We start from the raw sequence: 48,105 nt of genomic DNA on the forward strand, positions 1-48,105 counted from the left end.
GATGATTTTGAAGTAAAAAAAGGTCCAGTATTTGCCAATATTATTTTGGCTGATGAAGTAAACCGTGCGCCTGCAAAAGTGCAATCTGCTCTTTTGGAAGCAATGCAAGAAAAACAAGTAACCATTGGAGATTTTACTTATCCGCTCGATAAACCTTTTTTAGTATTAGCTACGCAAAACCCTGTAGAACAAGAAGGTACTTTCCCTTTGCCAGAAGCACAAGTAGATAGATTTATGCTAAAGGTTTTTGTGGATTATTTGAATAAAGAGCAAGAATTAGAAGTAATGAGGAAGATGTCGAACATGGATTTTAATTATCAGCCTCGGGCAATTCTTGATAAAGAAGATATTTTTAAAATCCGAAAAGAGATTAACGATATTACGATTTCTGAAACGCTTGAAAAATACATTATTGAACTGATTTTTGCTACTCGTAAACCAGGAGATTATGGACTCAGAGAAGAAGCTCGTTATGTACAATTTGGAGCATCGCCACGTGCAAGTATCAATTTGAATTTGGCGTCAAAAGTACTAGCATATTTAGATGGAAGAGATTATGTATTGCCAGAAGATATTAAAGAAATTGCTCCAGATGTATTGAACCATAGAATTATGCTGAATTATGAAGCAGAAGCTGATGGTATTACAACGATGCAAGTAATTGATACCATTCTGAGAAGAGTAGCTATCGGTAGATAAAAATAAGGGGAATGATTTCAAAGTCATTCCCCTTATTTTTTGCCAATTAAATATTCATCACTCAATGATTTATTCTACAAATTCCTTATTATGAATTTCGCTTTTGATAATGAATAATGGTCTGTTTTTAGACTGGAAAAATACCCGAAGGATATATTCACCAAGTACTCCTAATGCAAATAATTGTACGCCACTAAACAATATAATCATAAAAAGTAAAGCAGGAAAACCTTCAATTACTTCTTGAAAATAATACTTCTTAATCAATACGCTGATAAAGTAAATCAATGAAACGATAATTGAAAGTACTCCTAAGCGTGACACAAATTTGATAGGAAATTCACTAAAATTAAAAATGCCACTATAAGCTAAATTGAAAAGCTGTTTGAAAGAATATTTCGATTCACCTGAGTGACGTTCCTCTCTGGCATACTCAACACCAATTTGTTTGAAGCCAACCCAAGTACGCATTCCTCTTAAATAACGACTTTCTTCGGGCATTTTATTCATGATATTAACTACTCTGCGACTCATCAAAGCAAAATCGCCACTATCTAATGGAATATCCACATAAGAGATACTTTTCAGTAAACGGTAGAATAGATAATAAGCACTTCTTTTTACAAAATTTTCTTTTCGCTGTTTGCGTACTGCATATACCACATCGTAACCTTGTTTTAAATAAGGATAAAATTCGGTTAATAATTCTGGTGGGTCTTGTAAATCGCCATCAATCACCATGACGGCTTCGCTGCCTTTTGATACTGCCAAACCTGCAGTAAGGGCTAATTGATGTCCGTGATTTCTGGCTAAAAATAAGCAATGGTATCTTTCGTCGGTCAAAGCCAAAGCCTGCATTAGCTCTGCTGTATTATCACGACTTCCATCATCTATCAAAACAATTTCAATGCTTTCTTGAACCGAATCCATTAAGTTATTTAACCTTTCTACTAAAAATGGAAAGGTTTCACTTTCATTATAGAGTGGGGCGATAATTGAAATTTGAGGGGTTTTCAAGGAATTAAAATGTTTGCGGGTGAAAGCAAGTAAGAGTTACGAATTATGATTGATGAATTGTGAATTTTACCCAATAAGTCGTTTGTTTTACAAATGCTACTTGTCAATGTGAAATGGTTATTTGAAAAGTCCGTATTTGAGAATGCAGTAAATCGCTCTGAAACCATCTTTCCAGTTTATTTTTTTGCCTTCGGCATAAGTTCTTCCATAGTACGAAATCCCTACTTCATAAATACGAATATTCTTAATTCTAGCAATTTTAGCAGTTACTTCTGGTTCAAATCCAAAACGATTTTCTTCTAAATGAATCCCTTTGATAATATCGGCACGAAACAGTTTGTAGCAAGTTTCCATGTCGGTAAGGTTCAAATTATTAAGCATATTACTTAAAAAAGTAAGGAATTTATTTCCAATTGTATGCCAAAAGAATAGAATTCTGTGGGCACGTCCACTGGTAAATCTTGAGCCATAAACAACATCAGCATGGCCATTAATGATTGGCATCAGCATGATATTATACTCGTTAGGGTCATATTCTAAATCGGCATCTTGTATGATGATTAAATCGCCAGTTGCTCTTTGAATACCTGTTCTAATCGCTGCTCCTTTACCTTGATTGACAGCATGGCTGTGATAACTAATCGGGAAATTATGTTGATTGATATACTTTTCTATCTCAGTATTTGTATCATCTGTAGAACAGTCATTAACCACAATTACTTCTTTTTCGATGTCATTTACCAGTTGTAATACTCTGACTTTATCAAGAATTAAATGGATGGTTTTGGCTTCATTATAAGAAGGAATGACAATAGAAAGTTTCATTGAGTAAGAAAATTTAGGATTGGTTTATCGGTATAAACAAGTTAAGAATGTTTTGTTGAATAGATTCTGCTATAGAGAAATGAATCAAGTCGTTTTGTTCACGATAAACCTTAATTATAATTAGCCTCAAATATAGCGTAAAAAGTTTAGATTAAGCCTTTTGGTATTCCAAAACCTAATTTGAATCGTATTCAATTGTTAGAAAATTTACTCTTTTTAAGCAAGGGATATAGTAAAACGGAAGCCAAAATAATAAATGTTCCTGCATAAAAACCTGTTGTCATCTGTTCTTTTTCTCCGAAAATTAAATAGGCTAAAATGATACCGTAAACGGGTTCGAGGTTTAAAGTAAGATTGAACGTAAAGGCTGAAAATTTCCGAATCAATTCTACTCCTTCGGCAAAAGCATATACTGTGCAAACAAAAGCTAAAATCATTATCCAAAGCCAATCTAAACCTTGAGGTATGATTTTGAGATTGGCACTTCCTTCAAAAAATAAATACAGAACTGGTACAAAAGTAAAAATGGTAGCACCCATCATCTCATAAAAAGTAATGATTTGTGGACTATGTTTTGTCGCAAATCTGGAATTGATTACGGAGAAAAGGGCACTCAGAAAAGCAGAGAATATCCCGACGAATAAACCCATGATATGATTTACTTCAAACAAAAATATCAAGTATAATCCTACAATCACCATCAAGCCCAAACCAACTTCTATGATTCTGATTTTTCTTTTGTCCCAAATGGGTTCTAGTAAACTTGTCCACAATGAACCTGTTGAAAAACCTGCTAAACAAATGGCTACGGTCGATATTTTGGCAGCATAAAAAAATGTAAACCAATGCAAAGCGATAATTCCGCCTGTTGCCAATAATTGCCAAGTAGCTTTGGTAGAAACTTTGATGGAAACGTTTTTCAAATATAAATAAATAAACAAACCACCCGAAGCCAGCAGTGTTCTGAAAAAGACAACACTTAAAGAATGTGCAGAAATTAATGCTCCTAAAATAGCCGTAAATCCAGCGATGAGTACAACTAAATGGAGTTGGATGTAATCTTTTATATTGTTTGTTTTCATGAAATAAGTATTTGAAAGCATTTAGTCAAACCTATAAGGATTTATGTAATTATCTAATAATGAAAAAAAAGGATTTAACCTATAAAACGCCGAACTACCTCGGCACGGTATAATATAGAATAACACCAATACCTGTAAAAACTAAATTCGGTAACCACACGGCTAGGAGCGGAGGCATTCCGCCAGATTGTGCAATACCTTTACTCATCATAAAGAATAGAATATACAGAAAGGCTAACATAAAGCCTAAAGCAATTTGAAAACCTACACCGCCTCTTGATTTACGAGCAGAAACAATGACACCAATAACGCTCAGAATAATTACAGCAAATGGATTGGCAAAACGTAAGTATTTCTCAATCAGAAAAATCTCAATACCATCTGCACCACGACTTCTAATTTGATTAATCGTTGCTTCTAGTTCAGAATTGGTGAGCGTTTCGTGAATTTGATAAGTACTTTCAAAATCTTTGGGAAGTAAATTGAGTGTTGTATCAATTTTTGTTCCGTAGGTTAATTTTTGTTTGCCATTAGGTAAGAAAGTTCTCACTCGGTAATCAAAAATCGACCATTTTCTTCTGGTAGAATCCCAAGTGATATGGTCTGCAAGTAATTTGGTCTTTAATTCATGTCCTTCAATTTTATCTAAAGAAAATTTATAACCCGTTTGTGAACCTGTATCGTAGCTTTCCATATAGGCATAATCGTGCGGGCCAATTTTGATATGCACATCTCTACCACTATAATAATAAGAACCTACTACGTACTTTCTTTCAAAGGCAATTCGAGTTTTATTGGCATTAGGAATTACCCAACCAACCATAAAAAAAGTAAGTACTCCGATGATAGAAGAAGCAATAATATAAGGACGAATAAAACGAGTAAAGCTTACTCCAGTACTCAGAATCGCAATGATTTCGGTGCGTGCAGCTAAATTGGCGGTAAAGAAAACCGTAGCAATAAACACCATCAGCGGACTAATATAATTAGCCCAATAAGGAATAAAATTGAGGTAATAGTCAAAAAGAACAGCGTGAACAGAAGCTTTATTATCAATAAAATTGTCGATTTTTTCGGTATAATCAATCACCATAATGATAGAGACGATGATTAACACGGCGAAAAAATACGTTGTAAGAAATTTTTTAATGATGTATAAATCGAGAATTTTCATTTTTCTGTAAGTCACAATAGCGACAACCGCAGCTATTCAAATCATAATATTTTACAAAGCTACGAATAAAAAAAAACTCTCAGGTTTGAAGTATCCATTTGCAGGATTAAAAATTGTTAATAAGCACTCAATGAAGGAATCAAGGCAGAGTCAGGGAATAAGTAATTGCTTTTTTTAATTGTGCGGTATTCTTCGCTTTTATACGGGAAATTGCGTGAAAAAGATGGGCGAACCTATCTCCGAGATAGGATGCCCTATCTTTTTCACGCAAAAAACCGCAAAAAAGATAGGACAAGCTATGATTTAGATAGCTCCACCTATCTAAATCATAGCTTGTCCTATCAAAAAGACGCATTGACCTATCTAAAAGATAGCTTGACCAATCTTTAAGATAGGTTTTCCCGTCTTTTTGATAGGAAGAGGAGTAAATAAGATAATTGCCTCATCTTATAGCATTTACGAAAAAATTAACCGAATAATAAGTTTTTTGGAAGTAAATGGCTGATTGTCTTTAATGGTTTACGTCGTAGAGCATATATTTATACTATCAAACTTAAATATTTGTGAACTAGATGATTGATACAAATCAGGAAATAATTGATAAGAATATTCTTGAAATTGCTAAGGTAGCTTACAAGTTACCAGGAGTAGTTGTATTGCACGACCTACGTGATTGGTCAGTTGCTTGGATGTCGCCAAGAGGACTTGACGAGCTTGGTGTAACTTTAGAAGAAATTACCAGTTTACCTTCGGAAGAGTATTATTACCGTTATTTCAATCCAGAAGATGCTAAAGATTATGCTCCCAAAGTGTTGAGTTTGATGGAGCGAAATATTGCTGATGAAATTTGTACTTGTTTTCAGCAGGTGCGTTTTGGGATTAATGCTCCTTGGAAATGGCACATGGCAAGTACAATGGTTTTTGCCCGTGATGAACAAGGAAATCCGCTATTAGCTATTACAATAGCCTTTCCAATCGACACCATGCACCACATGACTTTTAAAGCAGAGCGATTGTTAGAAGAGAATAATTTTCTGCGAAACAACATTCAGCTATTTTCAAGCCTTAGTAAACGTGAATGCGAAATATTAAAATTACTGGCAATGGGTATGAGTTCTGTTGATACTGCTGAACAATTATTTATTTCGGTAGGAACGGTTGAAACACATCGGAAAAACATCAAGAAAAAACTCAATACTAATTCCTACTTTGAGCTTTGCCAGTTTGCAAGGGCATTTAACTTAATTTAAGTGACTTTTGATTTAAAAAAATACCCAGAAATGGGTATTGATTAGCCAAGCTGGCGTCTTTACTTTTGCATTTAAAGTTTGTAGAGAATAGAATATAGCCTCAATTAGCAGATACATTTTAAGCTATTTTTTGAATGATACTTTAATAGTTAACCGTATAATAAGTTTTTAAGTGCATAAGGCTGGTTGAGTGATACTCGCTTTTAATTTTTAAGTACTTTCGATAATCGGTTTCGGGATATAAGAAACCTTTAGGGTATACACATTCCGCCAAGTATACCCTTCAAATTTAACACATCATCAAAGAAGAATAATGTCGATTTTTTTCAGTAAAACATGCTAAAAGCATGAAGAATAGGTGTGTCTATACTTTTAGACGAAGCAAAAAGATTGCTTATAAAATAGAATCAAACATACAAACCTTTATAAATATCACAGCATGAAAAAACTGCTATTGCTTTTAATGACTATTTGTACAATTGGTGGGAGTGCCTTTTGTCAGGAAAAAGTTAAAATTAAAGCTCCCAATGATGGGAAATTTGCGATTGGTTTAGGCATAGGAACAACTCCGAGCTTGGATGTATCGTATCAATACAATAACCATTTGAGTGTTAAGTTGAAGTACAATTACTTCAAATACAACATGAATACACAATTGGATATTTCTGATGAGAAGGTTGAGCTAGATGGAAACTTTGACATGAGTGCAGTAGGCTTGTCGTTGGAATACTTCCCTTTTGCGAAGAGTAGCTTTAAACTAATTGGCGGAGTGAGTTATGTATTGAAAGGCGAACTAGGCGTATTAGCGACTCCAACAGAAAATTATACTTTTGGTGAGACAGTCTTTACGCCTGAAGAAGTTGGAACTTTCAGATTTGGACTAGACTATGGCAAAGGAATTGCACCATTTGTGGGCATTGGTTTTGGAAGAGCAGTACCTAAAAAACGAGTAGGCTTTGGTTTTGAATTAGGAACCTATTATTTGAAACAACCAGTAGTATCATTAACAGGCACAGAACGCCTAAGTAGTATGAATGAACAAGAAGCAAAAGTACAAGCTAACATGAACGATTGGCGTTATTGGCCAATGCTAAATCTTAGATTGGCAGTACGTGTAAACAAGTAAATAACTTTAATCCTAAAAGATAAGAAATCATGAAACTAAAATATCGTAATTATTTTCGCCCTGTATTATATACAATTTTTGGACTATTTGTCGTCTTTGCCTGTCAGAAAATCAACCCATTTGAAGACGTAGAATTAACCGTAAATACAGATATTTATAAAGCTCCGATATTGCTGAGATTTGTAGATGGCAATGCTGATGCAACAAAAGTGCCAGAAGGACTGACCGTGACAATTTCGGGTCCTGGCAAAGATTTAGTGCTAGATGATGCAGGAGGGAAAGATTATACTGTAATTGGCAATGTACTTCCTTTGGTATTAAATAAAAATGTTAAGCCATCCGAAGCAAATCCTATTGAGTTTACAGTTGTTGTTTCTGGAACAGGATATGTCTCAACGAGTAAAACGATTACTGTTGTTAGTGCAGATAGCACTTTAGCATTTGACGTTCCTCTAACAAGTGTCGCTAGCCCTCCTCATGGTACAGCAGCAGCGACAAGTGTATTGTCGTTGACAACTGGCTCAACAATTAATGTACCAGCTACTGCCGATAAAGCTGAGACGGCTCAGATTACGATAGCACCGGGAACACAAGTAAAAGATGTGGCAGGAAATGTTATTAACGCAACAACTGTAAAAACACAAGTTGTTCAATACGGCACTGAAACTCAGGAAGCATTGACTAGTTTTCCGGGAGGTTTTGCTGCAGAGAATGTTACTATGCAGAATGGAACTACCACTGAAGGTTCATTTATTACTGGTGGTTTTGTTGCGGTTGATATGGAAGCAGATGGTAAAAAGGTTACAAGCTTTTCAAAACCAATTGATGTAAAAGTAGGAGTTAGCACAGAACTTGAAAACCCAGAAACAGGTCAAAAAGTACATGAAGGAGATAAAATTCCTACATGGAGTTATGATAGTGAGACAGGAGAGTGGAAAGAAGAAGGGGAAGCAATTGTAACAAAAGGAGCTGATGGTAAATTGACAGCAACTTTTAAAGCAGCACACTTATCTTATTGGAATTTAGATTGGTATTATAGAGGATGTAGTAACAGGAGTACTACTCTGAAGTTTAGAGTAGCTTCTAATATCAATACTTATACAAATAGTTATGATTTTTATGCCTATTTATATTTAGTAGCTCCAAATGGTAGTCGCTCATTCTATACATCAATTTCAAATTTTGATGTTTTAAATGGTAATTTAAATAATGGTTTTATTAACGCTGGAAGAGCTCCAAATAATTTTAGAGTTCAGCTTGACATTTTTTCAAGAAACAGTGCTGCTCTAATTGGTCGTTCTGCGGCTTTTGACCCTTGCTCATCTACTCCAGTTAATGTAAATGTCTCAGTACCTAATATACCACCATATATTAATATAGATATAGATTTTACAGTAAAATGTAGTAATAAGAGCTTAAATATTAAACCATCAACTTGGGTTGATTTTTATGATCCTACTGATAGAAGATGGGCATATATCTATGCAAGAAGTGGTAAAGGAAGTATTACATTAAGAGAAGGAAGGGAATATATCTTTTATACCTATTATGATGGTAAAAGTTATTCTGGCAGAGTTACGTTTGGAAAGAATTCATCTACCATTGTTACTTCTGGAGGTATAGGTATATCAGGTACAACAAGGTATAATGCTTCAACTGGTAGAGTAAGTGTCTTGGCAAGTTATACTGCTAATGATTGTAAATAGTGGATTGTGGTTGATAAATACAGTGAAATGACAAATATGGCTGGGATTTCCTAGCCATGTTTTATTGGTTTTAGTATTCGTAAATGCCAAACAATAAAGGGAAGCCTTCAAACCTGAAAGCTTCCCTTGGTTTATATTATATTCGGGTTGGAAACCCGAATTACAGCACTGCTACTTTAACGGTTAAAGTCAATTCTTCAAACTCTACTTCCTGTCCGTCGGCTAATTCGCTAACTACTTCCAACGAAAGTGCTTGTACTTCTTGACTGATAAAGTCTTTGAAAGCTACAACGCCTGCGGTTACTTCTGGGTCTGAATCTAATAATTGAATGCTGATTTTATCCGTTACTTCAAAGCCTGAATCTTTACGTAAGTTCTGAATACGATTGACAAAATCACGAGCGATACCTTCTTGTTTCAACTCAGGAGTAATGTTGATGTCTAAAGCAACCGTAATACCTGCATCTGATGCCGTTAAGTAGCCCGGTAAATCTTCTGTTTGTATTTCAACGTCTTCTAAAGCAATCGTGAAATTCTCAAGAGCAATCGTTTTATTTTCTTCTAAAGCTTTTAAATCGTCGGCTGTCATGGCAGTAATTACTGCGGCAACGGCTTTCATTTCTTTTCCGAATTTTGGACCTAATGCCTTAAAGTTTGGTTTTACTTTTTTCGACAATACGCCCGAAGCATCGTTTAAGTATTCTACGGCTTTTATGTTTACTTCTGTCTTGATCAATTCGTCCACATGGCGAATTTGTTCACGAGTTTGTTCGCTCAAAATCGGAATCAAGATTTTCGATAATGGCTGACGTACTTTGATACGATTGGTTTTTCTCAATGAGTGAATCAAAGAACAAATTCTTTGTGCCAAATCCATTGAAGTTTCTAAATCTGTATTAATCCATGCTTCGTCTGCTTTAGGGAAGTTGGTTAAGTGAACAGACTGAACGCCTTCTGTACTTGTATCTGTTAGGTTTTTGTACAACCAATCGCCATAAAAAGGTGCAATTGGCGACATCAACTGAGCAATCGTTTTCAAACAGTAAGCCAAAGTTTCATAAGCCGATTGTTTGTCTGCCGTTACTTCGCCTTTCCAGAAACGTCTTCTGCCCAAACGCACATACCAGTTTGAAAGATGGTCGCCCACAAACTCTTGGATGGCACGTCCTGCTTTGGTTGGCTCATAAGTATTGTATGACTCGTCCACTTCTTTTATCAAAGTTTGTAGTTTTGATAAAATCCATTGATCTAATTCAGTCGCAATCGTTTTGTCAAGCTTTCCTGTTGGCGTGTAGCCATCTAAATTGGCATACAAAGCAAAGAAATTATACGTATTTGTAAGCGTTCCGAAGAATTTGTTACGTACTTCGGTAATGCCTGCTAAGTCAAATTTAAGGTTATCCCACGGCTGTGCATTGGTAATCATGTACCAGCGAGTTGGGTCTGCTCCGTACTTTTTCAAAGTTTCAAACGGGTCAACGGCATTGCCTAAGCGTTTAGACATTTTGTTGCCATTTTTGTCTAAAACCAAACCTGTTGAAACTACATTTTTGAAAGCAACCGAATCAGAAATCATTGACGAAATGGCGTGCAAAGTAAAGAACCAACCACGAGTTTGGTCAACACCTTCGGAAATAAAATCGGCTGGATAAGCTTTGTCGAAAATATCTTTGTTCTCGAAGGGATAATGCCATTGTGCATAAGGCATTGCTCCAGAATCAAACCAAACGTCAATTAAGTCGGTTTCACGAGTCATCACTTTGCCCGAAGCCGAAATTAAATATACTTCATCCACAAACGGACGGTGTAAATCTTCTTTTCCTTCTTTCAACAAAGCCAAGAATTTTTCGTTGGCTGCACGTTGCTCTGCTGATAAAACATCATCTTTCAAAGCGTGAGTAATGCCATTTTCTAATTCTTTCAAAGAACCAACGCATACTTCTTCGCTATCTTCCGAACGCCAGATTGGTAGCGGAGTTCCCCAATATCTTGAACGTGACAAGTTCCAGTCAACCAAGTTTTCCAACCAGTTACCAAAACGACCAGTACCTGTTGATTCAGGTTTCCAGTTGATGGTATTGTTCAAGGCAATCATTTTATCTTTTACTGCCGTAGTACGGATAAACCAAGAATCCAAAGGATAATACAAAACTGGTTTATCGGTTCTCCAACAGTGTGGATAAGGGTGATCAAATTTCTGAACATTGAAGGCTTTATTTTCAGTTTTTAATTGAATCGCAATGCGTTCGTCAACTGATAAATACTTGTCTCTTCCTTGTTTGATACGTTGTTCTTCTTTTTCAGCTTCTGATAAATATGCTTCTTTTACGGGTTCGTTGGCATAATCAGTAATTTCAGCCACGAAACGACCTTGGCGATTTACGATTGGTACATCTTTTCCGTTTTCGTCTTTGACAAAAATCGAAGGAATACCATTTTGCTGTGCTACTCTAAAGTCGTCCGCACCAAAAGTTGGTGAAGTATGAACTACACCAGTACCGTCTTCTGTCGTAACAAAATCACCGATAATCACACGGAACGCAGGGCTTTCTGGCTGAACGTAAGGCATTAATTGTTCGTACTCGATGCCTTCCAAGAAATTGCCTTTGAAACTGAAAATTTCTTTCCAAGGAATGATTTTATCTCCGTCGTTGTACTTCGAGAAGTCGCCATCTTTTCCTTTTTCGTTGAAATATTTTCCAACTAAATCTTTTGCCAAAACTACATTTACTGGTTCGTAAGTGTATGGATTGAGTGATTTAATCAAAGAGTATTCAATGTTTTTCCCAACTGTCAGAGCAGAGTTAGCTGGCAAAGTCCACGGAGTAGTCGTCCAAGCTAAAATATAAACATTACTACTTTCAGCAGCATCAAATAAAAATCCAGATTTGCCTGTGAGTTTTACTTTAAACTGAGCTGTCAGGGAAGTGTCTTTTACTTCACGATAACAACCTGGTTGGTTTAATTCGTGCGAAGAAAGACCAGTACCTGCCGCAGGCGAATAAGGTTGAATCGTGTAGCCTTTGTAAAGTAACCCTTTTTCGTAAAGAGTTTTCAACAAATGCCAAACCGATTCGATATAATCGTTTTCATAAGTAATGTATGGATTATCCAAATCTACCCAGTAACCCATTTTCTCGGTCAAGTCATTCCATTGGTCAGTGAATTTCATGACTGTTTCACGACACTTCTTGTTGTACTCTTCTACCGAAACATATTTTGGAGATTTCAGATTACCAATATCGTCTTTGGTAATGCCTAATTCTTTTTCTACTTGTAATTCTACGGGCAAGCCGTGAGTATCCCAACCGCCTTTGCGTTTTACTTGCTTGCCTTTTAAAGTTTGATAACGACAGAAAATATCCTTAATCGCACGAGCCATCACGTGGTGAATACCAGGAGTACCATTGGCAGAAGGCGGGCCTTCATAAAAAGTAAAAGTTGGATTGCCCTCACGGGTTTCGATAGATTTTTCAAAAATCTTTTCGTCTTGCCAAAATTTAAGGATTTCGTCTGCAACCTGACCGTAGTCGAGGTTTTTATATTCTTTAAAATTCATTATGGACTATAATTCGTTTATTTCCTTGTTAAAAATTATCTGTTGAGATGTTTTCTGAATAGGTGGCGAAAATTCTTGCAAAAGTACAATAAATGACTGGCTTTTGGAAGGATTAAGTAGGAAGAAAAGTATTTTCAGTATTCCAACGTTTTAGAGATGAATGGTGTCTTTACTGAGTTGGAGATTCTGAATAAAAAAGAATCATTTAAAACCAACCAATAAACCGATGAAAAAAACACTCTTATTGACGATATGCTGTTTTTTTAGTTTGATTGGCTGTAAATCAGAAGATGTTGGTCCTAAAACTTTGGTAGGAGAGTGGTCTCCAACATATAGGTATCAAAATAGGGGGAAAGATGGCACTTTAGGTGAATGGTATGATATGATTAATATTACAGCGATGCCGGGCTGTAAATTTACAAATGATAATCGTTTTTATTTGACGGGTTCAAGCTATCATAATGATTGTTGTATTAATGGTGTAAAATACAAAGCTACAAATGATAAGATTTCTTTTTTGAATGTAGCAAACGCTTGTAAATCGCCAACTTGTGTTCCTGAAGGGTACATTTTTGAAACAAATCGTAAAGACACTTTAGTATTAGAAGAAAATTCTTTGAGAAGGGAATTTTATAGAACTAAGTAAAAAATAATCTTAAACAACATGAAAAAGCATTTTCTAATAATCCCTTTTCTTTTTTTGATTTTACTTTCTTGTAAAACAAAAGAAGAAATTGCGCCTAATGGTCTGGTAGGAAAATGGGTAGCCACTGGCTTGACGCAATCTATGAACCAAGACAGTACTTGGAGTGCTTGGCGAGTTAATCCAACTTTAGCTAACGTAACACCTTCTATTTGGGAATTTACAAATGATAGAAAGTTTCTTAGAGATGGAAAACCCGCTGCTGAATGTTGCTTTGCGGGTAATAGGTATGCTCTTTTGGGTAATAAAATTACTTTTACAGAAATTGAAGGTGATTGTGCTAATTTTAGATGTATAACTTGTTATGATTGGGATTTTACCAAAGCAAGTGATGATACTTTAGTGCTGAGACAATGTAACACTAGAAATCAATTTGTTCGAGTAAAATAAAATTCAAACAATTCCAACCATCAAAATAATTTCTACGTCTTTATAAAAAACAATTTATTACAATTTAAACTTTGAAATAACATGAAATTATTAACATTATGTGCAGGACTACTTTTGATGGTTAGTGCCTGTCAGTCAGTAGATGAAGTAAATCCATCAAAAGAAAGTGGAGCAAAGGTTTCTGCGGATAAATTAGTTGGAAAGTGGAATCCTACTTATATTCAAAAAGGTAAATCGGTAGATGCTAAATGGGAAACTATCAATACTTTGGTTGCTTTGCCGACCATAGAATTTACGGCTGATGGTAAATTTCTAAGCGATGGTAAACCGGGTGCAGATTGTTGTGGTTGGGTTGGAAATAAATACACATTTAAAGACAGTAAAATTATTTTTTCTGATTTTAATCCATGTCCAGATGTAATGTGTATCGCTATTGCTTGCGATGGATGGACGGTTCAAAAAATAGAAAGTGATACTTTAGTCTTAGAAACTTGCTTTAATGTTAGCAAGTTCGTTAAAACTAAGTAAAAATGCTTTAGAGTCATTGTTTAACCTCATAATAAGTCTTAAAATTGTTTTGCCTCTGCAAGTAAAATCTTGCAGAGGTTTTTTGTGCTATTTTGTTGAATAAGATTATTAAAAGCTACATTTTTTGATGTTGGTAACTTCTTGAAGTTTTATCAAGGTTTAAATCATCTCCCAAAAGCATTCATAACACTAAGAGTTTTACTTCTTAACCACTGAAAAAATGCTTTAGGTTTTTTCCAATATTGGTAAGCAAGATTTTGATTAATACTTTTAACCAGTCATGAATTTACACTAAGTTTGTAACAATATGCAGGAAAGAAGGATTACAGATATATAAATCTATAATTCTATCGCAAGATGATAAGTGTTTATACTTGTTTTGCTTACCTTTGAGGGTGAAATTCTCCACATGACTGCTATTGTATTGTCAAATTTATAAAAATGAATGTTGTATTAAGGAATATAAGAGGTTTACTACTCCTTCAATTAGTTAGTTTTGTATTGCCTTTAGTTGTTATACCCTATGTTTTTAGGGCAATTGGTCCTATTTATACAGGTAAAGTAAACTTTTCTCAATCATACATCAATTATTTTTTGTTGCTCATCAATTACGGCTTTGATATCACGGGTACAAAGCGTATATCTGTTGTAAAGGACAATCCCAAAGAATTGGTTGAAACGTTTAATGAAATTATTTCAACCAAGATTTTTTTGTTCGTAATCAGTATTGTTGTATTCCTTGTTTGTACTTTATCTGTTCCAACGCTTCGTTCAGAGTTTGCACTACATTTTTATTCGTTTAGTTTTTGTTTAGGCTGGGTATTTTTCCCTACTTGGTTTTTTCATGGGATTCAAGAAATTCAAACAGCGGCCCTCATTGCTTTGTTTTTTAAGCTGATTTCCTCAATTGCTATTTTCTTCGTTGTGAATAGTGTTGAATCATTTTATTGGTTTAACATTCTTACAAGTTTAGGGCAAATTTTAGCTGGTTTATGGGCTTTTTATATTGCCATGAAACGCTACAATATCAATTTTTACTTCATTAAGCTTCAAAGAATTATTCAATTATTGATTGAAGAGCGTTTCTATTTTGTTTCTACAATAGTGGTTAATTTATATACAACAACTAATATTTTTTTGATTGGCTTTCTGTTAGATGATAGGAGTGTCGGTATTTATTCAGCTGCTGTTAGATTGATTACGATTGTTGTTACTGTTTGTATCAATCCGATTTCCCAGTCTATTTTCCCTGAGATTGCCAATAAAATGAATGTCAATCTACAAAAAGGCTTAGAACTCGTTCAGAATATTATTCCAGTGGTATTTTTTATAACGGTTTTAGGAACAGTTTTCCTTTATATGGTAGCGCCATTTATCGTGTCATTTATTTTTGGAGAAAAATTTGTGGACTCAATTGGTGTGTTTCAATACTTGTGTATCATTCCAATTTTATCAAGTTTGAGTTTATTTCAAGCACATACCATGCTGAGTTTGAAATTAGATAGGTACATTCTGAATATTACTTTGATTGCTGGTATTGTTAGTGTTGCTATCAATCTTATTTTTATCAATCTCTTTCAATATTACGCTTCAGTATTAGCTTATGTTTCTGTAGAAGCTTTTATCTTAATAGCAGGATATTTTGTATTGAAGCGTGAAGGTTTGACAGTGATTGTCTTTGAAAATTTCTCAGCAAAATCATTTCGTTATTTAATCAAGAATTTTAATCTTTTTGGAAATAAATCAGTAGAAAATTGATTGGTTGAGGTGAAGTAATATGATGAATATTCTAGTAATTTCAGTTTCCCCATTTCCTGTAAATCTACGTTCCTTTATTAATCTGTCTTGAAAAAGAGGTCTATTAATGCTCCTGTTGAAACATTAAAAATTCCTGCCACAACCATCACCTAGCCGAAAGTTTACGAACAAGTAAAATTAATGTAATTGTATTAATTGTTGAAGACATCGCCTACCCATTCTTTGCCAATGTAGCTTGAACTATCGAAAATATCGCTTATGATAATGGTTATAAATCATCTACAGGCTCACCCAAAATAACCCTGTAAAAGCAAAAAAATTAATCAATACTTTCAGAGAAAGAAAAGTATCTGGCTACATCATTGCATTTGGAAAATACTTGTGAAATGATATTAATCTGCTGATTAATAATGTTTTATAATGTTGGTAATGTCTAAAAAGCTGTACAACACTTGATTTCAAAAGAGTATAAAATATAGCTTTCATTACGCTTGATTCTTTGCAGAGAAACGTTTACTAGAAACGTTAGTGATTAGTCAATTTTCAATGTTATATTTAGCCTAGAAAAAGCCCTAAAATGTAATTGTTAATAAGCCTGAAAATAGAATTAATTATACAAACGATCAATTGAAAATTAAGCTAGAAAAATAAAACCAAAGCTATGAACATAGAGAAAATTAGAGAAATCTGTTTGTCTTTTCAACATACTTCTGAAGGCATAAAGTACGGAGACCAACTCTGTTTTATGGTCATGGGAAAAGTTTTTTGTTCATCTAATATCAAGAATTTAGACAAAGTGAATTTTAAAGTTTCAGATGAAATTTTTGACGAATTCTGTGACAGAGAAGGAGTTGTGCCAGCACCTTATGGCGGAGCAAAATTTAAGTGGGTTCAAATAACAAGCTTTGAAGTGCTGTCTGATAAAGAATGGTTCGATTACCTGAATAAAGCATACGGTTTGGTAAGAGCTAAATTGCCCAAGAAAGCTTTTTTGAACAAGGAAGATTAATTTTATTTATTATCAGGTTGAGATACTGCAAAATCAAGATGTTTTTTTCAAATTTGCTCATTAAAAAAATATTTAAACAATTTAACAAAATGAGAATCCTACGAAATACATTATTGGCGTTTTTACTCTTTTTAAACCTAATTTCTCGTGCGGCTGTTGTGGACACTGTGGTTACTTATAGTGCTGTCATGAAAAAAAATATCAAAGCAGCTGTTATTATTCCTGATAATTATAAAAGCCAAAAAGCTCTGCCAGTTGTCTATCTTTTGCATGGTTATAGTGATAATTATGCTGGTTGGTTAACCAAAGCAAAAGGCTTTGAAAAAGCTGCTGACCAATACAATATGATTATTGTTTGTCCTGATGGCGGTTTTTCAAGCTGGTATTGGGATAGCCCCATAGACCCAAATTATCAATACGAAACCTATGTGTCAACTGAATTGGTGAAATGGATAGATGATAACTATAAAACCATTAAAGACCGTAAAGCCAGAGGAATCACAGGTTTAAGTATGGGCGGGCATGGTGCTTTGTACCTTGCATTGAAACATCAAGATGTATTTGGAACTGCTGGAAGTATGAGCGGAGGCGTTGATATTCGTCCTTTTCCTAATAATTGGGACATGGTAAAACGTCTTGGAAAATATGCTGAACAACCTGAACGTTGGGAAAAGAACACTGTAATTAACTTACTTCATTTACTTACGCCCAATTCACTGGCTTTGATTATTGATTGTGGCACAGAAGATTTCTTCTATGAAGTAAATGAAAACCTCCATAAGCAGTTATTATACAGAAATATTCCTCATGATTATCTTACCAGACCGGGTGGTCATAATTGGCCATATTGGTACAATGCTGTTCAATATCAATTGTTATTCATGAACAATTACTTCACTAAAGCGAAATAATTCTAATATAAATATTTTAATATGAAACATCTGTTATCACTCAAAGTAAAAATAGCTTTAAGCTTAGTTCTTTTGAGTTTTTCAACACTTTGTATTGCACAAAAAAGCAGTATTCTTACTTTCAAAAATGAATTATCAAGAGAGAAAAAAGATGAATTGATTATCTTGAAAAGAGCTTTCTTAGAAAAAAAACTTGGTAAAATTCCAACATCAAAATATGTAGTTTTTACTTCAGAAACCAAGCAGCCGATTCTTGCTCAGTACGATGATATGAATGCTGATGGCAAATGGGATGAAATTGTATTATTACAATCTTTTTTACCGAAACAAACTAAAAGATTTAAGATTTCAATAGCTGATAGACCAGTGGCAATCAAGGCAGTTGTGAGGGCAAATGTACGTCATCGTAGAAAAAATGCTGATGATACTTTTGGCGATATTTTAGTGAAAGATGCTGTAAAAGGAACTCAACCAGCTACTGATTTTTCAAAACAACCTTTACCTCCATTTTTAACAGAAGGTCCCGCTTGGGAAAATGACAAAGTAGGTTTTAGAATTTACTTTGATACTCGCAATGCTAAGGATATTTGGGGTAAAACTACTACCCAGATGGTGTTGGATGAAGTAGGTGTAAATCCTGCCATCAATTATCATAATCAAGCTGATTGGGGAATGGATGTACTGAAAGTAGGAAAATCTTTGGGAGCTGGAGCCTTAGCTTTGACTTTCAAAAATGCTTCTGGAAAAGATACTTTGGTAAGATTAGGAGATAATAATTTCGAAGAAGTACAGTATGAAAAAATTGCAAATGGGCCAATAAGAGTAGTTTTTAAACTAAAATATAAAAACTGGAAGGTTGCCAAAAACTTAGCACCAGTACAAATTGAGGATGAAATAAGTATTTGGGGCGGACAATACTTTTATGAAAGTAAAGTGTCGTTGAAAAATGCACCCCAAGGCGCAATTTTGACGACTGGAATCGTGAATTTGCATAGCAAAAAATCTTATGAACTTGCTTCTAATAAAACGCTTGGGCTTTTTACGTATGACCAACAAAGTGAGAATCATGATAATTTAGGAATGGCAATTTTAGTCCCTAAAAGTAACTTAGTGTCTTTTGGACAAACACCCAATCAAGGAGCTGCTATTTTAAATACTTATATTGTAAATTTGAAATTAGTGAACGGAAAGGCTTCTTTTAGATTTTATGCAGGATGGGAAAAAAGTGAAGCTTTTTTCAAAACAAAAGACGGTTTTGAGACATTTTTAAAGCATGAAATGGAATAAGAAATAGCATTCAAAAAAAAGTAGCTTTAATGTCAATGGTATTAAAGCTACTTTTTTTAATAGGTGTACAAGCCAAGCTCAAATAAAAAATGATGGATGGCTAGTAAATATCTTGTTCCATAATAAAAAAATTATGTATGTCTTGAATATTTTATAGGGTGTAAAGGTCATTCAATTGTTTCAATGAAAGGTGTTGAGAATACTAAGATGTATGAGTAGAAACTAATCCTCAACAAATTTGTAAACAAATGAAATGTATTTCGTACTTAATCGACAAACCATATTTATTTTTCGACGAAATAGTTTTAGAATTCTACATTAATCCCAACCTTAAAATAATAACATAAGTATCCTTTTTATCATGAATTTCAAGAGAATAGTTATTTGGATACAATGTAGCCAATCGTTTTTTTACATTAGCTAAACCAATACCCCCAAATGTTTTTCTTTGATTATTATTGGTAGTTAAGTTTGATTTACTGTTTTCTACTTCAAAATATAGCTTATCATCATCAACTTTAAGAAGTATTTTGATAAAGCTGTTTGAGTACAAATCTCCAATACTGTGTTTGAAAGCATTTTCCACAAAAGTGATAAGAATCATTGGAGGAATATTTCCATGAATATCACCTTCAATTTCAAAGTTTACTTGTAGTCTTTTCGTATTCCTCATTTTTTCTAATTCAATAAAGTTGGATAAGAAACACACTTCTCTTTCAAAACTAATAGTTGGTTGATTAGACTCATAGAGTACATAATCTAACAAACTAGATAAAGATAGAATGGCATCACTATTCCGTTTGTCATCTGTAACAGAAAGGCTATAAATATTATTGAGAGTATTAGTTAAAAAGTGTGGATTAATTTGAGACCTCAAGTAATCAATTTCAACTTGCTTTTTTTCAGAAATATTTTTGATAAGGGATAAGGTGAGTTTAGTATGGAAGGCAGGTAAAGTAGTTAAAAATGTTTTAAGAACTAAAGAAATAATGACGTTAAATTCAAATACACCCCAAAAGCTGTTATAAAATTTACTCGAATAGTAAGGGTATTCAGATCCTTTAAGTAAAAGATCGTAATGAAAGATTAATTGAATCCTAATGTTAAAAAAAATTGCCAAACTAATTACAAAGATTGCTCCATATAGAATTGTAGCTAGGTATCTATTTTTATGGTTATTGTCCCACAATGGTGAAATTAGATAAACAAAAATGTAGAAAAAGATAGCGTCGGTAAGTGTGTAATAAGAGATGACGATGAAATTGTATTTTGTAGTAGTTACAGGAAGTGTCATAGTTTGCCAGAAACCAATGAACATTATTAACCAAAAAATACAATGTAATAAAATTCGCCTCTTAGCTGATATCCCTTCAATTGGATATATTTTTAAAAATAGTTCTGTGACTTTTTCCATTTTACTTGATAGGTTTAAGCTTATTTATTCATTATCAGGTCTTGTATAGCCTTTAGGTTAATGTTAATTGCAGTTTAGCGATGAATAGATGCTTTTGATTTTCTATTTGAAGAGAATGAGTATTAGGGAAAAAGTTTACTAATCGGTTTTTTACGTTTGCTAAACCAATACCACCAAATATTTTTCTTTGATTATTGATAGTTAAGTCCGATTTACTGTTTTCTACCTCAAAGTATAGCTTATCATCAACTTTAAGAAGTATTTTGATAAAGCAGTCTGCATACAAATCTCCAATACTATGTTTGAAGGCATTTTCCACAAAAGTAATAAGAATCATTGGAGGAATATTTCCATGAATATCACCTTCTACTTCAAAATTTACTTGCAGTCTTTTCGTATTCCTCATTTTTTCTAATTCAATAAAGTTGGATAAGAAACACACTTCTCTTTCTAAACTAATAGTTGGTTGATTAGACTCATAGAGTACATAATCTAACAAACTAGATAAAGATAGAATGGCATCACTATTCCGTTTGTCATCTGTAACAGAAAGACTATAAATATTATTGAGTGTGTTAGTTAAAAAGTGGGGATTAATTTGAGCCCTTAAATAGTCAATCTCAATTTGTTTTTTTTTAGATATATTTTTAGCTAATGAACGAGTGAGTTTAATAGAGAATGCAGGCAAGGCGGTAAGAAATATTTCAAGAATAGCTCTATAAATGGAGCCAGACTTGAAAAGGAATGTATAGTCATTGTAAAATAAAATCATATAACTAAAGTCTACTTTACTATCTTTATGTATATCATTATCAAAAATATATTGGATTCTAATATAAAAAATTATGAATAAACTTGTAATTAATGTAAATGTGTGTAAAATTGTAGAGATGTATCTATGTTTACGATGTTGTGTCCATGCAGGAATAATTCTATAAGTTATTACATAAAAAAAGATTATATCAAGGATTATTAAATAAGAAGTTGTAATGAATTTATAGCTTGTAGGAGCTAAGGGAGTCATTAAAGCTCGCCACAAAAATATAAACATCATTAACCAAAAAACACAATGCAATAAAACCCTTTTCTTAGCAGATACCCCTTCAAGAGGATATATTTTTAAAAATAACTCAGCAATTTTTTCCATGTTAATTAATAGGTTTAATCTTACTTTATCAGTTAATGAGACTTGTATAGCCTTTTATATCAATGCTAATTGTAGTTTAATTATGAATTGATTCTCTTTGTTTTCTATCTGAAGAGAATGTGTATTTGGATACAATGTAGCCAATCGTTTTTTTACATTAGCTAAGCCAATGCCCCCAAATGTTTTTCTTTGGTTATTGGTAGTTAAGTTTGATTTACTGTTTTTTACTTCAAAGTATAGCTTATCATCAACTTTAAGAAGTATTTTGATAAAGCAGTCTGCATACAAATCTCCAATACTATGTTTGAAGGCATTTTCCACAAAAGTAATAAGAATCATTGGAGGAATATTTCCATGAATATCACCTTCTACTTCAAAATTTACTTGCAGTCTTTTCGTATTCCTCATTTTTTCTAATTCAATAAAGTTGGATAAGAAACACACTTCTCTTTCTAAACTAATAGTTGGTTGATTAGACTCATAGAGTACATAATCTAACAAACTAGATAAAGATAGAATGGCATCACTATTCCGTTTGTCGTCTGTAACAGAAAGACTGTAGATATTATTAAGTGTATTAGTTAAAAAGTGAGGGTTAATTTGAGACCTCAAGTAATCAATTTCAACTTGCTTTTTTTCAGAATAATTTTTGACCAAGGAACGAATGAGTTTAATGAAAAATGCTGGCAGGGTATAAAGAATTGTTTTGAGTATATAGGAAATAAAAATTCTAGGCTCAACTAAAAACCAGAACTTATTTTGAAATTTATTTAAAAAACTAGAGTTTACATTAACCCTTTTAAGTAACTCATAATGAAAGATTAATTGAACTCTTATATTAAAAATAATTATGAAGCTAGTTAAAAATATTCCCACATATATAGTTGTAAGCAAGTATCTATGTTTGTGTTTAGAGATCCATAAGGGAGAAACTAAATACACAGTTATGTAGAAAAGGATTGCACTAACAATTATTAAATAAGAAATAGAAGCGAGATTGAAGTAAAAACCAGTTATTGGAATCATTAAAGATTTCCAAAGACTAATAAACATTATCAACCAAAAGATATTATGTAATAAAACTCTTCGTTTGGGTGTTACGCCCTCAATAGGATATATTTTTAAAAATAGTTCGGAAATTTTTTCCATATTAATTGATTAAATCTTGCTTATTAGTATTTTAATTATTTCAATTGTTAAGAGTAATCTTTTACATTAACGCTAATTGTAGTTTAGTTATGAATAGATGCTCTTGATTTTCTATATGAAGAGAATGTGTATTAGGGAAAAGGATGGTCAACCGTTTTTTTACATTGGTTAAACCAATGCCACCAAATGTTTTTCTTTGATTATTGGTAGTTAAGTTTGATTTACTGTTTTCTACTTCAAAGTATAGCTTATCATCATCAACTTTAAGAAGAATTTTGATAAAGCAGTTTGAGTACAAGTCTCCGATACTGTGTTTGAAAGCATTTTCTACAAAAGTGATAAGAATCATTGGAGGAATATTTCCATGAATATCACCTTCTACTTCAAAGTTTACTTGCAGTCTTTTCGTATTCCTCATTTTTTCTAACTCAATAAAATTAGCTAGGAAATTCACTTCCTTTTCTAAACTGATAGTTGGTTGATTGGACTCATAGAGTACGTAATCTAACAAACTAGATAAAGATAGAATGGCATCACTATTCCGTTTATCATCAGTAACAGAAAGGCTGTAGATATTATTAAGTGTGTTGGTTAAAAAGTGTGGACTAATTTGAGACCTTAAATAATCAATTTCAATTTGCTTTTTTTCAGAAATATTTTTGACTAAAGATCTAGTAAGTTTGATGAAAAAAGCAGGTAATGTATTAAAGAGAGTAGTAAAAATGCTTGAAATAATGTAGCCAGACTCGAATATAAACCAAAAGTTATTATAAAATTTAATTAAATAACTAGAGTCTACGTTAGCTCCTTTAAGAAAATCATAATCAAATATTAATTGAACTCTAATATTAAAAATAACAGACAAGCTAATTATAAAAGTTATTACATATAGCATTGTTGCTAAATATTTATATTTGTGATTGTTGTCCCATAAAGGAGTAACTAGATACACAATTATGTAGAAAAAAAATATGCTGGTAATTATGCAATATGAAGTCGTAATAAAATTGTAAGAGATTCCAGTTACTGAATAATTTACTACCTCCCACAAACCAACAAACATCATCACCCAAAAAACACAATGCAATAAAATTCTTCTCCTAACAGATACTCCTTCAATAGGATATATTTTTAAAAATAATTCAGCAATTTTTTCCATGTTAATTGATAGGCTTAATCTTACTCATTAGGGTTTCTTTATAGTTTTGACCCATCGGAATCATTACATTGTTTTTGAGTTCTATCAAACTATTACTTCCATCAATGGCAGATATTTTGTCGGTGGCAATGATATAAGATTTGTGTACTCTCATAAAACTTTGAGGAGGAAGAATCTCTACCATCTTTTTCATAGTAATATGTGTGATAATTGGGCGGTCTGCATCAGTAATGATTTTGATATAATCTCTCAACCCTTCTACATAAATAATATCATTAAAATTTACTTTTATCATCTTACTGCCTTCTTTTACATATACCACAGTTTCTGAAGAGGTATGACTGTCTTCATTGTTTGCAGTATAGTATAGCCGTTTAACTTTTTCTAACGATTTTTTAAATCTATCGAATGAGATTGGCTTTTTCAGATAATCAATTACATCCAAATCATAGCTTTCTAAAGCATAATCAGCATGGGCAGTCATGATTATTACGTGTGGGCTTGGTGAGAGCATCCTGATAAAATCTAGCCCAGATAAATGAGGCATTGAAATATCAGTAATAATTAAATCAACAGTTTGATGAGTTAGAAAATTGGAGGCTTCAATGGCGTTATCAAACACTTGAAGGAGTTCTATCGACGAAATTCGTGATAAATAATTTCTAATGAGGTTTTGGGCAGGTTCTTCATCTTCAAGAACAATGCAACGTAGGATTTTCATATATTTAGGTTCAAGTAGATTAATTAATGGCTTATGTTATAGCGTAAAATGCTTTACAGTCATGTTTATAATACATAAATATGACTGTAAAAGTTGATTTGTGAGGTTTTACACTAAGCAATCTCCTCAAATCCGCAGTAAGGCACAAGTACTTTTGGAATACGAATGCCTTCTGGCGTTTGGTTGTTTTCGAGAATTGCCGCCAAAATACGTGGTAAAGCTAAGGCAGAACCATTAAGCGTATGCAATAATTGAGATTTTCCTTCAGTTTTCATGCGTAGCTTCAAACGATTGGCTTGATAAGTTTCAAAGTTTGAAACAGAACTTACTTCCAACCAACGACCTTGAGCAGCAGACCAAACTTCCATATCATAAGTAAGAGCAGAAGTAAAGCTCATATCGCCACCGCACAAACGTAATACTCGGTAAGGCAATTCTAATTTTTGAAGAATGCCTTGTACGTGCAACGACATTTCCTCTAAAGCTGTGTAAGAATTTTCTGGCTTTTCGATACGGACAATTTCAATTTTATCAAACTGATGCAAACGATTCAAGCCACGAACGTGAGCTCCCCAAGAACCTGCTTCACGACGGAAACAAGGCGTATAGCCCGCATTTTTAATGGGTAAATCTGTTTCCTGTAAAATCACATCACGATACATGTTGGTAATCGGTACTTCTGCCGTTGGAATCAAAAATAAATCATCTTCAGTAGCGTGATACATTTGTCCATCTTTATCAGGCAATTGACCCGTTCCAAAACCAGATTCTTTATTGATTAATATAGGAGGTTGAATTTCGGTATAACCTGCGTTGATAGCTTCGTCTAGGAAGAAATTAATCAAAGCCCGTTGGATTCTTGCTCCTTTTCCTTTATACACAGGAAAGCCCGCACCTGTAATTTTGTTGCCCAATTCAAAGTCAATAATGTCGTACTTTTTGATTAAATCCCAGTGCGGTTGAGCATTTTCTGGTAATGTAGGAATTGCCCCATTTTCTAAAACCACCTCGTTTTCTTCTGGTGTTTTTCCCGCAGGAACACTGCTGTGAGGTAAGTTTGGTAAAGTAACTAATACTTCATATAATTCAGCTTCGGTGCTTTTCAATACTTCTTCTAATTCCTTAGAACGAATTTTCAAAGCACTGGTTTCAGCTTTAGCTATTTCTGCTTCATCTTTTTTACCAGCTTTCATCAAGCCACCAATTTCTTTGGCAAGGGCGTTCGATTTGGCTAAAGTACCGTCCAATTCCACCTGCGTTTCACGACGTTTGTCGTCTAAGCACAATACTTTCTCAACGATTTCTTCTGCATCTTTGAAGTATTTTCGTTTCAAGCCCTCAATTGTTGTGGCTTTGTTTTCTTTAATTTGTTGTATTTGTAACATAAGTTTTTAAATATCTAACTCACAAAATTGTCTTGCATTAAGTATTGGAATTTGTTGATATGGATGAAGCACCAATAAATCTTCATCGCCAGTAATGATAAAATTTGCTTTAGCTGCTATGGCAAGAGATAAAAATTTGTTATCCTTTGAATCCCTACAATCAAAAACAGGATTTTCGATTTGAATCCAAAGTGCTGCTTTTCTAAAACTACTTAAAAACCCAAATCGAGTTTCGTCACTGAGGTATTTATCAAATTTTCTGCGAAAAAGTACATCGACAAGTTCAGCAAAAGTTTCTTCTGAAGCCAATAAAACTCCATTGGCAAGTGCCTTTTGATATGCTTGTGCTGTAATACTTTTTCCATCGGGTGAAATAACAGCACTTAAAAGTGTATTGGTGTCAAACACGAATTTATGAACGTGATTCATTATCAATTTCTTTTAAAAGCTCATCAAGCATTTGATTCGTTAATCCATTTTGAGAGGACTCCTGTCTTATAGCTTCGGAGCTTTCTAACAAGTTTCGATTTAAAGCATCTACGAATCTGATTTTTAGGAGATTTTCAATGGCAATCATAGCCGATTCTTTTTCCTTTTCAGAAGCATTCTTGAATGCGAGATAAATTCCATCAGGAATATTTACTGATAATGCTTTCATGACGTATAAAATTTATTTCCACAAAGATAAAAAAAATAGCCGTGCTGGAAACAGGTTTCACAACACGGCTATTTAGCGATGTCGTTATAATCAAGGAGCGGAGAAAATATCTTTCATCGCATCTTCATACAAAAAGCAACGTTCGTTCAAAGCATTCAAAGCCGCAGCTTTGTTTTTGCCGTGAATCAATAAAGTAATATTATGTTCGGAAGCTCCGTAGCAAATCATTCTAATTGGAATGTTTTTCATGGCTTCTAACACTTTCAAGGCAATTCCTTCTTTATCAGCCGAGAAATTTCCTACGATACAAACGATAGTCTGGTCTTTATCACATTCTTCTAAATCAGCGAATTGACGTAATTCTGCCATGATTTCTTCTAAATGTTCGTCGTTATCAATGGTTACAGAAACCGAAACTTCCGAAGTTGTAATCATATCAACTGGCGTTTTGTATTTTTCAAATACTTCAAATACTCTACGCAAGAAACCATAAGCATTCAACATTCTGGTTGAGTGAATGTAAATGGCTGTTAAATTATCTTTGGCAGCAATCGCTTTAATTTCACGGTCAGATGTTTTGTCGGCAATCAAAGTTCCATAAGCTGCTGGTTCCATGGTGTTTTTCAAACGAACAGGAACGCCCTTCATTTTGGCAGGAGTAATGGTACTTGGGTGTAAAATTTTTGCACCGAAATACGCTAATTCTGCTGCTTCTTCAAAAGTCAACTCACGAATTGGGAACGTTTTCTTCACAATACGTGGGTCGTTGTTGTGCATTCCGTCGATGTCTGTCCAGATTTGTACTTCTTCTGCTACAATCGCTCCACCGATTAACGAAGCTGTATAATCTGAACCGCCACGCTTCAAGTTATCGACTTCGCCACGAGGATTTCTACAAATAAATCCTTGCGTAATAAAGATTTGTTTGTCGGTGAGTTGTCCGAGAATTGCTCCTAATTTTTCCTCTGTAAATTTTAACACTGGCTCATTGTCAGCATCAATTAACATAAAGTCTAAAGCAGGCAATAAAGCGGCACTTATACCTTCTTCACGCAAGTATGCTTCGAACATTTGGGTAGAAAGTAATTCTCCTTCTGCTACGATTTCTTTTTCTTGCTTTACTGAAAAAGGCTTGATATTTACTAAAGAACGAATGAACGAAAATTCCTTTTCGATAATAGCTTTTCCTTCTGCGTAGCCAGCTTCTGTACTGTAAAGTTCTTTTATAAAAGATTCGTAATGTGCATACAACTCGTTGATTTTCTGAGTTGCCTCGGCATCATTATGCGATTTTAATGACTCACCAATAGAAATCAAAGCGTTTGTAGTACCCGAAAGGGCAGACAAAACGACAATTTTACGATTACCATCTTCAGTAATCAAATTTTTAATTGAGTGCATTCGCTCGGGCTTCCCAACGGAAGTTCCCCCAAATTTCCAAACTTGCATTTTCTAAACGATTGTTTTCTTAAATAATATTTTAATTTTTTCTAAAAAAGTATCTATGTCGATGATTTCTACTTTTGGAAAATCAATGTCTTTTAATGGATTGAAGTGTTTATCATTTGTGACGATAAAATCTACATTTCCAACAATAGCTGTGTCTACAAATTTATTGTCGTCATAATCATTTTCTAAAAGCCCCCATTTAAAGAAAATTTCTCTTTTTTCAACATTAGGCTGAGCGAGTAGCATTTTTATGATATTATCGATTTTCTCCCAATCGACACTAACAATACATTGGTGTCTAAGATGATTCTCATAAAGTATAAGATGTTCTTAAATGTTCATTAGACCATTCTTTCATCGTTTCCTCTGTCCAGTTATTATCATCCCACAATTTGTCCATTTCTTCACTTGCTTTCTCAGCAAAGTAGTTGCCAAGTAACAGTTTAATTTCAATCAATTGACTATCAGTAACTTTGTAGCTAAACAACTTTACTAATTCTAATTGAAGATTCGTAAGTTTTTGAGCAGGTACCATAATTTCGATTTAATTAATGTGAATAATAAAAAACAGAATCAATCTCATGCCTTGATTATAAAAACACACATACTATTAAAACGCCAACATTTTCACCGCTGTTATCGCTGCTTCATCGCCTTTATTTCCATGGATTCCTCCTGCACGGTCGAGGGCTTGTTGTTCGGTGTTGGGCGTTAATACTCCAAAGATAACAGGTTTGTCGTATTTTAAACTCACTGTGGTAAGTCCTTGAGCGACAGCATTGTTAATATAATCGTTGTGTTTTGTTTCTCCTTGAATTACACAACCGATACAAATGATGGCGTCGATTTCTGATTTTTGAGCCATTTTTTGTGCAGCAAATGTCAATTCATAACTGCCTGGAACATTTACTCGGATAACATTTTCTTCTTTTGCTCCGTAGGCTAAAAGTGTTTTATGAGCTCCTGCTGCCAAGGCATTAGTAACTTCTTCATTCCACTCTGCCACGACAAGGGCAAATTTTTTATCACTTACATCGGGTAAGTTTTCCGTAGAAAAGATACTTAAATTTTTATGTGCTGAAGACATGATTTTTACGGGCTTTAGGCTATAAGCTTTAGGCATTTTTTATTGACTAAACTTTAGCTTATGGACAAATTGTACAAAAAAAGGGATAAGAACTACTGCTCTTATCCCTTCTGTATCAATATGTTGATTGATTTTCTTATTCAGAGACAGAGCCTTCTAACACCGCTTTATATTTCTTAGCGTTGATGGATTCAGATGACTCTGCATATTTTTCTACGATTTCTGTATAAACAGCTAAAGCTTCTTTTTCTTCTTTATTTGCTTCGTAAGCAGCAGCCAACTTCATTAAATAAGTAGGCGTAAAGAATTTATTAGCTTTGTATTCAGCTGCTTTTTTGTAATAATCAATAGCATCGCTATATGCTTTTTTCTCTGTATAAGCATCACCGATTAAAGAATAAGCACGAGCTTGCACCAATAAATCTGAACTGCTGAAAGATTTTAATTGCTCAATTGCTGCATCGTATTTACCTTCTTTCAAGTTAGCAACACCTGCATAAAAGTTAGCTAAGTTTCCAGCATTTCCACCGAAATCTTCTGCTACTTTCGTCAATTCTTTTGCTGCTACTTTATTTGAATCTGCTTCAAATTGATAAACTGCATTGAATAATTTTGCTTGACCTTCTTCGTCTTGAGTAGTTTCATAATATTTGTAGCCAAAGTAACCTAATACTACTACGACTAATACACCTGCAACACCTGCAAATAATCCCTTGTTGCTATCTACAACATGTTGTACTTTATCAAGATCATTTCCTAACTCAGTTTTTAATCCTTCTGCACTTTCCAAAAACTCAAGGGGTGTTTTTTCGTCTTTCTTTGTCATTGTTGGTTTTTATCTTTATTTGTTGTTGGTTATTTGTCTTTGTATAATGAATTGATAATGAGTTTACAAAGCAAATAACTAATCATTTTTTACTAGCTTCAAAATCGGATTGCAAAATTAGGAAATCTCTTGGAACTTTAAAGGTTTTTGTTTAATCTTTTCAAGGCTAATTCCAAAACTACCTAAAATAATGGTAATTAATGAATTATTTGCCTAAGATTTTCACTCAAATTTATTATTCAACTGTATTAAGGTGTTGAAAACTATTTTTGTCGAAGCCAATTTTCTGGATTTTGTTTGTCGAATGTTTTCCAAACTTGAAAATTTAATTCAGAAGTTCCGTCTGTATCCGAAGCTACTTCTCCTACTTTTTGTCCAGATTGTACTCTTTGTCCATTTCTTACTGCAACATTTGAAAGTTTACTATAAATGGTAAAATAGTCACCATGCTGAATGGCTACTACCATATAAGTACCAGGAATTGAAACGACAGATTGAACTATGCCGTCATAAACTACACTTACATCATTTCCTGCACTTGTTTGAATATCAATGCCGTTGTTGTTTGTTCTTACTCCTCTTAAAACGGGATGGTTATGAACCCCAAATCTACTAGAAATAAAGCCAGAGTTGACCGGCCAAGGCATTCTGCCACGCAAGGCTGAAAAGGAACTTGCCAATCTAGTTTCTTCAACATTCATGGCAATGGCTTGTCTGTTTGAAGGGGCTTTTTTAGTACTTTGGTTACGCTTATTCGCCAATAATTCACGCTCTTGCGAACGTTTAATTTCACGCTCTACAATTTTGGCAATCATTGTTTCCAAACGTTCTACTACTTTTTTATTGGCCTCTAATTGTGCTCTTAATTGTTTTTCTTTCTGGCTTAGTTCTGTAACTACTTCAGTTTGTTTACCTTTTAATACTTGTAGGTTTTGTGTTTCAGTAATTTTTTCACGTAAAACGGCATCTTGCTCTTGCTTTTTTTGTAAAATCTTTACTTGTTCTGTCAATAATTCGGAACGAACTTGTTGAATCAAAAGTGCTTGTTTTTCACGAGCGGCAGAGTATTGTTGGAGATATTTATAACGCCGAATTAATTGATTGAAGTTGGTAGAAGAAAACAGAAAACTAAGTTTATTTACTTTATTGCTGGTTTTGGCAGCGGTAAAAACCATTTTAGCATATTCTGCTCTTAGTTTTTCGAGGTTGCCCGAAAGTTCTCCTGTTGCTTTTTTTAATTCTTCGGCTTCATTTTGAAGTAATTGTTGATTTTCAGAAATGATGTCAATCTGTTTGGCTTGCTTATCAATTCTTTCGCCTAGTGCGTTGAGTTTACCTACACTTGCTTCCTTTTTTTGTTCAGTTTTTTCAATGATTTTATTGATTTCCTGAATTTTCTGCAAGTTTTCTCGCTTTGCCGCCTCTAATTTTTTCTTTTTATCCTGAGCAGTCGATAGGTTCGGAACGAAATACAACAAAACAAGAAGCAGTCCAGAAACGAATTTCAGGGCTGCTTGATGCTGCTTGATATGTAAATTCAACTTTTTGATAAAAGATTAATTTTTATTTAATAGTTTTTCAGGTACTCTGAAAGGAAATTCCAATGGAGTATCTAATAGTTCAACCTTGGTATGTTTTATGTTCACAAGTGTTTGATACATTTTTTGATCTTCTTTCGATTGATAATCTAAAGTGATTAAACTTGACTGTGGAAACAAAAATTGATTCAAAGTTGTAAAGTCATCAAAGTCTAAAGTTAATTTATTACTTGTATCTTCCTGAGTAAGTAAGATTTTTTTTAGCTTTTTATTTTCGCCAATGTAATTATCAATCAATACTTTGTTTTCTTGTTGTTTCAATAAGTAATACTCATTACTACGAGTTACTCTTGATTTATTTTTTTTGAAAGGACGATTTCCTACCACCAAAGCTTGAAGAATATCATAATTTACATTGAAATTAAATTTTTCTGCAAAGCTTGAATAGGAATATTCCTTGTATTCGCCATGATATTTATCGTAAAGTTTCACCAAACTATCGTTAAAAAGTGCAGTAGCCACAGTAATGCCGAATGCCGAAACATTCATCCAAATTAAACTGTCTTTACGCACTCTAATATCAACCGTGAAGCTTTGATTATCTTTTGCCGATTTGTACGAAACCTTTGCTTTTGCCTTTAAATACTTGAAGTCAATTTCATCAATTTTTACTTTCTCTTCATCTGTCGTTTCTGTCACTACAACTTCTGGAGTAATTACAGGTTGGGTAACGAGCGAATCATTGGCAGGTTTAGATTCTGCTAATTTTAGCGAATCTATGACTTGAGTATCGGAAGTTTTACTGATATGCTGACGTTTACAAGAAGCAATAAAAAATGTAAACGCTAAAAGAATTAATGAGTAATGTTTCATATTTTAAGATTATGTAATTAATAGTTTAATGATTAAAATCTTTATTCTATTAATTTCATTTCTGCAATTTTTTTATCAATTAAAGTACTGGTCGAGCCAATGGTTTTTGCTTTTTTCCATTGTTCTACCGCTTTTTCTTTCTCTCCTAATTGGAAAAGTACATCTCCATAATGTTCTACAATAGTGCCACTATTACTTTTATTTTGAACAACGGCTCTTTCTAAATAAATGCGAGCTTTGTTATAGTCTTTCATTACATAAAGTACCCACGCATAAGTATCCAGATAAGTCCCATTATCGGGATGTTTTTCTACAAGTCTAGCACCCATTTCAGCGGCTAATTCCATTTTTTCTTTTCTCAAGGATAGAAAATAAGTATAATTATTCAGCACATGGTCATTATTTGGGTCAACTTTTAGGGCAGCTTCGTAGGCTTCATCTGATTTTTGATACTTACTCAAACTATTATAAGTATCGCCCAAAAGTGCGTTGATGTGTTGAACCAGTTCTGAACCCTCAGGCGTGAGTCTTCTAGCTTCCTCTAATGATTCTGAGGCTTTGTTATGATTTCTTTTTTGATAATATGCCGAGCCATTCAAATACCAAAATGCGGCTTGGTTCGGAAATACTTCAATCGCTTCTTCGCTGTGAACGATGGCACTGTCGATTTGTCTTAATTTAAAATCAATATTGATGATATTTCCCCATACTTCGTTGATAGATTTATCTAATCTTGCCGCTTTCACATATTCATCTCTTGCTGATTTTTCATCACCTTTTTGGAAAAGTAAATCGCCATAAATCGCATGAGATTTTGGGTCTTGAGGATTGGTCTTCACCAAGATTTTTACTAAATTGAAAGCTGTTTCTTTTGATTTTTCATCTTTCGCCATGTTCATATAACCAATCAGAATACGGGCTTTCGTCGTAACATCTAGGCTGGCATCTGCAAAAGCTAATGCTAATTCACGATTACATTTTTCAATATCTCCTTTTTCCTGATACAGTTGTGCCAGCATAATATGTGCTTGTGCATTTTCAGGATTCATTTTCAATATTTTCTCAAGATATGGAATCGCTTGGTCGTTTCGTTTGTTCGACATCAACAATTCCGCTTGGTCGATGTTATAATCAATCTCTTCGGGGTCTGAAGCAATGAGTTTTTCACCTTCTTTGATGGCTTCTTCTACTTTACCCATTTTTACCAAAACCATTTGTTTTTGGCGAGTAATTTCTTCGTTGATACCAATGATTTTCTCTGCACGATTATACGATTTTATCGCTTCGTCTAAATGATTGTCAAAAATATAAACGGCAGCTTGCGCAACATAAAATTCAGATTTTGAAGGATTCAGCGCAATTAAACTTTGATAAATTTTAGCCGCATCATCATATTTTTGTTTTCTAACATACAAATCTGCCAACAATTCGCCGTAGGTTTCGTTTTCTGCATTTTGCTGAAAAGCTTTTTCTGCATAAATAATGGCTTTACTTTCGTCCTTCAATTTTAAATAATTGTTCGACATCGCATATAAAATTCCACTATTATTGGGAACGATGGCTAAGGCTTTTTCATAAGATTCAATGGCTTTATCATAATCTTCCATCATATAAAACTTCATCCCTTCCGTAAAAAACGATTCGGCCTCAAGCAATTGTGCTTGCGATGTTTCTTCTTTTTTCTTAGAAGATTCACGTTTTTGAGCATACGAAAACTGTCCAATTACTAAGAAAGCAACGAGCAAAGAAGTAATATATCGAAGATTGAAATTCATCATTAAATATGTAGCAAATTGAAGAAATAAAATACTGACAAAGTGTTTTTGCTATATCAACGATTTTATTTCTTCAAAGTTAAGTAAAATCTGTTTATCCGTCGTTGAATAATATTTTATCAAGCCTAAAACGAATATATTTATCATTAGGTATATCGAAATATATACTTCTGATTAATTTTTCGAGATAGACAAATGGAAGATTTTTTACTCGTTTGGCTGATAGGCTTGGTCAAGTAATTGAACAACCGCTTGTATTTTTTGACTATCTGAATAAGCAATTTCATATTCAGGAACTGCTGGCAAACCGCCCATGGCAATGCCTTCTTTTCGATAAATCATGGCGGAATCTCTGGTTGATTTTCCTGTTAAATGAATGGCATCAACGCCAGTTTGAGCAATTGTTAGGGCATTGTTTAGGTTTATGCCACTTCCAACCATGATTTGTATTCTGCCATTGGCTTGTTTTACTAAATTAGTTATTTCTTCGATACCGTCGATAGCGATATTTTTCTGTCCAGAAGTTAATACTCTTGTACAACCCGCTTCAATAATGGTTTCTAATGCTTCAGCATAATTGGGCGTCATATCAATTGCTCTGTGGAAAGTTACTTGCAAAGGGGCTGCTAGTTTTACTAATTCAGCGGTTTGTTGAATGTTTACTTTGCCATCTGTTTGTAAAATTCCTAAAACGATGCCAGCACAACCGAGGGTCTTCATCGAAAGAATATCAGCTTTCATAACTTCAATTTCCTCTTCGCTATAACAAAAATCTCCACCACGTGGACGAATCATTGCGTGTACTTCTATGTTTACTTTTTGAGTAACCATTTTCACTAAACCAGCCGATGGAGTAGTGCCGCCTTCAAACATCGAACTACAAAGTTCTATTCTGTTGGCTTGGGCTTTTTCGGCTGCAATACATGATTCAAAAGAATAAGCACATACTTCTACAAGTGGTTTTCGGGATAAAGTAAGGTTGGGATAATTCATTGGGATAAATTTAATGTTTATTTAATCTCTCAAAGCAAGATTAAGTATTTTGTTGAATTTCAGGATAATAAATCAGTTTGGCTACAAAATTGTAAATAATTATAGCTTTAAGTGTACTTTTTTCAAATAAATTTAGTTAATTCAACACAAGATTTTACAGAAAAAAGTTTTTCGTAAATAAAAAACGCATACTTTTGCAATCCTGAGAAAAAGAGGAATGAAAACTGCTAAAAAGTAAGCTGGTAAGTATCTTATTCTCAGTATTTTATTTTTAAAATTAGTAATTAATTGTAATCAAATTCATATAATATGTACTGGACACTAGAATTAGCATCCTACCTAGAAGATGCTCCATGGCCTGCCACGAAAGATGAACTAATCGATTTCGCTATCCGTACTGGATCGCCACTTGAAGTAGTTGAAAATTTGCAAGAATTGGAAGACGATGGTCAACCTTATGAAAGCATCGAAGAAATCTGGCCAGATTATCCTACTAAAGATGATTTCTTCTTTAATGAAGATGAATATTAGCATTGGATATTAAGAGTTATCACGAAGTGCCACCTGTTGAGGGTGGCACTTTTTGTTGATGCCTAATTTCATTTCACCATATACAACTAAATATTAACATGAATAATATTAAAGTTACACTCGTCGCTCAATTCCAGCCTGAACATAAAGTTATTATTTTGCCGATACTTCAAACAGAAGAGCTTTCGGTTGAATTAGCACAAATTGCTGAAACCTTTGGAGTTGACGCTCTTTTACTTCAAACTGATTTTAAGGCTGACTTGAAGGAAATACATTCATTTTATTCGACTGGTAATCAAAAAATTATTTTGTTGGGTTTGGGCAAAAAAGCTAATTCGTCAGAAATTATTCGTGCTTTCAGAACGCTGATTCATCAACAAAAAAGCAAATTACCGAATGAAATAACAATTGATGCACGAAAGCTTCCTGAAACTTGGATTGAATTTATCGTTAACGGAAGTATTTTGGGTACTTATGATTTACGTTTGTACAAAACGGATGAAAAAGCAAGTATTCCACTTTTAGGAAACGATGGCGTTTTGAATATTCTTGCTGAATCAGAAAATGCTCAAACCTTGGTTGAAAAAGGAAAAGCCATTGCAGAAACCCAAATGCAGGTTTTTGATTTGATGAATGCTCCAGCAAACAAAAAATCTCCGCATACTTTAGCAAAATGGGCGGTAGCTTCTGGCGAAAAATATAATTATTCAGTAAAGGTCTTAGAAAAACAGCAATTGAATAGCCAGAAATTGAATGCACTTTTGGCTGTTGGGCAAGGTAGCGAACACGCTCCGATGTTGATTATTATGGAGTATCGTTCTCCAAAGGCAAAACAGACTGTAGGTTTAGTTGGTAAAGGAGTAACTTTTGATACGGGCGGTATTTCGATAAAATCTTCAACCAATATGCACTTGATGAAGTCGGATATGGGCGGAGCTGCCGCTGTTTTTGGTGCGATAGAATTAGCCGCAAAACTTGAATTGCCTGTTCATTTAGTGGGAATTGTGCCTGCTTGCGAGAATGCTGTGGATGGGAAATCGTTCAAGCCAAGTGATGTCATTAATTCTTATTCAGGAAAAACGATAGAAATTATTGACACAGATGCCGAAGGAAGATTGATTTTAGCAGATGGACTAAGTTATTTGACTCGCAATTTCAAGGTTGATACTATCATTGATTTAGCTACTTTAACAGGAAGTTGTGTGGCTACTTTGGGTTATCATGCAGCAGGAATGTTTACTAATAATGATGAGTTGGCGGATACTTTAACCGAAGCGGCTAACCAAACTGGTGAAAGATTGTGGCGTTTGCCTTTGTGGGATGTTTATAAAGAAGATATTTTGTCGGATATTGCCGATGTCCGTAATTACTCTGGAAAACCAATGGCAGGTGCTATTTCTGCGGCAAAATTTTTAGAAGTATTTACAGATAATCACCAAAATTGGGCACATTTGGATATTGCAGGAACAGCTTTTGGCGATACTGATTTTGCACCACAAAGAGCAGGAACGGCTTTTGGAGTAAGATTGCTAGTCGATTTTTTATCGAAAATATAGTACATAGTTTCTTGGCTTAATCCTTAGATTTTACTAATTTTAGTTAATTGCGAAATCTATGTAAATCCTAAAAAACTATGTCTTCAACGCTTTCTTTTCTTTGTATTTCAACTTATTTTAAAGGGAATGAGTTTTTGCGAGCCTGCAAGCAAGCAGGAAATAAGGTGTATTTACTGACTAACAAAAAGCTAGAGTACAAACCTTGGGTAAGAGAATTTATTGATGAAGTATTCTATGTAGAAGAAAAAGCGGATGGTTCTATCGACATGAATGAAGTTATTTTGGGTTTAGCCTATACAATGCGTTCAAGAAAAATTGATAGAATTGTAGCTTTGGATGATTTTGATGTAGAAAAAGCGGCTCATCTTCGAGAACACTTTAGAATTCCGGGAATGGGGCAAACCACTGGGAGACATTTTAGAGATAAACTGGCAATGCGAATGAAAGCTCAGGATGCTGGTATCAAAGTGCCGATGTTTTCTAGCTTGTTTAACGACAACGAAATTTTTGAGTTTACTCAAAAGGTACAATATCCATGTGTTGTAAAACCTCGCTCAGAAGCTTCTTCAACGGGTATCCGAAAAGTATATAATTCTGGGCAATTATGGGAAGTAGTTCATTATTTGGGTGACCGCCGACATGAGTATTTGGTAGAACAATTCAAACCTGGCGATGTTTTTCATGTTGATTCTCTTTCATTGAATGGAGAATTTGTATTTTCTCGTTCAAGTCAATACTTATCAACACCGATGGAAGTAGCACATGGTGGCGGTATTTTTCGTTCGGTGACAGTTCCTATCGGTTCAACACTTGATGTAGCACTTCAAGAAGTAAATGCACAAGTAATGAAAGCTTTTGGCATGAATTACTCTGCCACACATTCTGAATTCATCAAAGACCACGAAACGGGCGAAATTATTTTTTTAGAAACGGCATCCAGAGTAGGAGGGGCAAATTTGGCGGAAATGGTTGAAGCTTCTTCGGGAATTAACCTGTGGCGAGAATGGGCGAATATAGAAACGGCTGTTGCGAAAAATGAAGAGTACGTTTTGCCAACTTTTGAAAATCTGTACTCAGGAATTATTATATCTTTAACAAGGCAGCAATATCCTAATTTAGCCGAATTTGATGCACCAGAAATTTGCTGGAGAATGAATGAAGAATATCATATTGGACTGATTGTAAAATCTGAAAGTCGTGAAAGAGTAATTGAGATTTTAGATGATTACGCTCAAAAAATTTATCAAAACTTTCATGCTTCGGCACCAGTTCCCAATAAACCAACACATTAATAGAAAAGGCGAAAACCAATCACGGTTTTCGCCTTTTTTATTTTCTTTTACTTTGATACAAATGCACTGGAATTTTATTGTCGCTTTCTTCGCTAATTGTATAAAAACTTGAGCCATCGCTACTAAAGCAAATGCCTTCTCCTTGTGGTTCGGCAGTGTAGGGCAATAAACTTGCAGCACGTTTCAACGCTGTTGGAATACTTTCATTACTTTGTCGTCGCCAATGAAAAACTTGCAGATAATTTTTGATTAATATTTCTTGATTATCCGAAGAAATACTTCCATCTGTAATATAAAATGCTTGATTTGTTCCTAATGAAAATGATACTTCTTCCACAAATTCAGCCGTCATGGTTTGGGTGAAAGACTGCGGGAAAGGAAGTCTGTAAAGTCGCTGATTTTTTTCTCGCTTACTTAAAATATAAATGTCTTTACTTTGCTGGTCAATCAACATACATTCTGCATCTCTTGCCCCGTCAGGATATTTAAAAGTAATTTTTTGAACATTTTTCAGCGTATTGACTGTAGGCGTGTTGCTTGTAATTGTTGGTTCAGCTACTTTATAAATAGCACAATTTTCATATTGAGCATTATTGTCGCCAATTTCGCCAATGTATAAATATGAACCTTCTGGAAAAGTAGCGATTGCTATTGCTTCCCAATCACGATTTGTTGCACCTTCTACATTAAACTGAAATAAACCTTTCCCATTTTTATCAATCAAGAAAATCCTGTTTTCGTCACCGCTGTCGTTGTGTGTCCAGAAATAATCTTTATTTTTCTGACTAGCAATTAACCCAGAGGCTTCGTTTATAGCCTTGTTTTCAAGTAATCCTGCGTCAATTGGATTGTCGAAATTATCACTAGCTGTCGGTGTTGGATTTGGCTTTTTTTCACAAGAAAACAAAGCCATTAAAAGTAGAATAAGAAGCTTTTTCATAGTGAGATTGATGTTGAAAAGCCTATTCACTTTCCTTTGGTGGTGTATTTGTATTGACTTCTTCTACTTTGGGCGTTACTTTTACTTTTTTGATTCTACGAGTATCTACAGAAGAAATTCTGAATTTATATTTTTCATATTCAATTTCTTCGCCAGCATGTGGTAGCCTTGTAAAAAGCTCAATCAAAAGTCCAGCAAGCGATTCACTATCTCCTCTGGCTTTATCAAAATAATCATTATCAAGTCCCAAGGCACGGCACACATCATTCAAAGAAACTTTTCCTTCAAATTCAAAAGAACCATCGCTAAGTTTAACATAACCCAAGTCTTCCACGTCCGATTCATCATGAATATCACCTACAATTTCTTCGATAATATCCTCCATCGTCACGATTCCTTCTGTTTCTCCATACTCATTTACAACAACCGCCATGTGTACTCTTTTCTCTTGAAAATCGTAGAGCAAATCATCAATTTTTTTACTTTCTGGAATAAAAAAAGTTTGATGTAACAAATCTTGCCATTTAAAATGTTCATCTTTTTCAAGATGTGGCAAAAGGTCTTTAATGTATAAAATACCTTCTATTTTATCGATGGTTTCTTTGTAAACGGGTACTCTCGAATAGCCAGATTTATTGATTTTATCCATCAATTCATGGAAATCAAAAGCAATATCAAAAGCTGTAATGTCTCTTCTTGAACGCATTACACTTTTTGCCGAAGTACTTCCAAAATTTACAATTCCTTTTAAAATGTCTTTTTCTTGTTCTGATGTGTCTTTGCCTGTAGTAATTTCTAAGGCATGATTTAGCTCGTCGGCAGTGATGGTATAACCTTTTCTTTCTACTCTTTTTTCAATAATGTTACTGATTCCTAACAAAACTGAAGACAGAGGTTGAAAAATGATAGTTGCAATTTCTAATAATGGAGCAGTGATTTTAGCAAAGCGAAGGTTGTTTTGTTGCGCCCAAACTTTGGGAATGAGTTCTCCAAAAAATGTAATGATAAAAGTAACACCCACTAAAAGGACTAACGTAGCGACTAGTCCTTCTTTTTCTTTTTCGCCAACTACTTGTTCAGTAACATAAGTAGCAACGGTAATAAAGGTAATGTTTACTAAATTGATAGAAATCAACAAAGTAGCAAGTAGTAATTGTGGTTTGTCTAGTAATTTAGAGATTTTTCTTTCTGTACCGCTTTCACTTTCTCTACAAGCCGAACGTTCGTCGGCAGATAAAGAAAAGAATGCTACTTCAGAGCCAGCCAATAGAGCTGATAAAACCAATAAGCCCAATAGAATCAAGGCATTGATTCCATAAACGCTATAAGAAGAGGTGCTTTCAACTTGGGCTAAAAGCACCAAAATCGGGTTAGGTTCGTCGGATAATCGGGTTTCCAAAATATAATGGGTTTTAGTTTTTAGTGATTAAATTGAAATGATTGGTAATTAAGCGTTTTCAGGTTATCGTTTTGATAGTTTTGAATGAAAAATATTAATTACCAATCTCTAATCACCAAGTAACTTTTAATTTAAAATGGTAAATCATCACTGTCGTCACTATCAGCATTGTTGTTGAATTCAGGTGCTGGTGTTGCTGTTCTTACTGGTGCTGGACGTTGCTGTTGTGTCGGTATTGCCGCACCACTTTCTGCACCTCCTTCATTATTTGCTCTACCGCCAACCAAGGTCATTGAAGTACCTCTAATTTTAACGGCTTTTCTAACAATATTATCTTTATCAGTATATTCTTCAGTACGAATTTTGCCTTCTACATACACTGAATCTCCTTTATGAAGATATTGTTCTGCGATGTTTGCCAAATTGTCCCAAAGTTCAATTCTATGCCATTCTGTTTGTTCTACTCTTTGACCATCCTTGTTATTGTATGCCTCAGAGGTTGCAATGCTAAAAGTTGTCACTTTCGAGCCACTCGGTAGGGATCTTACTTCTGGATCAGAGCCCAATCTTCCTAAAAGAATTACTTTGTTTACGCCAGCCATTTTTGTTTATTTTTAAAGTTTGAGAACATGTTTGAATTTACTATAAAACTGTGCAAATTACAAATTTGTAGAAGGTAGCTAAAGGTAATTTAGGCTATATCTATTTACAAAAAAGTTCATTCTAAAAAGTCTGTTTTTTTATTCAAATACATACTCTTTTAAGTAATTATTTACCAAAGTTGATTTTGGCAAATCGTCAACTTCATTGAGGTTGTACCATTCAAGTTCTTGTGGCAAATGTAAAAGAAAACTATTATTAACTTCTAAATGCCAAAATTTTGTTTGTATGCGTTGATGAGTAAGTATATGGGTGTATATGCTTGATTCTCTTTTGATTAAGGATTCTTTTATTAATTCAGACAAGAAAGTGTCTTCCATAGCAAGATACGATAAATCTTGAATATTTTCCTCAATTTCTTTCAGATAAAAATCATACATTCCTTCCCAAACATCCCTTCCTAATCTTTTACGCATGGCAAAAATACCATTTTGTTCGATGATAAAGTAATTAAAAAAACGTTCTTTTACTTTTACTTTCTTTGATTTTACAGGAAGATGTGCCACTTGTCCACTTGCATTGGCAACACATTCCATTGAAAGCGTGCAAAACATACAATTGGGCGAAGCAGGAGTACACTGAATTGCACCAAATTCCATAATGGCTTGGTTGTGCGTAGCCGAATTGCTTGTAGGTAACACACTTTCAGCTAATTGTGTAAATACTTTTTTGGCATCTTTCCCAGAAATATCAGTCACTTCGCCAAACACTCTTGAAAGTACTCTGTACACATTACCATCTAAAACAGCTACTTTTTCACCAAAAGCAAAAGAGGCAATCGCCGCAGCAGTATAAGTACCAATTCCTTTTAATTTTAATAATTCTGAATACTTTTCTGGAAATATGCCGTTATAATCTTCAACAACCATTTTGGCAGTTTTGTGTAAATTCCTTGCTCTGGAATAATAACCCAAACCTTGCCAAAGTCTGAGTACTTCGTTTTCATCAGCATTGGCTAAATCTTGCACAGTTGGGAAGGCTTCCACAAATTTATAATAATAAGGCATGCCTTGTGCCACCCTAGTTTGTTGAAGAATAATTTCGGATAACCAGATATAATATGGATTCTGGGTGTTTCGCCAAGGTAAATCTCGTTTGTGTTGAAGATACCAATTTGTAATCTTTTTTGAGAAAAAATCGTTTTTCAAGGGATGAGTAGTTTGTTTGTTCACAAATAGAGATTTGTACTTAAAATGAGTGATTTTGTTGCTTTTTCAAGAAAATCACGTAAAAATTGATATTCGAGAACGGTTTTAAGTTTTGACAAACGGTTCAAAATTAGGCAATTACGAAAAAAAAGTTCTGATAATATTTTTTTGTTTCTTTCATAATTCAAACCAAAGCCGTACCTTTGTGACCCTTAATAATCAAGGGGTTACGAAAGTAATGATTTCATCACTAAAATCAAGGTGAACTCTACCGTTATTTTCAATGCTGAAACGCAACCAATCATTATTTGTTTAACATATTTTTTATTAATCCTAAAATTTTCAAAAAGTGACTAAAGCAGACGTAATCGCAGAAATTTCAGACAAGACTGGTATCGACAAAGCAGATGTATCAAGTGCAATCGAATCTTTCTTTTCGGTAGTTAAAGACAACCTTGCGAATGGTGAACCAATTTATGTAAGAGGTTTCGGAAGTTTTGTAAACAAGAAAAGAGCACATAAAATTGCTCGTAACATCTCTAAGAACACTTCAATTGAGATTCCAGAACACTTTATTCCTAGTTTCAAGCCTGCAAAAACTTTTGTAGAACAGGTTAAGTCAAACGCAAAATAGATTAAGTTTAGTTGTCTGTTCAAATTCTTTGTTATCCATGAGTGGCACTTTAACAGTGATTTGGGTTTTAAATTTACCTTAACAGATAAATTAATAGCTTAAAAAACTAAAAAATCATGCAAAAGTCTTTTATCATTATCATCGTAATTGCCTTCGGTTTAGTTGGCGGTTTATACAGTTTACCCAAAGTAGTTGTTAGTGATGAGAAGAGGAAGTTGGAGCAATCTTCAAATGAAGTACCTGCTGCAACTGCTAATCGTGATAAACCGACAGCATCGAAAACAGAAGAAAGTGAAAGCCATGGTGCTACATTGAGTGTTGAACAGCAACGTGTGATTGCGCAATTGAAGGGGAGTTATTTGAATGGGAGTACAGCGAAAGTAAAAATGAAGGCAGCGGATGAATTAATCGCTAAATTTGTGGAATACACTCGCTTCGACAGTGCAGCTTATTATGCTGAGGAAGTAGCCAACAAAATCGAACCCTCAGAAACGAATTGGATGAAAGCAGGTAATTTGTATTACGAAGCATTTACCTACTCGCTTCAAGCAGAAAAAACAACTGTGTTAGGGGAAAAGGCCAGAGAGATTTTTACGAAAGTTTTGGCGAAAAATCCTGAAAACTTGTTGGCAAAAACCAACATGGCAATGACTTACGTTTCAACTTCTACGCCCATGCAGGGAATTACGATGTTGAGAGAAGTAATTGCAAAGGAACCAGATTATGAACCAGCTTTGTTCAGTTTAGGTATTTTATCGATTCGTTCAAATCAGTTTGGAAAAGCGGTTGAACGTTTCAAACAAATTTTAAAGAATAACCCGTCGAATTCTAAGGCGGCTTTGAATTTAGGATATTGTTTAGCTGAACTAGATAGAAAGGAAGAAGCTAAGGAAATTCTTGAAAAAGTACTGAATAATAGTACAGATTCACAAGAAAAAGCCGCAGCAAATGAAATTCTGTCAAAATTAAAGTAATATTGCATTTTAAATATTACTTTTCGAGCTTCTTTAGCATCAGAAATACAAAAAAATTAAACATATTTTTAACATTTAAATCCTTTTATAATCATGCCTTGCGGAAAAAAAAGAAAGAGACATAAGATCTCAACGCACAAAAGAAAGAAGCGTCTTAGAAAAAGTAGACATAAGAAGAAGTAGTTAAGGCAATAAGGAATGGGCAAAGTAAATATTTATTACGACTCTTTTTTCCTTTCGCCTTGGTACCCAAAAAACAGGCAGAATCTCCTTTGTGGAATTTGCCTGTTTTTGTTGTTTTTGTGAGATTGTTTGCTTGAAAGAAAAGTTTAATTACATAAAGGTTTCATTCTCAGTTTTTTATGTAATTATTGGTCATGACATCTTGGGGATATGTAGTGATTTTGATAAAAAATGTTAAGTATTAATCTTGAATATTCTTTATCAATTATTTGTTAAATCATTTGCTTAACCAAGAAATTCACCCACATTAAAGTCAACTTAAAAAAATTAAATTACAGACAGATTTCATTTAATAATTATCGTTTTAAACGATGATTCCCCTAATAAAAAATCGATTTTTTCCTTTTTTTCTAGGCTCGCACATATCTGTAATTTCCTAATTTTTTAAAGACTTAACTCAAAAGCATACTCACTAACTACGACGTCCTTCATATCTCTTTCATTTCTAAATGCTTTAATCACCTGTGAGTAATGAATTAATTATCAATTCGACTCCCAAAGGTGACCGCATAGCTTTGTTGCAAGACAAGCGTATTGTGGAATACCACTTAGAGGAGTCTGAACCACACTTTTCAGTCGGAGATATTTATCTCGGGACAGTCAAGAAGATGGTAACGGGATTGAACGCTGCCTTTATTGATATTGGCTATGAGAAAGACGCCTTTCTTCATTATCATGACTTAGGGCCGAACGTCAATTCCCTAAACAAATTTACGAAAGAGGTTATCGCTGAAAGATTACAGTCTGGACGATTAGATAACTTTAAGCTTGAACCTGAAATTGACAAGCACGATAAAATTGATAAAGTATTAAGCAAAAATACCCCAATTTTAGTGCAGGTCGTGAAGGAACCTATCTCGACAAAAGGCCCTCGTTTATCTTGCGATATTTCTATTGCAGGACGTTATACGGTTTTAGTCCCTTTTTCGAATGGGGTGAATATCTCCAAGAAAATTACCGCAAAAGCTGAACGTCAGCGTTTACAACGTTTGATGTCTTCGATTAAACCTGCGAATTTTGGAGTGATTGTAAGAACAGTAGCCGAAGGAAAAGAAGTAGAGGAATTGGATAAAGACCTCCGTGAATCCATCGCTAAATGGGATGCTGGTATGAAAGCACTGAAAAGTGCGAAGCCACGTGACAAAATAATCGGTGAGATGAGTCGTGCAACATCAATGTTGCGTGATTTATTAAATGAAAATTTTGATAGCGTTGTTGTTGATACGCCCGAATTGTTTCAAGAAGCCCGCAATTATGTTTCGAATATTGCTCCTGAAAAGGAAAAAATTGTGAAACTTCATCAAGGTAAAAATAAAGTTTTTGAACAATTGGGTATCGAAAAACAACTGAAAATGTTGTTTGGTCGCTCAGTAAGTTTACCGCAAGGTGGCTATTTAATTGTAGAACATACAGAAGCTTTACACGTAATTGATGTAAACTCTGGTAATAAATCTAACAATGAGGATGGTCAAGAAGCGACGGCGCTGAGTGTAAACCGTGAAGCTGCTAAAGAGATTGCTCGTCAGTTAAGACTGCGAGATATGGGCGGAATTATCGTCATCGACTTTATTGATATGAAAAGACCTGAAAACAAGAAATTGATTCAGGACATCATGAAAGAAGAAATGAAAACCGACCGTTCGAAATATACCATTTTGCCTTTGACGAAGTTTGGTTTAATGCAAATTACTCGTCAACGTGTTCGTCCTGAGATGAATGTAGTTACGGCAGAGAACTGCCCAACTTGTGGCGGAACAGGTAAAATTACAGCAAGTATTGCGATTTCGGATATTATCGAGCATCATCTTGAACACATTCTTGAGAAGCAAAACGAAAAGAAACCAACAATTTTATTACATCCATTTTTACACGCATATTTTACAAAAGGTTTCCCTTCAATCCGTATGAAGTGGTTCTTTAAATATAAAACTTGGGTGAATTTAATTCAGGATACTTCCTTTGGAATTACAGATTTTAAATTTCTGAACGACCACAGTGAGCCAATCGAATTAAATGGATAAACAATCATTACTTGTAAAAACAGCCTGATTTCTCCTTGATTTCAGGCTGTTTTTTTTTGCCTATATTTGTGTAAATATTATTCTGAAATGCCTCAAAAAAACGCTAGAAATTATTGGTGGTTAAATGTAAATCCACGCATTTGGTCGATAGACTCGTTCAAACTTGAACAAGTTCAATCTTATACTTCCCACAATGAATTTGACCATAAACGTAGAATCTATAAGAATTTCGAGGCGGTGAAAAAAGGCGATTTAGTGATTGGCTATGAATCTACACCAGTAAAACAAATTAAGGCAATTTTTGAAATCACCGAAGCACTTCATTTCGACTCTTATCTTGGTGAAATTATTTCCTTTAAAATGAAGGAGAAAGTTCCTGAACCAATTGATTGGATTGAACTAAAATCGATTCAATTTTTTAAAGATTCAGAAGTATTAAAAAATAATCAGGGAAGTTTATTCAAAATTACGGAAGATGAATTTGAGGCAATTCAGGCGATGATTGATGCTCAAAAAGAAGCAATGATTAGCGAAGATGTACTGATTCCTTATGAAAAGAAAGATGCTTTAGTCGATTTATTTATGGACGAAGAGCAGTTTGAGGAAATACTTGAAACACTGAAATACAAGAAAAATATCATACTTCAAGGTCCTCCGGGCGTTGGAAAAACTTTTATCGCCAAGCGTTTGGCTTATACTTTGGTCGGAACACAAGATGATTCTCGAATAAAAATGGTTCAGTTTCATCAGTCGTACGCTTATGAAGATTTTATTCAAGGTTTAAGACCTGATGGCGATGGAGGTTTTAAACTCAAAAATGGCGTATTTTATGAGTTTTGTCGCCAAGCACAACGCAATGCTGGCATCGACCATTTCTTTATTATTGATGAAATAAATCGTGGAAATTTGAGTAAAATTTTTGGGGAATTATTACTCTTGATTGAATCAGATAAGCGTGGGAGAGTGAATGAAATGCCTTTAACTTATGGCGACAAAGATTCTGAGCCTTTTTATGTGCCAGAAAATTTGTACATCATTGGCACGATGAATACGGCTGACCGCTCTTTAGCAATGATTGATTACGCTTTACGCCGACGCTTCGCTTTTATTACTTTAGAACCACTTTTCAATCAAAAGTTTATCACGTATTTGGTTCAAAAAGGAGTAGAGAAAGGCTTTGCAGAAAGATTGAGTAAAGCAATTACTCTGCTAAATCAAGTGATTTCTAATGATAAAAACCTGCAAAAAGGATTTCAGATTGGGCATAGTTATTTTTCAACTTTTGCTAATGAAGCAGATACTCGAAAATGGTATCGCCGCATTGTAAACCTAGAAATCGCTCCACTTTTAGAAGAATATTGGTTTGATAATGAGGAGAAAGTAAGAACTGAAGTTAAGAAATTACTGGATATTTAGCTTTGAGGTACTGTCTTAAAATCCTATTATTTGATTATAATTATTTTTATATTTGCTATTCTTGAAGGAGAGGTTGCTTTGCAACTTCATCCA

General features: G+C 34.1%; 44 protein-coding genes (1 of these 44 cut by a window edge). 18 read left to right on the plus strand and 26 right to left on the minus strand.

What is annotated here, in order from left to right; genetic code table 11:
- Positions 1-699: the 3' portion of an AAA family ATPase gene (locus tag HNP25_RS13820; RefSeq protein WP_184135015.1), read on the plus strand. It extends 261 nt beyond the left edge of the window; only the last 699 of its 960 coding nucleotides appear in the window; its start codon lies beyond the left edge, outside the window; its stop codon occupies positions 697-699.
- A gap of 69 nt (positions 700-768) precedes the next feature.
- On the opposite strand, the gene HNP25_RS13825 is transcribed toward HNP25_RS13820, so the two are convergent.
- The 4 genes from HNP25_RS13825 to HNP25_RS13840 form a co-directional block, all read right to left on the minus strand.
- Positions 769-1,716 (minus strand): glycosyltransferase family 2 protein, encoded by a 948-nt coding sequence (locus HNP25_RS13825; RefSeq protein WP_184135017.1) that lies wholly within the window; start codon positions 1,714-1,716, stop codon positions 769-771.
- A 117-nt stretch (positions 1,717-1,833) separates the two neighbouring features.
- On the minus strand, positions 1,834-2,541 hold the full coding sequence (locus HNP25_RS13830; protein ID WP_184135019.1) for a glycosyltransferase family 2 protein: 708 nt from the start codon (positions 2,539-2,541) through the stop codon (positions 1,834-1,836).
- 191 nt (positions 2,542-2,732) lie between these two features.
- Positions 2,733-3,623, minus strand: coding sequence for a DMT family transporter (locus HNP25_RS13835; RefSeq protein ID WP_184135020.1), 891 nt, complete (start codon positions 3,621-3,623; stop codon positions 2,733-2,735).
- Between the two features lie 94 nt (positions 3,624-3,717).
- Positions 3,718-4,797 (minus strand): LptF/LptG family permease, encoded by a 1,080-nt coding sequence (locus tag HNP25_RS13840; protein WP_184135022.1) that lies wholly within the window; start codon positions 4,795-4,797, stop codon positions 3,718-3,720.
- A gap of 572 nt (positions 4,798-5,369) precedes the next feature.
- Here HNP25_RS13840 and HNP25_RS13845 point away from each other — a divergent pair.
- The 3 genes from HNP25_RS13845 to HNP25_RS13855 all read left to right on the plus strand — a co-directional run bounded on the left by HNP25_RS13845 (position 5,370) and on the right by HNP25_RS13855 (position 8,879).
- Positions 5,370-6,047, plus strand: coding sequence for a helix-turn-helix transcriptional regulator (locus HNP25_RS13845; RefSeq protein ID WP_184135024.1), 678 nt, complete (start codon positions 5,370-5,372; stop codon positions 6,045-6,047).
- 439 nt (positions 6,048-6,486) lie between these two features.
- Complete coding sequence (locus tag HNP25_RS13850; protein ID WP_184135025.1) at positions 6,487-7,173, plus strand: hypothetical protein; 687 nt, start codon at positions 6,487-6,489, stop codon at positions 7,171-7,173.
- Between the two features lie 29 nt (positions 7,174-7,202).
- The gene (locus tag HNP25_RS13855) at positions 7,203-8,879 is read left to right on the plus strand and encodes an astroprincin family protein (protein WP_184135027.1); all 1,677 of its coding nucleotides are present in this window, start codon (positions 7,203-7,205) and stop codon (positions 8,877-8,879) included.
- Positions 8,880-9,039: 160 nt separating this feature from the next.
- On the opposite strand, the gene ileS is transcribed toward HNP25_RS13855, so the two are convergent.
- On the minus strand, positions 9,040-12,438 hold the full coding sequence (gene ileS, locus HNP25_RS13860; protein WP_184135028.1) for an isoleucine--tRNA ligase: 3,399 nt from the start codon (positions 12,436-12,438) through the stop codon (positions 9,040-9,042).
- 226 nt (positions 12,439-12,664) lie between these two features.
- Between ileS and HNP25_RS13865 the strand changes: the two genes are divergently transcribed.
- The 7 genes from HNP25_RS13865 (at position 12,665) to HNP25_RS13895 (ending at position 19,024) form a co-directional block, all read left to right on the plus strand.
- Positions 12,665-13,084: a hypothetical protein gene (locus HNP25_RS13865; protein WP_184135030.1), complete on the plus strand. Its 420-nt coding sequence runs from the start codon at positions 12,665-12,667 to the stop codon at positions 13,082-13,084.
- An 18-nt stretch (positions 13,085-13,102) separates the two neighbouring features.
- Positions 13,103-13,531: a hypothetical protein gene (locus HNP25_RS13870; protein ID WP_184135032.1), complete on the plus strand. Its 429-nt coding sequence runs from the start codon at positions 13,103-13,105 to the stop codon at positions 13,529-13,531.
- Positions 13,532-13,612: 81 nt separating this feature from the next.
- Positions 13,613-14,059 (plus strand): hypothetical protein, encoded by a 447-nt coding sequence (locus HNP25_RS13875; RefSeq protein WP_184135034.1) that lies wholly within the window; start codon positions 13,613-13,615, stop codon positions 14,057-14,059.
- A gap of 441 nt (positions 14,060-14,500) precedes the next feature.
- Positions 14,501-15,817: an oligosaccharide flippase family protein gene (locus HNP25_RS13880; RefSeq protein WP_184135035.1), complete on the plus strand. Its 1,317-nt coding sequence runs from the start codon at positions 14,501-14,503 to the stop codon at positions 15,815-15,817.
- Positions 15,818-16,478: 661 nt separating this feature from the next.
- Positions 16,479-16,826, plus strand: a complete 348-nt coding sequence (locus HNP25_RS13885; protein ID WP_184135037.1) for an MmcQ/YjbR family DNA-binding protein — start codon at positions 16,479-16,481, stop codon at positions 16,824-16,826.
- A gap of 89 nt (positions 16,827-16,915) precedes the next feature.
- Positions 16,916-17,737 carry an alpha/beta hydrolase gene (locus HNP25_RS13890; RefSeq protein WP_184135038.1) on the plus strand — a complete coding sequence of 274 codons (822 nt, stop codon included), beginning with the start codon at positions 16,916-16,918 and terminating at the stop codon, positions 17,735-17,737.
- 21 nt (positions 17,738-17,758) lie between these two features.
- Complete coding sequence (locus HNP25_RS13895) at positions 17,759-19,024, plus strand: DUF4861 domain-containing protein (protein ID WP_184135040.1); 1,266 nt, start codon at positions 17,759-17,761, stop codon at positions 19,022-19,024.
- A gap of 313 nt (positions 19,025-19,337) precedes the next feature.
- Here the strand turns inward: HNP25_RS13895 and HNP25_RS13900 are convergent, their stop codons facing one another.
- From HNP25_RS13900 to HNP25_RS13980, 17 genes are all read right to left on the minus strand, one after another.
- Positions 19,338-20,438, minus strand: coding sequence for a sensor histidine kinase (locus HNP25_RS13900; RefSeq protein WP_184135042.1), 1,101 nt, complete (start codon positions 20,436-20,438; stop codon positions 19,338-19,340).
- 52 nt (positions 20,439-20,490) lie between these two features.
- Positions 20,491-21,585: a sensor histidine kinase gene (locus HNP25_RS13905; RefSeq protein WP_184135043.1), complete on the minus strand. Its 1,095-nt coding sequence runs from the start codon at positions 21,583-21,585 to the stop codon at positions 20,491-20,493.
- A 54-nt stretch (positions 21,586-21,639) separates the two neighbouring features.
- A complete protein-coding gene (locus tag HNP25_RS13910) occupies positions 21,640-22,734 on the minus strand; it encodes a sensor histidine kinase (RefSeq protein WP_184135045.1) in 1,095 nt (364 codons plus the stop codon).
- Positions 22,735-22,795: 61 nt separating this feature from the next.
- Complete coding sequence (locus tag HNP25_RS13915) at positions 22,796-23,893, minus strand: sensor histidine kinase (RefSeq protein WP_184135047.1); 1,098 nt, start codon at positions 23,891-23,893, stop codon at positions 22,796-22,798.
- Between the two features lies 1 nt (position 23,894).
- Entirely contained in the window at positions 23,895-24,614 is a 720-nt protein-coding gene (locus HNP25_RS22000) for a LytR/AlgR family response regulator transcription factor (RefSeq protein WP_184135049.1), read from the minus strand.
- A 113-nt stretch (positions 24,615-24,727) separates the two neighbouring features.
- Complete coding sequence (gene serS / locus HNP25_RS13925) at positions 24,728-25,999, minus strand: serine--tRNA ligase (RefSeq protein WP_184135050.1); 1,272 nt, start codon at positions 25,997-25,999, stop codon at positions 24,728-24,730.
- Positions 26,000-26,005: 6 nt separating this feature from the next.
- Positions 26,006-26,428 (minus strand): putative toxin-antitoxin system toxin component, PIN family, encoded by a 423-nt coding sequence (locus tag HNP25_RS13930; RefSeq protein WP_184135052.1) that lies wholly within the window; start codon positions 26,426-26,428, stop codon positions 26,006-26,008.
- On the minus strand, positions 26,412-26,657 hold the full coding sequence (locus HNP25_RS13935; RefSeq protein WP_184135054.1) for a hypothetical protein: 246 nt from the start codon (positions 26,655-26,657) through the stop codon (positions 26,412-26,414). The genes HNP25_RS13930 and HNP25_RS13935 overlap by 17 nt, the downstream gene beginning before the upstream one ends.
- A gap of 90 nt (positions 26,658-26,747) precedes the next feature.
- The gene (locus HNP25_RS13940) at positions 26,748-28,106 is read right to left on the minus strand and encodes an aspartate kinase (RefSeq protein ID WP_184135055.1); all 1,359 of its coding nucleotides are present in this window, start codon (positions 28,104-28,106) and stop codon (positions 26,748-26,750) included.
- Positions 28,107-28,109: 3 nt separating this feature from the next.
- Positions 28,110-28,352: a PIN domain-containing protein gene (locus HNP25_RS13945; RefSeq protein ID WP_221432474.1), complete on the minus strand. Its 243-nt coding sequence runs from the start codon at positions 28,350-28,352 to the stop codon at positions 28,110-28,112.
- A gap of 64 nt (positions 28,353-28,416) precedes the next feature.
- On the minus strand, positions 28,417-28,641 hold the full coding sequence (locus tag HNP25_RS13950) for a hypothetical protein (protein WP_184135057.1): 225 nt from the start codon (positions 28,639-28,641) through the stop codon (positions 28,417-28,419).
- A 75-nt stretch (positions 28,642-28,716) separates the two neighbouring features.
- Positions 28,717-29,193, minus strand: a complete 477-nt coding sequence (gene ribH / locus HNP25_RS13955) for a 6,7-dimethyl-8-ribityllumazine synthase (protein ID WP_184135086.1) — start codon at positions 29,191-29,193, stop codon at positions 28,717-28,719.
- Between the two features lie 136 nt (positions 29,194-29,329).
- The gene (locus HNP25_RS13960) at positions 29,330-30,019 is read right to left on the minus strand and encodes a tetratricopeptide repeat protein (protein WP_184135058.1); all 690 of its coding nucleotides are present in this window, start codon (positions 30,017-30,019) and stop codon (positions 29,330-29,332) included.
- 263 nt (positions 30,020-30,282) lie between these two features.
- Positions 30,283-31,560 carry a murein hydrolase activator EnvC family protein gene (locus HNP25_RS13965; RefSeq protein WP_184135060.1) on the minus strand — a complete coding sequence of 426 codons (1,278 nt, stop codon included), beginning with the start codon at positions 31,558-31,560 and terminating at the stop codon, positions 30,283-30,285.
- Positions 31,561-31,575: 15 nt separating this feature from the next.
- On the minus strand, positions 31,576-32,430 hold the full coding sequence (gene lolB1, locus HNP25_RS13970) for a lipoprotein insertase outer membrane protein LolB1 (protein WP_184135061.1): 855 nt from the start codon (positions 32,428-32,430) through the stop codon (positions 31,576-31,578).
- Positions 32,431-32,471: 41 nt separating this feature from the next.
- Positions 32,472-34,208 carry a tetratricopeptide repeat protein gene (locus HNP25_RS13975; protein WP_229202866.1) on the minus strand — a complete coding sequence of 579 codons (1,737 nt, stop codon included), beginning with the start codon at positions 34,206-34,208 and terminating at the stop codon, positions 32,472-32,474.
- A gap of 204 nt (positions 34,209-34,412) precedes the next feature.
- Positions 34,413-35,198, minus strand: a complete 786-nt coding sequence (locus HNP25_RS13980; RefSeq protein ID WP_184135063.1) for a copper homeostasis protein CutC — start codon at positions 35,196-35,198, stop codon at positions 34,413-34,415.
- A 309-nt stretch (positions 35,199-35,507) separates the two neighbouring features.
- Here HNP25_RS13980 and HNP25_RS13985 point away from each other — a divergent pair, with 309 nt between their 5' ends.
- From HNP25_RS13985 to HNP25_RS13995, 3 genes are all read left to right on the plus strand, one after another.
- Positions 35,508-35,729 carry a DUF2795 domain-containing protein gene (locus HNP25_RS13985; protein WP_092018230.1) on the plus strand — a complete coding sequence of 74 codons (222 nt, stop codon included), beginning with the start codon at positions 35,508-35,510 and terminating at the stop codon, positions 35,727-35,729.
- 98 nt (positions 35,730-35,827) lie between these two features.
- Entirely contained in the window at positions 35,828-37,285 is a 1,458-nt protein-coding gene (locus tag HNP25_RS13990; protein WP_184135065.1) for a leucyl aminopeptidase family protein, read from the plus strand.
- A gap of 77 nt (positions 37,286-37,362) precedes the next feature.
- Complete coding sequence (locus HNP25_RS13995) at positions 37,363-38,577, plus strand: ATP-grasp domain-containing protein (protein ID WP_184135067.1); 1,215 nt, start codon at positions 37,363-37,365, stop codon at positions 38,575-38,577.
- Between the two features lie 37 nt (positions 38,578-38,614).
- Here the strand turns inward: HNP25_RS13995 and HNP25_RS14000 are convergent, their stop codons facing one another.
- The 4 genes from HNP25_RS14000 to mutY form a co-directional block, all read right to left on the minus strand.
- Complete coding sequence (locus HNP25_RS14000) at positions 38,615-39,517, minus strand: hypothetical protein (protein WP_184135069.1); 903 nt, start codon at positions 39,515-39,517, stop codon at positions 38,615-38,617.
- Between the two features lie 22 nt (positions 39,518-39,539).
- Entirely contained in the window at positions 39,540-40,916 is a 1,377-nt protein-coding gene (gldE, locus tag HNP25_RS14005; RefSeq protein WP_184135070.1) for a gliding motility-associated protein GldE, read from the minus strand.
- A gap of 131 nt (positions 40,917-41,047) precedes the next feature.
- A complete protein-coding gene (locus HNP25_RS14010) occupies positions 41,048-41,518 on the minus strand; it encodes a single-stranded DNA-binding protein (RefSeq protein ID WP_184135072.1) in 471 nt (156 codons plus the stop codon).
- A 138-nt stretch (positions 41,519-41,656) separates the two neighbouring features.
- Complete coding sequence (gene mutY, locus HNP25_RS14015) at positions 41,657-42,748, minus strand: A/G-specific adenine glycosylase (RefSeq protein WP_310587173.1); 1,092 nt, start codon at positions 42,746-42,748, stop codon at positions 41,657-41,659.
- 325 nt (positions 42,749-43,073) lie between these two features.
- Here mutY and HNP25_RS14020 point away from each other — a divergent pair, with 325 nt between their 5' ends.
- The 4 genes from HNP25_RS14020 (at position 43,074) to HNP25_RS14035 (ending at position 48,012) form a co-directional block, all read left to right on the plus strand.
- Positions 43,074-43,358, plus strand: coding sequence for an HU family DNA-binding protein (locus tag HNP25_RS14020; protein WP_184135073.1), 285 nt, complete (start codon positions 43,074-43,076; stop codon positions 43,356-43,358).
- Between the two features lie 116 nt (positions 43,359-43,474).
- Positions 43,475-44,332 (plus strand): tetratricopeptide repeat protein, encoded by an 858-nt coding sequence (locus tag HNP25_RS14025; protein WP_184135075.1) that lies wholly within the window; start codon positions 43,475-43,477, stop codon positions 44,330-44,332.
- Between the two features lie 707 nt (positions 44,333-45,039).
- The gene (locus HNP25_RS14030) at positions 45,040-46,596 is read left to right on the plus strand and encodes an Rne/Rng family ribonuclease (RefSeq protein ID WP_184135077.1); all 1,557 of its coding nucleotides are present in this window, start codon (positions 45,040-45,042) and stop codon (positions 46,594-46,596) included.
- A gap of 87 nt (positions 46,597-46,683) precedes the next feature.
- On the plus strand, positions 46,684-48,012 hold the full coding sequence (locus HNP25_RS14035; RefSeq protein ID WP_184135079.1) for an AAA family ATPase: 1,329 nt from the start codon (positions 46,684-46,686) through the stop codon (positions 48,010-48,012).
- Positions 48,013-48,105: the final 93 nt, after the last annotated feature.

It is taken from the genome of Arcicella rosea (genome assembly GCF_014204325.1).
Taxonomy (GTDB): domain Bacteria; phylum Bacteroidota; class Bacteroidia; order Cytophagales; family Spirosomataceae; genus Arcicella; species Arcicella rosea_A.

Excerpts from the sequence above, each read along its gene's own strand:
- serS (WP_184135050.1), bottom strand. The coding sequence starts at position 25,999 with ATGTTACAAATACAACAAATTAAAGAAAACAAAGCCACAACAATTGAG.
- HNP25_RS13950 (WP_184135057.1), bottom strand. The coding sequence starts at position 28,641 with ATGGTACCTGCTCAAAAACTTACGAATCTTCAATTAGAATTAGTAAAG.
- HNP25_RS13980 (WP_184135063.1), bottom strand. The coding sequence starts at position 35,198 with ATGAATTATCCCAACCTTACTTTATCCCGAAAACCACTTGTAGAAGTA.
- HNP25_RS13895 (WP_184135040.1), top strand. The coding sequence starts at position 17,759 with ATGAAACATCTGTTATCACTCAAAGTAAAAATAGCTTTAAGCTTAGTT.
- HNP25_RS13975 (WP_229202866.1), bottom strand. The coding sequence starts at position 34,208 with ATGATGAATTTCAATCTTCGATATATTACTTCTTTGCTCGTTGCTTTC.
- HNP25_RS13905 (WP_184135043.1), bottom strand. The coding sequence starts at position 21,585 with ATGGAAAAAATTGCTGAGTTATTTTTAAAAATATATCCTCTTGAAGGG.
- ribH (WP_184135086.1), bottom strand. The coding sequence starts at position 29,193 with ATGTCTTCAGCACATAAAAATTTAAGTATCTTTTCTACGGAAAACTTA.
- HNP25_RS13830 (WP_184135019.1), bottom strand. The coding sequence starts at position 2,541 with ATGAAACTTTCTATTGTCATTCCTTCTTATAATGAAGCCAAAACCATC.
- HNP25_RS13845 (WP_184135024.1), top strand. The coding sequence starts at position 5,370 with ATGATTGATACAAATCAGGAAATAATTGATAAGAATATTCTTGAAATT.
- HNP25_RS13930 (WP_184135052.1), bottom strand. The coding sequence starts at position 26,428 with ATGAATCACGTTCATAAATTCGTGTTTGACACCAATACACTTTTAAGT.
- HNP25_RS13940 (WP_184135055.1), bottom strand. The coding sequence starts at position 28,106 with ATGCAAGTTTGGAAATTTGGGGGAACTTCCGTTGGGAAGCCCGAGCGA.
- HNP25_RS13850 (WP_184135025.1), top strand. The coding sequence starts at position 6,487 with ATGAAAAAACTGCTATTGCTTTTAATGACTATTTGTACAATTGGTGGG.
- HNP25_RS13880 (WP_184135035.1), top strand. The coding sequence starts at position 14,501 with ATGAATGTTGTATTAAGGAATATAAGAGGTTTACTACTCCTTCAATTA.
- HNP25_RS13835 (WP_184135020.1), bottom strand. The coding sequence starts at position 3,623 with ATGAAAACAAACAATATAAAAGATTACATCCAACTCCATTTAGTTGTA.
- HNP25_RS13915 (WP_184135047.1), bottom strand. The coding sequence starts at position 23,893 with ATGGAAAAAATTGCTGAATTATTTTTAAAAATATATCCTATTGAAGGA.
- HNP25_RS13960 (WP_184135058.1), bottom strand. The coding sequence starts at position 30,019 with ATGACAAAGAAAGACGAAAAAACACCCCTTGAGTTTTTGGAAAGTGCA.
- HNP25_RS13875 (WP_184135034.1), top strand. The coding sequence starts at position 13,613 with ATGAAATTATTAACATTATGTGCAGGACTACTTTTGATGGTTAGTGCC.
- HNP25_RS13995 (WP_184135067.1), top strand. The coding sequence starts at position 37,363 with ATGTCTTCAACGCTTTCTTTTCTTTGTATTTCAACTTATTTTAAAGGG.
- HNP25_RS13945 (WP_221432474.1), bottom strand. The coding sequence starts at position 28,352 with ATGCTACTCGCTCAGCCTAATGTTGAAAAAAGAGAAATTTTCTTTAAA.
- HNP25_RS13990 (WP_184135065.1), top strand. The coding sequence starts at position 35,828 with ATGAATAATATTAAAGTTACACTCGTCGCTCAATTCCAGCCTGAACAT.
- lolB1 (WP_184135061.1), bottom strand. The coding sequence starts at position 32,430 with ATGAAACATTACTCATTAATTCTTTTAGCGTTTACATTTTTTATTGCT.
- HNP25_RS13985 (WP_092018230.1), top strand. The coding sequence starts at position 35,508 with ATGTACTGGACACTAGAATTAGCATCCTACCTAGAAGATGCTCCATGG.
- ileS (WP_184135028.1), bottom strand. The coding sequence starts at position 12,438 with ATGAATTTTAAAGAATATAAAAACCTCGACTACGGTCAGGTTGCAGAC.
- HNP25_RS14035 (WP_184135079.1), top strand. The coding sequence starts at position 46,684 with ATGCCTCAAAAAAACGCTAGAAATTATTGGTGGTTAAATGTAAATCCA.
- HNP25_RS13855 (WP_184135027.1), top strand. The coding sequence starts at position 7,203 with ATGAAACTAAAATATCGTAATTATTTTCGCCCTGTATTATATACAATT.
- HNP25_RS14010 (WP_184135072.1), bottom strand. The coding sequence starts at position 41,518 with ATGGCTGGCGTAAACAAAGTAATTCTTTTAGGAAGATTGGGCTCTGAT.
- HNP25_RS22000 (WP_184135049.1), bottom strand. The coding sequence starts at position 24,614 with ATGAAAATCCTACGTTGCATTGTTCTTGAAGATGAAGAACCTGCCCAA.
- HNP25_RS13910 (WP_184135045.1), bottom strand. The coding sequence starts at position 22,734 with ATGGAAAAAATTTCCGAACTATTTTTAAAAATATATCCTATTGAGGGC.
- HNP25_RS13890 (WP_184135038.1), top strand. The coding sequence starts at position 16,916 with ATGAGAATCCTACGAAATACATTATTGGCGTTTTTACTCTTTTTAAAC.
- HNP25_RS13870 (WP_184135032.1), top strand. The coding sequence starts at position 13,103 with ATGAAAAAGCATTTTCTAATAATCCCTTTTCTTTTTTTGATTTTACTT.
- HNP25_RS14000 (WP_184135069.1), bottom strand. The coding sequence starts at position 39,517 with ATGAAAAAGCTTCTTATTCTACTTTTAATGGCTTTGTTTTCTTGTGAA.
- HNP25_RS13840 (WP_184135022.1), bottom strand. The coding sequence starts at position 4,797 with ATGAAAATTCTCGATTTATACATCATTAAAAAATTTCTTACAACGTAT.
- HNP25_RS13865 (WP_184135030.1), top strand. The coding sequence starts at position 12,665 with ATGAAAAAAACACTCTTATTGACGATATGCTGTTTTTTTAGTTTGATT.
- HNP25_RS13900 (WP_184135042.1), bottom strand. The coding sequence starts at position 20,438 with ATGGAAAAAGTCACAGAACTATTTTTAAAAATATATCCAATTGAAGGG.
- HNP25_RS13885 (WP_184135037.1), top strand. The coding sequence starts at position 16,479 with ATGAACATAGAGAAAATTAGAGAAATCTGTTTGTCTTTTCAACATACT.
- HNP25_RS13935 (WP_184135054.1), bottom strand. The coding sequence starts at position 26,657 with ATGAAAGCATTATCAGTAAATATTCCTGATGGAATTTATCTCGCATTC.
- HNP25_RS14025 (WP_184135075.1), top strand. The coding sequence starts at position 43,475 with ATGCAAAAGTCTTTTATCATTATCATCGTAATTGCCTTCGGTTTAGTT.